Annotated in this window: 40 protein-coding genes; 9 read left to right on the forward strand and 31 right to left on the reverse strand. The window is 62.4% G+C overall.

From position 1 onward, the window contains the following. From ACTHNR_RS01620 to ACTHNR_RS01630, 3 genes are all read right to left on the reverse strand, one after another. On the reverse strand, positions 1-209 hold a 209-nt coding region (locus ACTHNR_RS01620; RefSeq protein ID WP_440545666.1), incomplete at its 3' end, for a muconolactone Delta-isomerase family protein. 64 nt (positions 210-273) lie between these two features. Beyond that, positions 274-1,401 (reverse strand): muconate/chloromuconate family cycloisomerase, encoded by a 1,128-nt coding sequence (locus ACTHNR_RS01625; protein ID WP_440545668.1) that lies wholly within the window; start codon positions 1,399-1,401, stop codon positions 274-276. Positions 1,402-1,505: 104 nt separating this feature from the next. Further along, positions 1,506-2,429, reverse strand: coding sequence for a LysR family transcriptional regulator (locus tag ACTHNR_RS01630; protein WP_440545669.1), 924 nt, complete (start codon positions 2,427-2,429; stop codon positions 1,506-1,508). 172 nt (positions 2,430-2,601) lie between these two features. Between ACTHNR_RS01630 and catA the strand changes: the two genes are divergently transcribed. The 6 genes from catA (at position 2,602) to ACTHNR_RS01660 (ending at position 8,078) form a co-directional block, all read left to right on the forward strand. Further along, a complete protein-coding gene (gene catA, locus ACTHNR_RS01635) occupies positions 2,602-3,537 on the forward strand; it encodes a catechol 1,2-dioxygenase (protein WP_440545670.1) in 936 nt (311 codons plus the stop codon). A 102-nt stretch (positions 3,538-3,639) separates the two neighbouring features. Continuing rightward, on the forward strand, positions 3,640-4,998 hold the full coding sequence (locus ACTHNR_RS01640; protein WP_440545671.1) for a Rieske 2Fe-2S domain-containing protein: 1,359 nt from the start codon (positions 3,640-3,642) through the stop codon (positions 4,996-4,998). After that, complete coding sequence (gene benB / locus ACTHNR_RS01645; RefSeq protein ID WP_440545672.1) at positions 4,995-5,483, forward strand: benzoate 1,2-dioxygenase small subunit; 489 nt, start codon at positions 4,995-4,997, stop codon at positions 5,481-5,483. Before ACTHNR_RS01640 ends, benB begins: the two co-directional genes overlap by 4 nt. A gap of 38 nt (positions 5,484-5,521) precedes the next feature. Next, positions 5,522-6,544 carry a benzoate 1,2-dioxygenase electron transfer component BenC gene (gene benC / locus ACTHNR_RS01650; RefSeq protein ID WP_440545673.1) on the forward strand — a complete coding sequence of 341 codons (1,023 nt, stop codon included), beginning with the start codon at positions 5,522-5,524 and terminating at the stop codon, positions 6,542-6,544. Continuing rightward, positions 6,541-7,317: a benzoate diol dehydrogenase BenD gene (gene benD / locus ACTHNR_RS01655; RefSeq protein ID WP_440545674.1), complete on the forward strand. Its 777-nt coding sequence runs from the start codon at positions 6,541-6,543 to the stop codon at positions 7,315-7,317. Before benC ends, benD begins: the two co-directional genes overlap by 4 nt. A gap of 128 nt (positions 7,318-7,445) precedes the next feature. After that, entirely contained in the window at positions 7,446-8,078 is a 633-nt protein-coding gene (locus tag ACTHNR_RS01660) for a class I SAM-dependent methyltransferase (protein WP_440545675.1), read from the forward strand. Positions 8,079-8,124: 46 nt separating this feature from the next. Here ACTHNR_RS01660 and ACTHNR_RS01665 read toward each other — a convergent pair whose 3' ends face one another. From ACTHNR_RS01665 to ACTHNR_RS01680, 4 genes are all read right to left on the reverse strand, one after another. Then, complete coding sequence (locus tag ACTHNR_RS01665; RefSeq protein WP_440545676.1) at positions 8,125-10,605, reverse strand: two-partner secretion domain-containing protein; 2,481 nt, start codon at positions 10,603-10,605, stop codon at positions 8,125-8,127. Between the two features lie 180 nt (positions 10,606-10,785). Next, on the reverse strand, positions 10,786-12,333 hold the full coding sequence (locus tag ACTHNR_RS01670; protein WP_440545677.1) for a methyl-accepting chemotaxis protein: 1,548 nt from the start codon (positions 12,331-12,333) through the stop codon (positions 10,786-10,788). 176 nt (positions 12,334-12,509) lie between these two features. Next, positions 12,510-13,100 carry a cupin domain-containing protein gene (locus ACTHNR_RS01675; protein WP_440545678.1) on the reverse strand — a complete coding sequence of 197 codons (591 nt, stop codon included), beginning with the start codon at positions 13,098-13,100 and terminating at the stop codon, positions 12,510-12,512. Positions 13,101-13,136: 36 nt separating this feature from the next. Further along, entirely contained in the window at positions 13,137-13,265 is a 129-nt protein-coding gene (locus tag ACTHNR_RS01680; protein ID WP_440545679.1) for a hypothetical protein, read from the reverse strand. Positions 13,266-13,511: 246 nt separating this feature from the next. On the opposite strand from ACTHNR_RS01680, the gene ACTHNR_RS01685 reads away from it, so the two are divergent. Continuing rightward, positions 13,512-14,738 carry an MFS transporter gene (locus ACTHNR_RS01685; RefSeq protein ID WP_440545680.1) on the forward strand — a complete coding sequence of 409 codons (1,227 nt, stop codon included), beginning with the start codon at positions 13,512-13,514 and terminating at the stop codon, positions 14,736-14,738. Between the two features lie 30 nt (positions 14,739-14,768). Here the strand turns inward: ACTHNR_RS01685 and ACTHNR_RS01690 are convergent, their stop codons facing one another. The 15 genes from ACTHNR_RS01690 to ACTHNR_RS01760 form a co-directional block, all read right to left on the reverse strand. Further along, complete coding sequence (locus tag ACTHNR_RS01690; protein ID WP_440545681.1) at positions 14,769-15,509, reverse strand: SDR family NAD(P)-dependent oxidoreductase; 741 nt, start codon at positions 15,507-15,509, stop codon at positions 14,769-14,771. 64 nt (positions 15,510-15,573) lie between these two features. Then, a complete protein-coding gene (locus ACTHNR_RS01695) occupies positions 15,574-17,652 on the reverse strand; it encodes a hypothetical protein (RefSeq protein WP_440545682.1) in 2,079 nt (692 codons plus the stop codon). A gap of 111 nt (positions 17,653-17,763) precedes the next feature. Beyond that, positions 17,764-18,921: a hypothetical protein gene (locus ACTHNR_RS01700; RefSeq protein WP_440545683.1), complete on the reverse strand. Its 1,158-nt coding sequence runs from the start codon at positions 18,919-18,921 to the stop codon at positions 17,764-17,766. An 18-nt stretch (positions 18,922-18,939) separates the two neighbouring features. Further along, complete coding sequence (locus tag ACTHNR_RS01705; protein ID WP_440545684.1) at positions 18,940-20,718, reverse strand: carbamoyltransferase family protein; 1,779 nt, start codon at positions 20,716-20,718, stop codon at positions 18,940-18,942. A gap of 49 nt (positions 20,719-20,767) precedes the next feature. After that, positions 20,768-22,165, reverse strand: coding sequence for a pyridoxal phosphate-dependent decarboxylase family protein (locus tag ACTHNR_RS01710; RefSeq protein WP_440545685.1), 1,398 nt, complete (start codon positions 22,163-22,165; stop codon positions 20,768-20,770). 107 nt (positions 22,166-22,272) lie between these two features. After that, positions 22,273-23,211: an iron-containing redox enzyme family protein gene (locus ACTHNR_RS01715; protein ID WP_440545686.1), complete on the reverse strand. Its 939-nt coding sequence runs from the start codon at positions 23,209-23,211 to the stop codon at positions 22,273-22,275. A gap of 15 nt (positions 23,212-23,226) precedes the next feature. Then, positions 23,227-24,555: an ATP-grasp domain-containing protein gene (locus tag ACTHNR_RS01720; RefSeq protein WP_440545687.1), complete on the reverse strand. Its 1,329-nt coding sequence runs from the start codon at positions 24,553-24,555 to the stop codon at positions 23,227-23,229. Between the two features lie 14 nt (positions 24,556-24,569). Further along, entirely contained in the window at positions 24,570-25,922 is a 1,353-nt protein-coding gene (locus ACTHNR_RS01725; RefSeq protein ID WP_440545688.1) for an ATP-grasp domain-containing protein, read from the reverse strand. Beyond that, a complete protein-coding gene (locus tag ACTHNR_RS01730) occupies positions 25,919-27,268 on the reverse strand; it encodes an ATP-grasp domain-containing protein (protein ID WP_440545689.1) in 1,350 nt (449 codons plus the stop codon). The genes ACTHNR_RS01725 and ACTHNR_RS01730 overlap by 4 nt, the downstream gene beginning before the upstream one ends. A 22-nt stretch (positions 27,269-27,290) precedes the next feature. Then, positions 27,291-28,043, reverse strand: a complete 753-nt coding sequence (locus tag ACTHNR_RS01735; protein ID WP_440545690.1) for a hypothetical protein — start codon at positions 28,041-28,043, stop codon at positions 27,291-27,293. Between the two features lie 72 nt (positions 28,044-28,115). Further along, positions 28,116-28,409 carry a 2Fe-2S iron-sulfur cluster-binding protein gene (locus ACTHNR_RS01740; RefSeq protein WP_440545691.1) on the reverse strand — a complete coding sequence of 98 codons (294 nt, stop codon included), beginning with the start codon at positions 28,407-28,409 and terminating at the stop codon, positions 28,116-28,118. Between the two features lie 632 nt (positions 28,410-29,041). Continuing rightward, entirely contained in the window at positions 29,042-29,545 is a 504-nt protein-coding gene (locus ACTHNR_RS01745) for a winged helix-turn-helix transcriptional regulator (protein WP_440545692.1), read from the reverse strand. A gap of 278 nt (positions 29,546-29,823) precedes the next feature. Continuing rightward, on the reverse strand, positions 29,824-30,543 hold the full coding sequence (locus ACTHNR_RS01750; RefSeq protein ID WP_440545693.1) for a hypothetical protein: 720 nt from the start codon (positions 30,541-30,543) through the stop codon (positions 29,824-29,826). Positions 30,544-30,681: 138 nt separating this feature from the next. Further along, a complete protein-coding gene (locus tag ACTHNR_RS01755; RefSeq protein WP_440545695.1) occupies positions 30,682-32,229 on the reverse strand; it encodes an MFS transporter in 1,548 nt (515 codons plus the stop codon). A 370-nt stretch (positions 32,230-32,599) separates the two neighbouring features. Further along, positions 32,600-33,208, reverse strand: a complete 609-nt coding sequence (locus ACTHNR_RS01760) for a phage tail protein (protein WP_440545696.1) — start codon at positions 33,206-33,208, stop codon at positions 32,600-32,602. Positions 33,209-33,444: 236 nt separating this feature from the next. Here ACTHNR_RS01760 and ACTHNR_RS01765 point away from each other — a divergent pair, with 236 nt between their 5' ends. Beyond that, positions 33,445-34,653 (forward strand): MFS transporter, encoded by a 1,209-nt coding sequence (locus ACTHNR_RS01765; RefSeq protein WP_440545697.1) that lies wholly within the window; start codon positions 33,445-33,447, stop codon positions 34,651-34,653. Between the two features lie 86 nt (positions 34,654-34,739). Here ACTHNR_RS01765 and ACTHNR_RS01770 read toward each other — a convergent pair whose 3' ends face one another. From ACTHNR_RS01770 to ACTHNR_RS01795, 6 genes are all read right to left on the reverse strand, one after another. Then, the gene (locus ACTHNR_RS01770; RefSeq protein WP_440545699.1) at positions 34,740-36,272 is read right to left on the reverse strand and encodes a methyl-accepting chemotaxis protein; all 1,533 of its coding nucleotides are present in this window, start codon (positions 36,270-36,272) and stop codon (positions 34,740-34,742) included. A 170-nt stretch (positions 36,273-36,442) separates the two neighbouring features. Beyond that, entirely contained in the window at positions 36,443-37,030 is a 588-nt protein-coding gene (locus tag ACTHNR_RS01775) for a YceI family protein (protein ID WP_440545700.1), read from the reverse strand. 30 nt (positions 37,031-37,060) lie between these two features. Continuing rightward, the gene (locus ACTHNR_RS01780; RefSeq protein WP_440545701.1) at positions 37,061-37,624 is read right to left on the reverse strand and encodes a YceI family protein; all 564 of its coding nucleotides are present in this window, start codon (positions 37,622-37,624) and stop codon (positions 37,061-37,063) included. Between the two features lie 13 nt (positions 37,625-37,637). Then, complete coding sequence (locus ACTHNR_RS01785) at positions 37,638-38,258, reverse strand: cytochrome b (protein WP_440545702.1); 621 nt, start codon at positions 38,256-38,258, stop codon at positions 37,638-37,640. Then, a complete protein-coding gene (locus ACTHNR_RS01790; RefSeq protein WP_440545703.1) occupies positions 38,255-39,181 on the reverse strand; it encodes a fumarylacetoacetate hydrolase family protein in 927 nt (308 codons plus the stop codon). The genes ACTHNR_RS01785 and ACTHNR_RS01790 overlap by 4 nt, the downstream gene beginning before the upstream one ends. 81 nt (positions 39,182-39,262) lie before the next feature. Further along, complete coding sequence (locus tag ACTHNR_RS01795; RefSeq protein WP_440545704.1) at positions 39,263-40,528, reverse strand: MFS transporter; 1,266 nt, start codon at positions 40,526-40,528, stop codon at positions 39,263-39,265. A 547-nt stretch (positions 40,529-41,075) separates the two neighbouring features. On the opposite strand from ACTHNR_RS01795, the gene ACTHNR_RS01800 reads away from it, so the two are divergent. Then, entirely contained in the window at positions 41,076-42,137 is a 1,062-nt protein-coding gene (locus ACTHNR_RS01800; RefSeq protein ID WP_440545705.1) for a LacI family DNA-binding transcriptional regulator, read from the forward strand. Here ACTHNR_RS01800 and ACTHNR_RS01805 read toward each other — a convergent pair. The 3 genes from ACTHNR_RS01805 to ACTHNR_RS01815 all read right to left on the reverse strand — a co-directional run. Continuing rightward, complete coding sequence (locus ACTHNR_RS01805) at positions 42,112-42,960, reverse strand: 3-hydroxybutyryl-CoA dehydrogenase (RefSeq protein WP_440545708.1); 849 nt, start codon at positions 42,958-42,960, stop codon at positions 42,112-42,114. The genes ACTHNR_RS01800 and ACTHNR_RS01805 overlap by 26 nt on opposite strands. After that, on the reverse strand, positions 42,960-43,253 hold the full coding sequence (locus tag ACTHNR_RS01810; RefSeq protein WP_440545706.1) for a hypothetical protein: 294 nt from the start codon (positions 43,251-43,253) through the stop codon (positions 42,960-42,962). The genes ACTHNR_RS01805 and ACTHNR_RS01810 overlap by 1 nt, the downstream gene beginning before the upstream one ends. Continuing rightward, positions 43,250-43,627, reverse strand: a 378-nt coding sequence (locus ACTHNR_RS01815; RefSeq protein ID WP_440545707.1) for an electron transfer flavoprotein subunit alpha/FixB family protein, incomplete at its 5' end; no start/stop codon positions are given. The genes ACTHNR_RS01815 and ACTHNR_RS01810, both read right to left, overlap by 4 nt.

A 43,627-nucleotide genomic window follows, 5' to 3' on the forward strand; every position in this document is an offset into this window, starting at 1 on the left:
GCCGACAAGATGGTGTGCAGTTCGTCATGCGAATCCACATCGAACACGCTGAAGTTCGCGTATTCGCCCGCGATGCGATGCAACTGCTGCCACTTTCCGCTTCGTTGCAGGGCCTGCGAGTAGGCTTTCTCGCTAGCCTTGATTTCTTCGGCGTGTGCCGCAGGCATGTCGTGGGGCAGATGGACATCCATTCTTACGAGATAAAGCATGTTCTCTCCTGAGAAGTTGCCGCTCCCTCATGTAAAGGCGCGAGGATTTCTTGTCGGCCCGCGCTTAAGCGTTCTTGTCGCGGCGGTAAAACGCGAGCTTTTCTTCGTCGATTTTCAGCCCGAGACCCGGGCCTTCGGGCAGGTGAAGTTCGAAGTCGCGATACTGAGGACGCACCGTCACGATGTCGTCCTTGAGCAGCAGCGGGCCGAAGAGCTCGGTACCCCACGCCAGGTGCGGCAACGCGCTGAAGCCGTGGGCGGACGCAATCGAGCCGATACTGCCTTCAAGCATCGTGCCGCCATAGAGCAGGACGCCGGCGGCGTCGGCAATCGCGGCCGCGCGCATCATGCCGTAGATGCCGCCGGACTTCGCGATCTTCAATGCAAACACGTCGGCGCATGCGTCACGTACGAGGTCGAGTGCGTCCTCTGGCCCGCTGATGCCTTCGTCGGCCATGATGGGCACGATGAAACGCGCGGCGAGCCGCGCAAGCGCTCCGCGCTGCTCGCGTGGCGTGGGCTGCTCGATGAGGTCGATACCCGCAGCTTCGAGGGCTGCGATGCCTAAAGCCGCCTCGACCTCGTTCCATGATTGGTTGACGTCGACGGTCACCTTCGCACGGTCGCCCAGCGCCGCTTTGATTTTGGACACGTGAGCCACGTCGTCGCGCACGCTGCGGCGGCCGATCTTCAGCTTGAAGACGTTATGGCGGCGCTCGGCGAGCAGCATCTCGGCTTCTTCAATGTCGCGGTGGGTATCGCCGCTGGCGAGCGTCCACAGCACCGGCAGTGTCTCGCGAGCGGCGCCGCCGAGCAGCGAGCAAACGGGAACACCGAGCCGTTTGCCCTGCGCATCGAGCAGCGCCGTCTCAATGCCGGATTTGGCAAAGCGATTGCCACGTGCGACCTTGTTCAGCTTGAGCATGGCCGCATTGATGTTGGTCGCGTCCTGCCCAACGAGCGCCGGCGCCAGGTAGGTGTCGATGGTCAGCTTGATGCCTTCAGGACTTTCTTCACCGTAAGACAAACCGCCAATCGTCGTGGCTTCGCCAATGCCCTCGATACCGTCGCTCGAACGCAATCGAATGACGACCATGGTTTGCTGTTGCATCGTCGCCATGGAGAGCTGATGCGCGCGAATGGTCGGGAGGTCGACCAGAATCGCTTCGACGGATGTAATTCGAGCGTTCATACCTGCAATGACTAAGTGGACGGGTTGCCGAAGTATTGCGCGCGCAATATCCGGTTGTCCAAGACCGTCGACGTCTAGCGCCATACCCCCCAGGTATGACCGCCCTACGTCGCCTTATCGGCGGGGCGTTCGTACGGAATGTTCGCCTCCTCGTACAAGCGATAAACCAGGCTGAGCATCTCCTCGATATCGCGCGATTCGTCCATCGCCCGCATACTCATGATGATCGGCGAGGTCAGCGTCGGGTCGTCGAGTTCCCTGTAACTCACATCGTCGCGCTTAAGCCCGTATACGCTGCTCGGGACGATGGAAATCCCCTCACCCGCAGCCACGAGCCCCAAGGCAATCTGGATTTCACGTACCTCATAGATCTTGGCTGGCGTCAGTCCACGGTCCTTGAAGGCGGCAAGAACCTGGTCGGCGTAACTTGGACGTGGTGTCTTTGGATAGATGATGAGCGTTTCGTTGATGAGATCGCGCAGGGCCGAAACGGGCTTGGCCAGCGCAAGGGGATGGCCGAGCGGAAACGCGACGATCATTTTCTCTTCTCGCAGAACGACGCGACGGATATTCGAATCTTCCAGCCGGATACGGCCAAAACCGACATCGATGCTGCCCTCTTTGAGCGCCCGGATCTGGTCGGTCGTCGACATCTCATGCAAGCTCAGCTCGACAGTCGGATTCTCATCGCGGAATCGGCGAATGATTTTTGGCAGCAACCCGTAGAGCGTCGACGCGACAAATCCCACCGACATGCTGCGCTCGATGTTGCCGACGCGCCTTGTCATCGACTCGAGTTCGGACGTCTTTGCCAGCAACTGCGTGGCATGAGCGTAAAAGAACTTGCCCGTCTCCGTGAGTTTTAGAGGCCGAGAGTTTCGTTCGAACAGCTGCACGCCCAGTATCTCCTCGAGTTGCTGAATCTGACGGCTTAAAGGCGGCTGTGCAATGTGCAGCCGCTGAGCTGCACGCGTGAAATTCCGCTCTTCGGCGACCGCCACGAAGTAGCGGAGATGTCGCAGCTCCATACAATACCTCCCGGATATAGCCCGATACTAAATCAGTCTTGGACTCGCCCTTTTGCCGTCCACTATTCTGCGCTCATGCCTCGTTTCAGTGCCGAATTATACCTTCTGAGCATATCTACACTGGCCCAGAACGAGGGTTAACCCCCAACCATAAAGCGAGTTAGGAGTAGACATGAGCGCCAAAGTATTCGAGTCGAAGGAAGTGCAGAACCTGCTTCAGGCCGCTGCCAATCTTGGAAGCCAGGACGGAAACCAACGCGCGAAGCAGATTACGCATCGCCTGCTGAGCGACCTGTTCAAGGCCATCGACGACCTCGATATGACTCCCGACGAAATTTGGGCAGGCGTGAACTACTTCAACAAGCTCGGTCAGGACGGCGAGGCTGCGCTTTTGGCCGCTGGCCTCGGCCTTGAAAAGTATCTCGACATCCGCATGGATGCACAGGATCGTGAAGCCGATATCCACGGCGGCACCCCGCGCACCATCGAAGGTCCGCTCTATGTGGCCGGCGCGCCGATTCGTGAAGGCGTCTCCAAGATCGATTTGAACGCCGACGAAGACGCGGCGCCGCTCATCATCCGCGGCACGGTCACCGGCTCGGATGGCAAGCCGGTGGAAGGCGCTGTCGTCGAATGCTGGCACGCCAACTCGAAAGGTTTCTATTCGCACTTCGATCCGACCGGTGCGCAAGACGAATTCAATCTGCGCGGTGCAGTGAAAACCCGCGCCGACGGCAAGTACGAATTTCGCACGCTCATGCCCGTCGGCTACGGCTGCCCGCCGCACGGCGCAACACAAACGCTGCTCAACACCCTCGCTCGCCACGGGAATCGCCCGGCCCATGTCCACTTCTTCGTGACGAGCGACAAGAGCCGCAAGCTCACGACGCAAATCAATATCGAAGGCGACCCGCTGATCTGGGATGACTTCGCCTATGCAACCCGCGAAGAACTCGTGCCGCACGTGGTCGAAAAGACCGGGGGTGCAGCGCTCGGCCTCAAGGCCGACGCGTACAAAGAAATCCGGTTCGACATCAAGTTGACTCCGCTGGTGCGAGGCAAGGACAACCAACTGGTGAATCGTCCGCGCGCCGCCGTCACCGCGTGATTGTCTTGGGGCGGCTCGGCACTAAGCCACCCGCCCTCCTGCCAGAACCTTCTGAACCGATGCTGAGAGCTTCATCACGAAGCTCGCATAGGGAGACGACTCATGTCCGCCATGATCGATAAAGCACGACAACTGGACGATTTGCTGAGCAATGCCGTTCAACATGACAAGGAAAACGGCGTTTTCCGTTGCCGCCGCGACATCTTCACGAACGCCGACCTGTACGAGCTCGAGATGAAGCACATCTTCGAGGGCAACTGGGTGTACCTGGCGCACGAAAGCCAGGTGCCGAGCAACAACGACTACTACACCACGTCGATCGGTCGCCAACCGATCGTCATCACGCGTGACAAAGCGGGTGAACTGCACGCCCTCATCAATGCTTGCGCGCACAAGGGCGCCATGCTCTGCCGCCGCAAGCACGGCAACAAGGGCAGCTTCACCTGCCCGTTCCACGGCTGGACCTTCTCCAACGCCGGCAAGCTCCTGAAGGTGAAGGACGAAAAGACCACCGAATATCCGGTGCAGTTCAACCAGCAAGGCTCGCACGACCTTCGAAAGGTCGCGCGTTTTCAGAACTATCGGGGCTTCCTGTTCGGCAGCCTGAACGCAGACGTCATGCCGCTTGAGGACTACCTTGGCGAAACGAAGATCATCATCGACCAGATCGTCTCTCAAGCATCGGAGGGCCTCGAAGTCTTGCGCGGCAACTCCTCCTACATCTACGACGGCAACTGGAAGATGCAGATGGAGAATGGTTGCGACGGCTATCACGTCAGCACCGTGCATTGGAACTACGCGGCCACGATGGGGCGCCGTAAGCTCGAAGGCACCAAGGCTGTGGATGCGAACGGCTGGAGTAAATCGGTGGCGGGTGTGTATGGCTTCGAGCATGGCCACATCCTGCTCTGGACCAACACAATGAACCCGGAAGTGCGCCCGATCTACGAGCATCGCGAGGAAATCGCCGCACGCGCGGGCGAAGACAAGGCTAAGTACATCGTCAACCAGACGCGCAACCTGTGCCTGTATCCCAACATGTTCCTAATGGACCAGTTCAGCACGCAAATTCGCGTAGTCCGGCCCATTAGCGTCGACAAGACCGAAGTCAGCATCTTCTGCTTCGCGCCGAAGGGAGAGAGCGCCGAAAATCGCGCCACGCGAATTCGCCAGTACGAGGATTTCTTCAACGTCTCGGGCATGGGCACGAGTGACGACCTGGAAGAATTTCGCGCTTGCCAGGCGGGTTACGCCGGCGCGACATCGATGTGGAACGACATGTCGCGCGGAGCGCCGCTGTGGATCCACGGCCCCGATGAAAACGCGAAAGGTATGGGCATAAATCCGCTCATCTCGGGCGAGCGCAGCGAAGACGAAGGGCTCTTCGTGGTTCAACACGAATATTGGATGCGGGTGATGCGCGAAGCGCTGCGTAAAGAACAAGCAGAGGCGACGGCATGAGCATCGACTATCAAAAAATCTGCCGCGCACTCTACCAAGAGGCGCGCTTCCTGGATGACCGTCAGTGGGATGAGTGGCTGGCGTGCTACACGGAAGACGTCAACTACTGGATGCCAGCCTGGGACGACGATGACAAGCTCACCGAAGACCCGCAAAGCCAGGTTTCGCTGATGTACTACGCGGACCGCGGCGGCCTCGAAGATCGCGTGTTTCGCATCAAGACCGAGCGAAGCGGCGCCTCGATGCCGGAACCGCGCACGAGTCACAACGTGACCAACGTGGAAGTTCTAGCCGAGCGCGACACCGAAGTCGACGTCCGCTACAACTTCAACACGTTGAATCATCGCTACAAGACGACGGATCAGTTCTTCGGCACCGTCTACGTCACTTTGCGCAAGGTCGACGACCGCTTGTTGATTTCAAGAAAGAAGATTGCGCTGAAGAACGACTATATCCGCCAGGTGCTCGACGTCTATCACGTTTGATCGCACGGGTCGGAATGACAGAGAAAGTGAGAGGCAATATGTCCAGCTACACGATCGCACTGAATTTTGAAGACGGCGTCACGCGATTCGTCGAATGCAATGCCGGCGAAAAGGTTCTCGACGCCGCGTTCCGCGCCAGGATCAATCTGCCGATGGACTGCTCCGACGGCGTGTGCGGTACCTGCAAGTGTCGCGCAGAAAGTGGCAGCTACGATTTGGGCGATGACTACATCGAGGACGCACTGAGCGAGGACGAGAAGGCGCGTGGGCTGGTGCTCACATGCCAGATGGTGCCCGAGAGCGACTGCGTCATCACCGTTCCTGCGTCGTCGGCGGCGTGCAAAACCGAGCAAAGCACATTCTCGGCAACCGTCGCGAAGGTCGAACGGCATCATGATGCGGCGGTGGTCCTCGAGCTTGAAGTGGACGGCGCGCCTCCTGTCTTTCTCGCCGGTCAGTACGTCAACATCGACGTTCCCGGCAGCGGGCAACGCCGATCCTATTCGTTCTCCTCTGCTCCCGGCGCATCGAGTATCAGCTTCCTGATCAAAAAGATTCCGGGTGGCGTGATGACCACCTGGCTCGAATCGGCACGACCCGGCCACAAGGTGGAGCTGACCGGCCCATTGGGCAGCTTTTATCTTCGAGCAGTCGAGCGTCCGCTCCTCTTTCTCGCCGGGGGCACGGGCCTGGCTCCCTTCCTGTCGATGCTGGAAGTGCTCGCGCGCGCGAACTCGCAACAGAAGGTCCATCTCATCTACGGTGTCACGCGCGACCTGGACCTCGTGCAGATCGACGCCATCGAAGCGTACGTCGCGAAGCTGCCCAATTTCACGTTCAGCACGGTCGTCGCGGAAGACACTTCACGTCATCCGCGCAAAGGCTGGGTGACGCAGCATATGCCCGCAGAATGCCTGAACGATGGCGATGTCGACGTATATCTGTGTGGCCCGCCGCCGATGGTGGATGCAGTGCGTCAGTATTTCGACGATAGCGGTGTGACCCCGCACAGCTTCCACTACGAGAAGTTCACCCCCAACGCAGCGCTGGTGGCGGCATGAGCAGCCAACGGTTCGAAGGCAAGGTCATGGTCGTGACCGGCGCGGCGCAGGGTATCGGACGCGGTGTCGCGCTGCGCGCGGCGGCCGAAGGCGCGAAGGTGCTCTTCGTCGACCGCGCCGACTTCGTTTGCGAGGTCGCCGCAGAGGCGGCAGGCGGCGAGACCGCGGGCTTCATCGCGGACCTCGAGACCTATGAAGGCGCGGCGTCCGCCATGGCCTTCGCCGTGCAGCGGTTTGGCCGGATCGACATCCTCGTGAACGGTGTCGGCGGGGCTATCCGTATGCGCCCCTATGCCGAATTCGAGCCGGCGCAGATTGACGCGGAGATTCGTCGCTCGCTCATGCCGACTTTATATGCTTGCCATGCAGTCCTTCCGCCTATGCTCGCGCAAGGAGGGGGAACGATCGTCACCGTTTCGTCGAATGCGACACGCGGCATTCGTCGAGTCCCCTACTCCGCGGCAAAGGGTGGCGTCAACGCCATGACCCAGTCGCTCGCGATGGAATATGGCGAGCACAACATCCGCGTGGTCGCCGCAGCGCCCGGTGGCACCGAAGCACCTCCACGACGCGTGCCGCGCAATACCGCGGGCGAGAGCGAGCTAGAGAAGGAATGGATGAGCGAGGCAGTGAAGCAGGTCACCGAGTCGACCTTCTTCAAGCGCTATGGCACGCTCGATGAGCAAATCGCCCCGATTCTCTTCCTCGCCTCCGATGAGGCGGGGTACATCACAGGCGCCGTGCTGCCGGTGGCGGGCGGCGACAACGGTTAGGGACGCGGTCCGTCTTCAACTGCTTTGTCCCGCGTGCATCCGCAGTGTGTTATCCCAATCTGCAGCCGCGCGTCAGGAAAACAAGTAGACTGCGTTCGGTAGCGCCAGGCATCCCCCGATACGCGATTATGAAACTCATCCCGCCCGAACTCGAGCAGATCACCTCGACCACGCTGCAGCATTACAACGCGAACGCAGAGCCTTTCCGCGAAGGCACGCGAGATCACGATGTCACGCAGAACATTGCGGCGTTGCTGCGTCACATCGAGGTCGAACCGCCCTTCTCGATCCTCGACTTTGGCTGCGGACCAGGGCGCGATTTGAAAGCCTTCACCGCCCTCGGCCATCATGCCGTCGGCTTGGACGGCGCTGAGCGCTTCGTTGCGATGGCGCGGGACGAATCCGGCTGTGAAGTATGGCAGCAGGACTTCCTCCAGTTGCACTTGCCGGCTGAACGCTTTGACGGCATTTTCGCCAACGCCTCTCTATTTCATGTTCCGGCTCAGGAATTGCCGCGGGTGCTTCGCCAATTGCACGCGACACTGAAGCCCGGCGGCATTCTATTCAGCTCCAACCCGCGAGGCGCGAACCAAGAAGGTTGGACCCATGGCCGCTACGGCGCCTTCCACGATCTCGATGCATGGTCTCGCCATATGATCGGTGCGGGGTTCGTCGAGCTCGAACACTACTACCGTCCCGCAGGCTTGCCGCGTGAGCAGCAGCCTTGGCTGGCAAGTGTGTGGCGCAAGCCGGCCGCTTGATTCAGGGCCGGCTGACCGAAAACCGTTCCTTACAAAGCTTCTTTGATCAACGGTTCGTCTCCCACCAAAGTACCGGATGCGTCGCGCCCACCGGCATCGCCCATGCGCCATTCGGGCCGAAGTCGAAACCGACGAACGACGATCGATCCGTCATTTGAGCGGTCGTGAGCCCGCTGGCCGCCGGCGTCGACGTGCCCCATGCCACGCCGGCCGCGGCCAGCGACGTATCTTTGTCCCAGTAGACATTGTCGGCGATCGACCCGTTGTTCACGGCCACGATGCCGCCCACCTGTGTCGGATCTCTTTCGAAGTCCGCATTCCCCGTGGCGAACGATTCGCTGATCGTGCCGTCGTTACGAGAGACGAGCCCCCCAGCCGACGTCGATCCGCAGCCCCACCCTGGCGCGCACATATGCGGCTCGTACGTCACGTCTCCCGTCGCGTACGACTGGACGATCGTGCCGCCGTTGAAGCCCGCGAGACCGCCGGCGCCCGGCGAGGACCACGTCCCGAGGACATCGCCCGTGGCGTACGACTGACGTATTGTGCCGCCCGCTGCGTTGGAGCCGACGAGCCCGCCGGACATACTCGGCGCCTTGACAGACGCTGTGCTGGACGAGCGTGCAATCTTGCCGTAGTTCAGCCCGACGAGCCCGCCCACAGGCCCCGCATATCCGAAGTCGTGAATACCGAGCGAACCGACGCTATGGGCATCGACGATCGTGCCGTAGTTCACGCCGGCAAGGATGCCTACCGCGCTCGGTGGAGCGACGAATTCATCCGTTGCGCTACTGACGGTAATGTCGCGTACCACGCCTGTGGTCCCGATCACGCCAAAAAGTCCAATGCCTCGGAACGGGTCCACACTCGACGGCTCGTGATCGTCATAGGCGGACCCGACCGGCACGCCAATGGTGTGACCCTGTCCGTAGAACTGGCCCGTGAACGGATTGTCGACGTTGCCCATGGGGATGAAACGGCCATCGTCCGTGGGTGCGGTGAAGTCCTTGCCGACGGCATAATTTCCGGCCAGATCGTGGCTTACGTCGGCGAAGTCTTCCGCGGAATTGACGAGCTTATATCCCGTGATTTGCGCAACGACGCCGCTGTCGGGTGCACTCGTCCAAGCAGCATTGACTTTTTGCGTGCCCGGCGAATAGGAGCCGTTCATATCGTAAAGCGCCGTGACGGTTCCCGTACTGCGGGACCAGTCGATGACCCCGTCGTTCGTCACGCTGCCGCCGTTATCGATCGCGCTTGAATCCGCGCGTAACGTCAAACTGCCCGAACCTCGGTTCCGGATCTTACTGCCCGAGTCGATCGTCACCGATCGATAGGCGCCGAGGGTCAGCGATGCCGGGCCGCGCCAGGACAGGTTCGACGCGACTTCGATGTCGCCGTCTGCGCTGTCCGCTCCGGTAGTGCCGACGGCGATCGACGTGTCGGCGTCGAGGCTGCGCTGGAATGCGCGCGCGGCTGGCCGTCCAATCGTGAGGCTCGGCGTCGTAATGTTCCATTGCGCGGCTTTCACCCGCGTTTTACCGCTCGCTCCGAATTGCAACCTGCCCGCATTCGTGTCGACCGTGCCGCCGCTACCGTCCGCGTTAGCCGCAGCGATGTTGCCATCGAGCATGACGTTGCCTTTATCGGCGACGAGCCAGACGTGACCATCGCGCTTAGCCGTGCCGTCGGCGCGAATCGCCGAGTGTCTTCCCGCGAGCGCGAATACGTTGCCGTCCGCCGCTTGCAAGCTGGCCTGCGCCGCCTCGATCACGCCTGCGTTGACGACAGTGCCGCCGCTGCCGGTTCGCACGAACACTTGCCGGCTGTTCCATGCATCCTGCAGCAAAACATCCGCCCCGGCGGCGAGCTCCGCGGTGCCGTTCGGTGCATCGATACGCCCTGCGTTGATGACCGTATCGCGAGCGATCAAGGCGACATCCCCGCCCGTCGAACCGATGTGGCCTAGATTGACGACGAGCGCATGCGAGTCGCCGTGGAAGTCCGACGCATGTCCTTTCATGAACGCGCACGAACAGGTATCGAGCGTGGAAGCCACGAAGCGGCCGCCCGTCGTGACGGTGCCGCTTCGGCCAATCACAATGCCTTGAGGATTGATGAGGTAGACGCTGCCGGTTGCCGACAATGCGCCGAGAATGATCGAGGGGTCGCCGCCGGTTACACGGTTCAGCGTCGCACCGTTGCCGTTGTCGAAGTTGACTCGATTGCCCTTGCCGATCGAAAAGCGCGTCCAGTCGATGACGCCGCGGCTCGTGCTCTGCGCAATATTGACGGTCCGGCCGGACGAAGCGATCGAGCCCGAGCCCGCGATGAAATGTCCGCCGCTAGGGAGTTCTCCACCGGCATAAGCGGCAAGCGGCGCGCCGCAAGCAAGCACCACGGCCACCGGCGCCCACTGCGATAGAGGGCGGCGCGTGAACATCGAGCGATCGGAATGGAGCGTGTCGGCGCGAGGGGGCGTGCCAGTGCGCCCCTGGAAGTCCAGCGATGGTGTTCTCGATTTCATGGGTGGTGTTTGGTTGGTTGTTCACGTCGTCATCTCGCACTGCTGTTGTGCATGCTTTAGTGCGATGTATTCAAACTAGGTCGATGCGTCGCACTCGCCACCACCATATCTCGGCGCTATCGGACGATGTTTCGGATTTTTCGGCCGCAGCAAGGGCAGCCCGCCTCCACTCGCGCCCCGCTACGCCTGCACGCGAAACACCGCTACCTGCTGGGTCAGCCGGTCGGCCTGATCGCGCAGCGCAACGGCTGCGGAAGCCGATTGCTCGACGAGCGCGGCATTTTGCTGCGTGGTTTCGTCGATGTGCTCCACGGCCTCGCGCACATGATCCAAATCGCGCCGCTGCGCCTGCGCCGAATCGGCGATCGCTTCGATCAACGCGTTGACACGCCCCACCGCGTCGACGATCTCGGTCATCGACGCGCCGGCTTCGTTCACGAGGCGGCCGCCGGCCTCAACGTTGCTCGCCGACGATTCGACCAGTTCCCTGATCTCCTTGGCCGCAGCCGCCGCGCGCTGCGCGAGCATGCGCACTTCGCCCGCCACGACGGCGAACCCGCGCCCGTGTTCGCCGGCCCGCGCGGCCTCGACCGCCGCATTGAGCGCGAGGATGTTCGTCTGAAAGGCTATCCCGTCGATCACGGTCGTGATTTCGCCGATCTTGCGCGATGAATCGGTGATCGCCTGCATGCTGCCCACCACGCGCGAGACCCTCTCGCCGCCGCGCTCGGCGGCGCCGGACGCCTGCTGCGACAGGACGCTCGCTTGCTGCGCCGTATCCGCCGACTGCGTTACCACGGCGTTGACCTGGCTCATGTACTCGGCCGTCTGCTGCACGCTGAAGGCCACCTTTTCCGTGCGAGCGCTTAGATCCTGATTGCCCGATGCAATCTCGCCGGACGCGATGTTGACCGACTGCACGCCGTCGCGCACTTCCCCGATCAGCTTCCTCAGCCGCTCCGACATCTCCGCCAAGGACCGGATCAAGCGAGCGGTTTCATCCTCGCCCCGAGCCTCGATGCTAAGCGTCAGGTCTCCCCGCGCCACAGTTTGAGCGATATCGACGGCGCGCTTGAGCGGAACCGTGATCGTGCGCACCACGAGCGTCATCAGCGCAGCCGCGACGGCTGCCGCCGCAATCACGGCGGCAACGATCCAAGCGAGCGAACGATGTGCGAGGCGGCCCGCGTCGCCGCCGGCCCGATCCGCCGCGCGCTCGCTCGCTTGCGACAGTGCATCGAGCTCGGTGGTCAGACGCTCGAAGCTCTTCGCGCTGTCCTGCATGATGATTTGACGCGCGGACGCATGCGCCGCACGGTCGATCGCATCCTCGATTTGCGCGGTGAAAGTTTGGTACGTGCGCCATTCGTGGACGGCCGACTCGTAAGTTCGCCGCTCGTTTGCGTCGAGCGGGAGCGTGCCGAAGCGTTGCAGTTGATCGGACAATTGCGCGACGTTCTGCTGGAGCTTCGGCAATACCTGAGCGCGTTCGTCGTAGCTCACGAGGATGTAGGCGAATTCCCGGTTTCGAACCGCGGCGGCGAGCTGAGCCAAACGCTGCGCCTGAACCGCGGCGGGAAGCCAGCTACCGCTGATCTGAGCCGTGCTGGCGGCGATCCTTGCAATCTGAGCGGCGCCGAACGCACCCACCAGCCCCAGGCTGACAAGGGCCACACCCAGCACCCATTGCAGTTTGCGGCCGACCGAAATCCTCGACAGGTAGCGCATGGCCGTCTTCCCCGAATGTCGCTTAGATTAGTTAGTAGTCCTATTTAACAAGGACTCTTTGAGGAATCGCATGGGCCACCGTGGATTCCGAAGCCTAATATAGATGCCTTCGGCTCTACGACGTGGAGCCATTTCATTATTGACGGAGGGGCCACTTGCTGGGCGCCGCGTTCTGGTCAGGCATTGCGGTCGAAGGCACGACCTGCCGCGCGGGGCGCCAAACGCCGTATCAGCGCCGCATGGTTCGGATATTGGCCCAGAAGCGCGTCGATATCGCCAAGCTCGAACTCGCTGAACTCGAAGCCCGGCGCGACGGTGCACCCGACAAATGAGAACCCGTTCGGCTCGGCGACATCGGCCAACGCGGGACGCTCCGCGGCGAACCAACTGCCGGCTGGGACGACTAGTTGGAAAGCCGCGTCGTCGCGCGCCAGCGCGTCGCCGAGCCGATACGTGACGAGCTGTCCCGCCCCGTCGAGAACATGGACGTCGATCGGATCGCCTGCGTAGAAGTGCCAGACTTCATCTGAACGGATGCGATGCCAGGCCGAATACGCGCCGTCGCACAGCATGTAGTAGATGCAAGTGGAAGCCGAACGCGTCGTCGCGCTGGCCGCGCTTGGCTCGCCGGATCTCGCCCCTTGGGTCGCAACGCGGACGACACGTGACGAATCGCGATGCGTCTCGCGGTAATACCCGCCCTCTGGATGGGGCGAAAGCCCGAAACGCTCGATCAGGCGATCCTTGGCACGCAAAGTTCGATTCATCGGCGCACACCTTCGGTCAGACCTGATCTAATCGAATCAAAGCGCGCGCTTGACCGCGCGCGCCGAACCCGAGATGTCCTTCCCTACCCCGTCAACGGTATTGCAGCCCGCCACCGACACCGCGACGCCCAACAGGACCAACGCCATCATCCAAGCCTTCAACATAATGTGTTTCCCTTCTCCATCTGATTGAATGCACCCCTGCGGCACGAGGGGTTGAAGCAAGCGCAAGCATACCGCCTAGTACAATGTCGCCTCGGCGGAGCTTACAAACCGCCTGCGAAAGCGGTACGACTCGCCATGCGGCTCGCGGCACGGCCGCGGCCGGCGAGAGCGCAGCATAGCGCTCCCGCGGCCCGGTCGCCACAAATTCAACCGGCGTCGATGCAACGACGCGACGCCACGAACCCTTTGTCAGCCTTGACGGCCTCTAACCACTCCCGCACCCACGGCATTGTATTGGCCGCGAGCCTCGCGCTGATCGCGTTCTCGCTGCGCACGCCGATCACCAGCGTCGGCCCGATATTGCTCGAAGCGGCGCGCGCCACGCACCTCACACCGACGGGCGCCAGCATTCTAACCACGCTGCCTTCTTTCTGTTTCGGCATATTCGGGCCGCTCGCGCCGATGCTGGCCCGCCGCGTGGGCAGCGAGCGCGCGCTGCTCGTGCTGCTGACGGCCGGCACCGCGTTGCGCGTCGTGCCGTCTTGGCAAACGCTGTTTATTGGGCAAACCATTGCGTGCTTTTCGATCGGATTGATGAACGTGCTGATGCCGGGCGTCGTCAAGCGCGACTTCCCGCATCACGTCGCGCTGATGACGGGGCTCTACAGCGCCGCCATGTGCGCCGGCGCGGCCGCCGCGGCAGCTGCCACCGCGCCGGCCGCCAACGCGATCGGCCACGTGTTCGGCAACGCTGCGGACAATGCGTGGGCCTGGGCGTTGGCGCTCTGGGCCGTGCCCGCGGCGGCGGCGATCGCGATGTGGCTCGGTCAGTTTCGCGCCGGCGGGATGCGGGTTGGCAAGCGCGCAAACAAAGTGCGAGGGCTATGGCGAGATCCGCTTGCCTGGCAAGTCACGCTGTTCATGGGATCGCAATCGTCGCTCGCCTATATCGTCTTCGGATGGCTGCCCACGGTGCTGCGCATGCGCGGCATGAGCGCGGTCAACGCTGGCCTCATGCTCTCGCTCAGCGTGATGACGCAGGCTGTCGCGTCGCTGCTGCTGCCCTTCGTCATTGCGCGGTTTCGCGATCAGCGCGCAATCAACGTTTCGGCCATGGTCTTGGCCGGCGTGAGCCTCACCGGCTGCTTCTTCGCGCCGCTTTCGACGATGTGGGGCTGGGCGCTACTGCTCGGCGTCGCGCAGGGCAGTTCGTTCACGCTCGGCCTGACGGTCATCGGGTTGCGTTCGAACGATTCGCAAGTCGCCGCCCAGCTCTCGAGCATGGCGCAAAGCATCGGCTACTTGCTCGCCTCGAGCGGCCCGTTCATCGCCGGCTCGCTGCTCCATGCCACCGGGTCTTTGTACGGCTTGGCCGGGCTATGCGCCGGCATCTGCGTGCTGTCGTCGTGCTTCGGCTACGCTGCGGGCCGGCGCGCGCACGTTCAGGTCGAGATCGAGGAGACCGCCGCTTAACGAGCGGCGTCGCGCACACCATATCGCCCGTTACCACCGTTCGGCGAACGGCCGTATCGTGTAATCGAACGTCCATGCGGACGGGTGCTGATGCGCGAGATGAAACACCTCGTCGGCGATCGCGTCGGGCTGAGCGAAGTACTCCTCTCGCGCGTGCGGCCACCCGGCCGGTGGTTCGGCCCACGCCGGTCGCGTTCGGCCGCTTTCACTCAGCCACGCCGCGTCGATGACGGCATCGATCATCAGATAGGCCACGTGAACCCGCTTCGGCCCGAGGTCGCGCGCCAGCGCCTCGGCCAGCACACGTTGGGCCGCCTTCGTCGGCGCGAACAACGCGTAGTTCGGCTTTCCGCGCAGCGACGCCGTGTTGCCCGTCACGACGATGGCGCCCTCGCCGGCCTCCACCATGTCCGGTGCGCACGATCGAGCCAGATGAAGCAGCGCCGTCGTGTTCACGCGAAAATTGCGCTCGAGCGCGGCAGGATCGCCGTCGAGAAACGTGGCGAACGTTTCGGACACGGCGTTGTGAACGATCACAGCCGCGCTGCCGAGTTCACGCTTGACCGTCGCGATGCACGCGCCCAGCGCATCGAGGTCGCCCACGTCGCAAACGTAAGCTTTGCTGCCCGAGATCTCGCGCTCCAAGCGTTGCAAACGCTCTCCGTTTCGCGCCAGCATGGCCACACGGTAACCCTCGCGGGCGAACCGCCGCACGATCGACGCCCCCGTCGCCCCACCGACGCCGGTCACGAGGCATACTCGCTCACTCATCCCAGCTCTCCCTTTGTGCGACGGCGCCATACGCATTGCGCAACGCGTTTGGCGCCGCCGACGATCAAGCTACCGCCGCGACGCTCAGGTCATGGAGCTGACCGAATTGCCTGCGAATGTCGACTTTCTGGCCCGCTTCGAAGTCCTTGCGCAATTTCGCGCGCACATCGTTACGCGGCACGTTCGGCCAACGAATCGTCAACTCGTTGAGCCCAGCCTGAACCACGCCGGCGCTCGCGCGCGTGCGCAGCGCCACCCACTCGTCCTTGAGCGTCGCCTGGGCGATCGGCGTGCCGTTCAACTCGACGACGATCTCCCCTGCCTGCGCGGCCTCCGGTATCCGCGAGGTGACGCGGATCGACAAATCCTGGGCGGCCGTCGATGAGAACGTGTACGTGCTCGTCGTGCCGTAGGCGGCTGCGTATGCGCGGCGATACCAGCGGTTGCGATCCGTGAGTTCCGTCGAATGCGATTGCAGCAGATCGATCTCGTCGACACGCCCCACGGACAGCTCGGGGCCCTCCGACGCCGAGGCCGTTTCCGGAAAAGCCGTCGCGATTGCGTCGAGCAACGCCTGCTCCTTGATGACGCCGCGCGCCAGCGGGCTATAGCCGACCAGGCACACTTCGGCAATGTCGTTCTTCACCAGTTGATCGAACTCGGGCAGCAATACCGGCGGCGTCTTGCGGCGATACGCGTCGTAGACGAGCGCAACGGCTGTCTTCGCGATGTTCGGGTCGTACTCTCGCGCGCGCTTGAAATGATAGGCGCAGACCTCCGGGTCTTGCCCCCAGTGCGCATTGTGAATGCCCGCGAGCAAATGCGCCCAGGCTTCGTGCTCCGGGGCCGGCTTCGAGGCCGCTTGGATCAGATCCTCGAGATACGCTTCCTTGTGGAACAAGGCCGGCAACAATTTTTGCGCCACGGCGGCCATCGCCACGCGCATCCCTTCGGACGTGTGATGGCAGAAGTCCAGATAAAGCCGGCGGCCCGGAATTTCATGCTCGTACCGATCGCCGAACAGCTGTGGCAGATCGACGACGGTCGCGCCCACTTCCGGCGCTACTCGGCGAATCGCCTCCGCCACGTTGACGAATACGCCCGGCACCACGCGCGTGTCTTCGATGATGTCGCGGCTGCGCCGCAGCGTGGCATAAACCTCTTGATTGCGCTTGCCCAAGCCGCGCTGGATGCGTGCAAGCAGATCGAGGCTCGACGAGGACGTGCCGCCGTCCAGCGCGATCGCGCGCTGCACCGATTGCTCCGCGGCCGCGAAGTCGCCGGCTTCTAGGGCACTTTTCGCGGCTTCGTACGACGACACCCAGGCTTGCGTATCCTCGCTCGACATCAGCGGCGCGTCGAACGCGCTCACGGGCGCGCTCGTCCAATCCGCCACGTTGATCTCGGGGATGACGAACAGCACCGGCACGCCCAACGGCGTCAGCGACGACGCCAGCTTCGTGACGACTTGTCCGGCGAAGCGCTCGAGGCTGTCGAGCTGCTTGTTCAGCAGCTTCGAAAATCCTTGTTCCTCTTCAATGAGTTCGCCATCGGTCAAGAATGCGTCGACCGAGGTATTGGACAGCGCGCCCACGCGCCAGTTGTTGCCCGCGAACACGACGACGGCGTCGGGCTCGAGCATCGGCACCGACGCCGCGATCTTCGACAGCCACCAAGGATCGCAATTGCTCTGCGCGAGGTCGATGATTTCGACCGGCTCCGCCGAGGCCGTCAACTGCTCGCCCAACACCTGCGCCGGGCAATACACCGGGTCGAAGAAGAAGCCGCGCGCGACCGACTCGCCTAGCAGCACGATGCGCTTCTTGTCGCCCTTTTTCCCGATGCGCTCGACGTCGGCGCAAAAGCGCCACAAGTCGATATGCTTGCGCGCGCGAACGAATTCGCCCGTGCCCTCTTCTTCCTCCCAGATGCTGACGGAGCGCTTGCCTTGCGCTTGGCCCTTCAGGCTGGCGAAGTCTTCCGCCAATGCGGCGAACGGGCCCGACCAATGATCGGACGTGTTCGAATCGACGTACTTCGTCTCTTCCCCGAGCAACTGCAGCACCGAAAATGCGGCGTTGTCGTCCTTGAGCAACGCTGCAAACCGGCTGCTCAGTTCCTTTCGCAAAGATTTGTCTGCCATGTTGAGTGCTCCCGTAAGTTGCGTGAACGTGTGAACGTGTCAAAACCGTGTCAAACCGTCAGTCAGCAGCGATGCATTTGAAAATCCTCAAAAGTCGTCATCGGCTCGGCGCTAGGCGTGCATCAATTCGTCCGGGTAGGTCGCCCGGACAGGTTCGTCATCAGGCAACGCTTTTCCGTCGACGACGGTGAAAACCGGCCGGCGTCCTGCCAGCAAGGACAGCAACGCAGGGCTGCCCGCTCGGTAGTCGTCATCGGCATCTCGCTCGAATACGCACATGTCGGCTTTCATGCCGGGGGCCAGCACGCCGACATCCGAGAGACCGAGCGCGAGCGCGGCACAGCGCGTCAGGGCATCGACGTATCGGTCGAGCTTGGCGGCCGGCACGCGCTCAGCCACGCTGGACAGCAGCGTTTGCGCGTCGCCGCCATGGATATGCAGCGCAGCGCGGCCTTGCATGACGAGCGGGGCGTACGTTCGCCACACATCGGCGAGCCCGGCCCCGCCCGATTCTCCGAGCGAAGCGACGCACTGCGTGCGTGCCAATATCGCCGCCTCGCGCCGGTCGACTCGCGAGGCCCCGAACACCGTCACGTTCGGTTCATGCGTCAGCAGATAACCGATCAGCGCGCTCTCCGAGCAGTAGAAGCGGTTACGGAATTCCACCGCCTCCTCCGTGCTCGACGAGACCTGCAGACCGATCCTCGTCCCCATCGTCTTCGCGAACTTCGCGAATTCGACCACCTCCGACGCCGACAACAGCCCGGCGCTCGACAAGACCGGCATGACGGTGAGGGGGGGATCCGACTCATTGCCGAAGTGGCCGCGCGAGGCGGACAGAAACCAATCGAGGAAGCCGTTCACCTGCTCGAGGTAGTTGCCCGAAAATCGCAGCAACGCCACCGTCCGAATCGGTCCCACGCGCTCGCTCGCCGCCAGCGCCCGCATGTTGTCGCCGAAGATGCCGACCGACGTCATGGCGCTCGGACGCGTGGCGGCCGCGCCATTCGACGCGCGGCCGCTCGCCGCCGCTTCCATGCCGACGAGCCCCGGGGTGCAGACGAACCCCGAACCGTCCACGCCGTCCGTCAGCGTGGACAGCCCGCCCGGCGCCAGGCCGCTGATGCGCGAGCCGCTGATCTCGATGTCGCAATGGCGAAACGCATGACTGGCGCTATCGAAGCACAGGGTCCGCCGAATGACCCAGGATCGAGCGCGAGGTGAAACGCGAAGGGACGAGTTCGTCGAACGCGTAAGCGCGTGGCCCATGCTGGACGCTCCGTCGGATCAGAGGAACGTGTAGACGTTGACCGATTCGGGAGCGGCGCGCTTTTTCGCTGAACGCGCGCTGAAGATCTCCTTCAGCTTGCCCCACGTATCGAGCTTGAAGCCGCGGTCCACGATGTAGTCGCCGATGACCAGCGCGTCGATGTCCGAGACGACGAAGCACCAGATCGCATCGACCGGGTCGAGCACGATCGCATCGCCGCGCATGTTGAACGACGTGTTCAACAGAATCGGGCACCCGGTCAAGCGGTCGAACTCCGTCAGCAGCGCATGGAAACGAGGATTGCTGTTCTCGTTGACCGTCTGTACGCGCGCCGAGCCGTCCACGTGAGTGATCGCCGGCAACGACAGCGGCGAGATCACGTCGCACGTCTCCAACATGAAGGGGGAAGAATGATCGAGATCGAAGTGCTCGGCCGCCTTCGATTCGAGCACCGCCGGGGCGAACGGGCGAAACGCCTCGCGCATCTTGACGAGCGCGTTGATCCGGTCGCGCATGTCCGGACGGCGTGGATCGGCGATGATCGAGCGCGAACCGAGCGCGCGCGGGCCGAACTCCATCCGCCCTTGGAACCAGCCGATGACTTTGCCGTCCGCCAGGCGTTGGGCGGTTTCCTTGATCAACTCATCCGGGCGGTCCGCGCAATCGACGATCGACGATTTCGGGAAAATAGCGCTGACCGTCTGATGGATTTCGCGGTTCGAATAGCTCGGCCCAAGGTAGACGTGCGGCAGCGCGCGCAGCTCCGGACGCTCGCCCGTGAGGCGCGTATGGGCAACGGCCGCGGCGCCGAGCGATCCACCGGCGTCGCTCGCGGCGGGCTGAACGAACAGCTTTTTGAACGGACCGTCGCGCAAGATGCGCCCGTTGGCCACGCAGTTGAGCGCCACGCCGCCGGCCATGCACAGGTTCTCGACCGGGTGCGTATCGTGCAGGTACCGCACCTTCGCCAGCAGGATGTCCTCCAGCGTGCGTTGCAGGCTCGCGGCGAGATCCTTGTGGAACGTGTCGAGATCGGATTCCGGCTCGCGCGGGGCCTCGCCGAAGAGTTCCGGCAAGCGGTCCGAATACATGCGATCGCCGTTGAGGAAATCGAAATATTCCATGTTCAACCGGTATTGACCGCCGTCCTTCATCTCCAGCAAGCGCTTGACCTGGTCGACATAGAGCGGCTTTCCGTACGGCGCGAGGCCCATGACCTTGTATTCGGCGTCGTTCACGTCGAAGCCCAGGTAGGCCGTGATCGTGCTGTAGAGCAGCCCGAGCGAATCGGGGAACGCCACTTCCTCGAACAGTTCGATGCGTTCGTCTTTGCCGTGGCCGTAGGTCGTCGTGGCCCATTCGCCCACGCCGTCGACGGTAAGCAGCGCCGCCTCGGAAAAGCCGGAATAAAAGAATGAACTCGCCGCGTGCGAAAGGTGGTGATCGACGTATTCGATCGGGCCGTCGAAGCCGAGGCTTTGGCGAATATCGCGTTCCGCGCGTTTCGGATCGATCTTGAAGCGCCGCCGTGGGTTCTGGATCAGATCGGTCAGATTCGTCGCGATTTGGCGCGAGGCCTTTTTGTACGGGTCTTCGTAGTAGGCCACGCAATCGACGTCCTTGATCGTCACGTTCGCCTCGCGCAAGCAGTAGCGAAACGCGCCCGTCGGAATGCTGTTGTCGTGCTTCACCTTCGAGAAACGCTCCTCCTCCGCGGCGGCGATGAGCTTGCCGTCCTTGAGAATGCAGCAAGAGGAGTCGTGATAATGCGCGGATACGCCAACGATTATGCTCATGATGTCACCAGTCTCAGGTTTGAACGAAGGGTTGGAAGAGGCGTGGCCGTTAGCGCGCCACCGCGTTGAGGGCTCTCTTTAGCGAGTCGAAGATGCGCGATATGTCCGCCTCGCCGGTGCGCCAATTGGTGAATGCGACTCGCAATCCCCAAGTGCCCTCGTAGACCGTGCTCGTGATGAACACGTCGCCGAGATCTCTCACGGCGCGAACGTACGCGTTGATGCTTGCTTCATGGGGGTCGTGCGTGAGCGTGAAGCAGACGACGTTCAAGCGGGTCGGCGCAAGCAGGCGAAAACCGTCCTGATCTCCGATCCGCTTACCCAGCGCCTGCGCAAGCTCGATGTTGCGTGTGACGATCTCCGCGTGCCCCGCCCGGCCGTATGCGGCGAGCGAAAACCAAGTCGCGAGCGCCCGCAGCCTGCGAGAGTTTTCGGGCGTGAGGTGAACGAAGTCCGGATTGTCCGCCGGCACGCCCAAATACGCGGCACTGTTCTGGAATACGCGCACCTGCAGATCGCGACGCCGCGTGAATTGCACGGCGGCGTCGTACGGCACGTTCATCCACTTGTGCAGATCGATGCAGATCGAATCGGCCAAGTCGAGCCCGGCCACGAGGTGGGCGTGCTTGGGGTCGAGCGCGGCGAATGCGCCGAACGCCGCGTCGACGTGCAGCCAGAACGGATACTGTGCCTTGAGCGCGTAGATGCCTTGTAGATCGTCGAAGTCGACCGTATTGACCGTGCCCGCGCTGGCGACGACGATGGCCGGCTCGCCGCCCAGCGCTTCGAGCGCGCGCTCCAGCGCGCCGATATCGACGGCTTCCCGGCCCGGCAGCGTCGGTACCTTCTGCACGGCCTGGCGACCGATGCCGAGCACTGACAACGCCTTGTAGATGCTCGAATGCGGCACAGCCGACAGCACATGCACGCGGCCAAGCGCGCCTACGCCCTGCTCGAACACGCGCACGTCCTTGCGCTCGCCGAGCCACTCGCGGCCCAGCGCCAGCCCGACCAAGTTGGACATCGTCGCGCCCGTGACGAAAACGCCCTGCTGAGCTTCGCTCAGGCCGAACAATGTCCGCAAGCGCGCGATCGTTTCGCGTTCCAGGTCGGGCGCGGCGCTGTCGATGCCGGCCGTGGGGTTTTGATCGTAGACGCTCGTGAGCCAATCGCCGGCCACCGACGCCGGCGTCGCGCCGCCCGTCACGAAGCCGAGGTACCGCGGGCCCGCGCTGCCCGAAAAACCCGGCGCCCAGCGCTCGGCGAACTGCGCGAGGGCGCCTTCGAGTCCCGCGCCCCGCTCCGGCAATGGCTCCACCGTGGCGGGCGGCGGCGCCAGCGCGGCCGGACGATCGTCCAGACTCGCGAGCGCTTTTACGGCGTAGCGGCGAGTACGTTCGAGCAGCGAATCGATGTTCGCGAGATCGGAAGCAAGTGTCGGATGCATGGTCGGCTCGTGAGATGCGTGAGATGCGTGAGGTTCGCGGGCGTCGTGAATGAAGCGACGTCGAAAGGCCGAGCGCCGGGCGTCCGGCTCGCCCGGCGCGTCTTGCGTCAATGCAGCCGACGGTCCATCACGTCGCGCGCCCCCGCGTAGTACTCTTTCTCGATCTGATAGCGAACCAGGCAGCCCTCGCACAGATGGCGGATGATGCTCGGGCTCTTGCGCGCGAGCGGTAGCAATACCCGCGCGACGAGCTGCTTGCCATGATTCGCATCCACCGGAACATGCAGTTCGTGGTAGTAGCGAAACTCCTTCGGCACGTCGTGACGGTTCATGCCCTTGAGCATCTTCGTGAAGCGATAGGGAACGGTTTGTTCGAGCAGCGTCAGCGCACCCAGCAAACGCCCCACGTGCTGCCGACGCAGCGCATACATGAGCAGCAGGTTGCCGTTCTTGAGCGCAGCGACAGGCATGTCCACCGTCAAGTCCAGATCGCCTAGCTGCCCCTGGAAATACGGCGCCGCGCGCATGAACGTCCGCGTATGCATTTCGTCGAGCTCGCCCAGGCCCATTTCGTCCCAGAAGTTTTCCGCGAGGGCGAGCTTCATATCGCCGTCCATCCCGAGCTGCGACAGCGCGATGATGTCGTCGAAGCGGCCGTCGACCTGCGCCTCCAGCGCGACGAACAGCGACAGTTGCGACAGCGAGGCTTCCTCGGCGAGAAAATCGAAGAACGGCGCGACTTCCTTGCGATGCGTATTGCGAAGCGCGACGTACCACTCTTCGAACTGGTCGGCGTTGACGGGAAGATCGCCCAATTCGATGCGCGAGCGCTCGTAGTCGCTCCATTGCGTCTCGAGATCGTGAATGCGCACGTAATCGTCGGTCAGCGGTACGGTTTCGGGGGCGCTCGGCGGCGCCAGCTCGCGCAGATAGAACGCGTTCAAGGCCATCTGGCCGGCCAGCGTGTTGCACGCCTTATCGTCGTCGAGCGAATTCGTGTGCAGCTGCGGTTTGAAGTCGGGTTTCAATTGCGGTTGCGTACTCACGGTCGTCACTCCATGTCATCGGTCGGTGTTGGCTACGCGCAGTTCTCGGTGCGCGGTCGTGTGAAGCAATGCGGCGTGCGCGATATCGGGGCGCGTGCGCAATCTCGATGCGGCGCTTACGTGCGTGACGTCGCTCGCGGCGAACAGCGCGCTGATCCAATCGCGCGTGTCTTCCCATCGCTCGTGCGCGACGATTCCCGCTAGCGGCGCCTCGTGCGCGGAATACGTGATCTTTCGCTTCACGCTCGCCCCGGTCGGCAATTCGATCCAACGAACGAGCGACGGATCGCCGCGAAACGCATCGATGCCCGCGATGCCTTCATAGGCATCGGTCTGCAACGTGTGCCCGGGGAAAACGAACCAGCCGTGCCAGCGCGGCTGCGATTGCGTTTCCGGCAACGGACGAGAGGGCTCACCGTTCAGCAGCAGGCGCAACTCCTCCGAAGGCATGTGCACGCCTGTCGCGTACTCGAAGGTCGCAACGACATCGGCGCCGCCGACGCGGTTGCCTACTTCGAGGAACACGAGCGTCTTACCGTGCTCGATCGCCTCCAAGTGAAAGCTGCCTTGACGAATGCCGACCGCCTTCAGCGCCGCCGCTGCCCACTGCCTCGTTTGCGGGGTGACCGGGAAGTGGTACGAACCGAGCGGGCGGCCGTTCGCGAACCCAAGGCATGTGCCGATATAGCGGCTGGCCGTGAGCGTCAGCAGCTCGCCGCGTGAAACGAGGCCGTCGAAATGAAGCACGTCGCCGCTGACGAATTCCTCGACTTCGTAATCGTCGATCGCAGGCGTTTCGCCGTCGAGACGCGCGACACCGGTGCGGCGTTCGCGAATCGCATCGAGCGTTTGCTCGAGCGTCTCGAAGATCACGACGTCCTCGCTCGACGCCCCGCTTCGCGGCTTGAGCACGGTTTCGCCGTCCCATTGAGCTCGTGCCGAAGATGCCATCAGCGCACTCAAGCTCACAAAGCGCGGCACACGCAAGCCCGCTTTGCTTACCGCTTCTTTCATAGCGACTTTGTCGCGTACGAGGCGCACTTCGTCGAACGTGGCGCCGGGCGTGACGAGCCAAGCGCGCAGCTTGGCTGCATCGAGCAGATCGTATTCCGACAACGCGATGACGCGGTCGAAAACACGCGGCGTGCGCGTGAGCCATGCCTGCGCTTCCTCGAACGTGCCTGCCTTCCCAGGACGCTCGACTTTTTCGCATCGCAGCCCCTCGGGGAGCGTCGAAAGCAAGTCTGGCACACCGAAATACGTCACGTTGTGCTGGTCGTGATCGATGCCGCGTGCGTACTCGATGCGCGGGTAAGGCACGCGATGCAAGACGAGAATGTTCATGTCATAGGCTCCGATCAAGCTGCGGCCAGAGAGACGCTTTCCGTGCTGCCCAACCGCTGCGGCTCGAAGACCTCACGCGCCTCGCCCAGCACCGACAGCCAAATCGCGCGCACCGTGGCGACCGCGCTGCGCATGTCTAGGCTCTCGCTGTCCGCGACGAAGCACGCTTGGGCGGCAAAATCCGCGTTGTCGCGCGGCAGCGCGGGAATACGGCGAGCGCCGTCGCCTAGCCAGCCGAATTCGAGCCGGCGGATCGAATCGACGCCGAGCAGCGCCGCGGCGCGCGCCAGCGTGCGATCGAACAGCACTTCTCCCGCGGCTTGCGTCGGCGGCATCAAGGCGCCGTCCGAAGGCACGCCGAGCATGACCGTTGCGGCTCGCCGTCCCGAAGCCGAGAGTACGGGCTCGCGCGAGATGCCGAACGCCGCATCCACCCAGAGGCCGTAGAAATCGACGTTGTAGACGTATTGCGCGATCGTCCAGATCTTCATTCCGGCGGGCCGGCGATTCGGCTCGACAACGGCGGCTTGGCGCCCCGCATCGTCCAGCTTGATCTCGTTGTGGAACGGCCCCATCTGCTGCCCCACCAGCACATTCGCGAGCCGCCCCGTGCGCGTCATCGTCGCCCGCTCGGTCGCGGTTAGGCGCGCCGGGAGGATTTGCGCCACCTCCACGGGATAGCGGCCATTCGCGCTGACTTTCTCGGTGATGAATTCGGTCGTGCCCACGCCGTCAAAGGAGAATTCCCGGGCGAACGGGATCAACGTCTCGCAGATCGCCCCGCGGGACAGGTACGGCTCGACGGCCGCAAAAGCGGTGTCCAAGCTATCGCCGGCCTTCACGACCATGACGCCGCGGTTGTTGCCCTCGCACGACGGTTTGACGACGAAGCCGTCGGGATGCGTATCGGCGAATCGACGCAGATCGTCGACGCTGAACACCTCCACACAGTCGGGCACCATGACGCTTTGCGCTTCCAGCAGTTCGCGAACACGCGATTCGCTCACGCGATAGTCGCGCTTGCTGTAGGCATTGCCGGCCAGGGCCGCGGAATCGACGGGCAACGACAAGCGTTCGAGCAATGCCGCGCCGCTTTGCACCGCGTTGTCGGAAAACACCATCCCCGCGCGCAGACGCTCTCGCCATGGCTTCAGATAAAACAGCGCTTGTTCGACGAAATCCTGCGCGAGCGGATCCAGATCGATCACGCAATGGCACAATTGCCGATCGCGCTCGGTCGGCTGCGAACGAATCAGAATGGTCTCGGCGCCGTGACGCTCGCGTGCATACGACGCGATATGCGCGACGTCGGAAACCCGAGTGAGGTTGTAATCGATAATCAACAGCAGAGGTCGGTTGCCGTTCACGATTGAGTCTCCAATGCGAGGGAGGGGGTCCGGTAGCGCACGTCGATCGCGCTGGCCGATTCCACCAACAGGTCGTTGAGCGATGCATCGCGCTCGTCGCGCGTCATGCGCCAGAGCAATTGCCCGAGGAAGGATTCGCGCGGCGTGTCTTCCACGACGTCGCCGGCCTTGAGCAGAATCTGCTCGACCACCGGCCGACGCCCATCTGTGCGCACCTCGATGCTTTCGATCTGTCCGGGTGCGGCGAAATAGACGCGGAAGAACGTCGCAAGGCTCGTCGGCGCCGCGCCGTCGTCCTTATATGCGAGACGCCCGAGCATGCTCGACAGCCCCGCGTACTGCGCGCCGTCGGCTTGCTCGAGCAGCACGGCAAGCCATAGCTCGAGCATGCCCGCCTCGCCGTTCAGCGCTTTGACGCTCTGCGAGATGAGGCTGCCGCCCACGCGCGGATTGATCTCGATCAGATCCCAGCGTGCGCCGTCGAAGCGCGCTTCGACGTGAAAGCATCCCCAATCGAGTTGAAGCTGGGCGAACACGGCCCGCAGCCAGTCCAGTCCCGCGGCGATGTCCGAGGCCGCGATCGATGCCGGCGGGCTCGTGCAGCTGTCTTCGAGCACGGTGCCGTTCGCCTCCGTCAGTTCGCACTTCTCATGCAGCCCCACAACGTGCACCGCGCCTTTCGATGCGAGCACTTCGAAGCTGAATTCGGCGCCTTCCAGAAAGTCCTCGGCAACGAACGTGACGTCCTCGCCCAGCGCCGATTGGTAGACGGTGTCCTCCTGCGCGTGTTGCGCGATGGCATCGAGCCGCTCCCATGTCGTCTCCGCAGTGAGCCGAAACGCGCCGTACGAAGCAATGCCGCGCGCGGGCTTGATGAAGTACCGGCCGCCCTCTCGTTTCAGAGCCTCGAGCACCTCCGGCGTCACGATGCGCGACGCGACGCGCGACAAGCCGGTACGATACAGCTCGCCGCGTACGGCAAACTTGTCCCGCAGGAAATCGATTCGCTGCGAAGGCAAGTCGCCCACGCCGAGACGCTGGTTCGCGTGAGCCATCAACGCGCGGTAGCCTTCCCACACGCTGATGCACGCGCGAATGCTGCGTCCCGACGCTTGCAGCACAGCGATAGCGCGTTCGACGTCCTCGATATTCAGCACATGCGAGTCGCTCGACAGCACCGCTTGCGCCAAGCCTCGCAACTTTTCCAGCCTTGCCTCTCCATGCTCGGGCAGCGGCAGGGAGCTCAGCACGAACGCTTGCAAGCCGCGCGACTTGATCGTCGCGATCAGATCCTCCGCGAACGAAAAACCGCAATGACTCAAGATCAGAACGCCGTAGTTCGCCATCGCCATGTCTCCTTCTCGACCGTCAGGCCGCGGCCTTGAGAGTCGGTTCGATCTTGTCTTCGTAAAGCTCCTTGAAGTAGAGCGCCAGCACGCTCTGGTGCTCGCGCAGGTAGCGCTTGAGCGCGTCGATGTCCTCCTCGCCGCGAATCAGGTAGCGCACGGCGGCCCAGACTTCGCCCGGATGGTCGTCGTTGATGTCGGTATGCGAATGCGCGATTTGACCGGTGATGTTCGTTTCGCCCACCGATTCCTTGAGCGCCTTGAGCTTGCGCGGCTCGAGTTTGACGTTCACGTATTCGACGAGATACGAGTAGGCGATCACGCCGAGCGGGCCTTCGTGATCGAGCAGATAGGAGAAGTAGCCTGTCAGCAGCTTGGTGGACAGGTACGGCTCCGTATCGAGGAACTGCTGGCGAGACACGCCGGCTCTTTCCAGGTCTTGGATGAAGAGCTCGTCGTGCAACATTTCCTCGCGCTCGTAGTTGGCCCAAATCTGCGCGGCTTCGGGGCTTTGCTTGGCCACTTCGGCGAGCGTCTTCGACTCCGACACGCGCAGTAGGCGAATACGCCATGCCGTCTCGATCAAATGGCGCTTGTAATAGTCGGAATCGACCTTCTTACCCTCGAGATGCGCCGCGTACGGCACCGTTTCATACCAGTTATCGATTTGCGCATCGATAATCGAATCGATTTCACTGCGCACTTCGAGCGACCGTTGAGCATTGAGATAAGGTGTGCGGTTGCCCAAGCCCGCATTTTTAACGCGATTGCCCATGATTCCTTCCTTAATGAATTGAGAAGAAACGACTACGCGAAAACCCTAATCGACAAGACCGTCCGTTTGAATCTACCGCGAAGCGACTTGAATCGTTACCGCGCCGCTGAGATGACACTGACACGCAAGCCTGAACGTTTCACCCGGATATCCGAGCGTTTCAAGAAAATCCTTCTCCTCTTTTTGCTTCGCGCCGAGATAATTGATTCCATCTAATATCTCAATTACGCACGCGCCGCAGACACCGGCTTTACAGCCGAATGGGATCGATTCCTGGCCGTAAAGCTCGAATTCGAGCTCCGTCAATGGACTTCCATGCGGCAATACCACCTCCACGCTCTGAGGCATGAGCTTTACCGTATGCATGACAACTCCAGTTATGATTCTTCTTCCGGGAAGAAAAACCGAGGATGTGAAACAGGAGGCCGCGTCTTATTCAGTCGTGCCGGGTAGCTGCGGGTAACTATAGGGCATAGGGTTTCAATTTGCAACTGGTTCGTTTATGAATTTTTAGTGATTTTATAGACAGATCAGTCTATTAATAACGTTTTCGACGAAGCAAAGTTAATTGAACGCTTAATGCGACGATCCGCATAACAGCTGCCCAGAATACTGAAATCTCCGCTGGATTATTCCAAGAGGCGATCTTTCGATTGCGCTGATTATTTTCCGAATGGGAATTTGTTTTACTTTTAAAAATTGGGTAAGCACTTAAGGCGAACGTACCGTAAGACGAGTTAATTCATCGGGCAGTGCCGCGCAGGTGCCGAAGCGGTTAACAGCGACTAAAGCGAATGGCTGTACGCGGACGATGACTGAAAGTTGGGTATGGTCGAAGAGAAAAGCCGAAGAAAGAACGCACCGATACTCATGGCAGGTTCACGATGCGCGCAGGGGCCGGTGACGTGGGATATGACACCCCTACCGGCCGTGTAGTTGTGCGCGCAACCAACTGCGCCGGCCGGTCGACCCGCGACATTCCCCGGGGCCGGGCGCCCTCAGCCCGCTTCGTACAGATCGGCTTCCGGCGAGGTTTCCGTGCGCGGACAATCGATGTCGCCGGCCGCCTTGACCATCGTATCGTCCGGCCCGAGCAATCGGCCGTCTTGCGAACGCAGTTCGAGCCGCCTGACAGGCAAGCTTTGCTGCTTGTCGACGAGACAGACCTGGCATTCGTCGTTCTCGAAAAAATATTCCTCGCCCCACTGCCGCAGCGCCACGAGCAGCGGAAAGAGCCCCTTGCCTTTCTCGGTTAGCACGTACTTCTGATAGGCGCTGCCATCGGAGGCGGGCGCGGTTTCGAGAATGCCGTGATTGACGAGATTGCGCAGCCGCGTGGTCAGGATGTTCTTGGCGAGGCCCAGGTTTTTCTGGAACTCGCCGAAACGCTGTAGGCCATCGAAGGCGTCGCGAACGATCAGTAAGGACCACCAGTCTCCAATCGCGTCCAAGGGTCTTGCAATCGGACAAGACGTTCCCTTGTGACTCGTTCGCTTTACCATCGCGGCCCTCCAGTTTCATGTAAACACACTGGTCCGGCCGTCTCCGATCGCATACGTCGACACGACGTATTCTCGGGCATCATGTTTCGATCTTCCTCGACTCGACGGACCATGAACGCACCGCTACTTCATACGACGAGATCGCGCGAAGCCACGGGGCAAGTGGTTCCATTATAAAACTCGCGTTCGGACTGGACAAATAGGGTTGCGCCGTATGCATGCGAACGCTGCCGTGTCCCGCCCCGCCCCGCCGAGCGGCCCGTATTGCCCCGCAGACGCTAGCGAAGGCGGAAGTCGTCGAACCGAATCCACACGAGCAAGCGGTTGCGGTCGGGCTGCCCATCCGCGCCGCGCGCATACGCGTGGCGACGTGTGGGAAAGCGCAAGCCTTGCGCTTCGACGTAGTCCGAGACGTAGTGCGCCACCTGGGCATTGCCCGACAGCTCCAAGTGGTAGTCCTGCCGCCGCAGCAGGTAGTCCGGCCCAAAGTAGAAATTCTGCTCGGCGCTGTGGCTGGCGAGCGTCTCGGGCAGCACGACGTTCAATACGCGCCACACCTCGCCGTCCTCGTACCACGGCGCGATCTCCTGGGTTCGAACGCCGGGCATCGCAAGCAGAAACGGCGTAGCCAAGTAGGTCCACAGCGCATAGCCATTGAAATACGCGCGGTGCATCATGTCCCAGTACGTGGCTGGCCCATAGCCCGCGAACGACGCGCGCGGATCGCGCAATTCCTCGACGAGCTGATGATCGTAGTCCTCGATCGCCACGCGCGTGGGCGTGAACGTCATGCGATGGTTGGGGGCGTCGTACGGCGCGATGCTGGTCCACTCTTGCGCCGTCTTGATCGTGACGTTGCCCCATCCGTGGTTTTCAGGAATGCCTTTCGACGGCCAGAAAGGCCCGCCGGTCGCGCTTTTCACGGCCAGTTCGCTGAACCCGTTCCAGCGATCGAGGCCGCCGTAGGCCTCGAGCACCTTGCTCAAAAGATCGTTCATTGAATGTCTCGGCAAACGAAAAGGGAGTTGGCGTGGCTCGGGCGCATTGCGCCGGGCGTCCGCCGGGGGGGCAGCCTCTTGTCGAGCCGCGTCGCCGAAAATCAATGGATCGGCGACGCGACCGGACGTGTTGCTGGATCAGGTGCGAACTTGCTGTTCAGCCTTGCGCGGCGCGAAGATGAGGAAGCTGATCGCGCCCAACACCCAAACGCTGAAGCCGCCGTAAAGCATGAGCCAGCTAAAGCCTTCGACCAACGCGGCATGCAGGATCGAACCGGACGGATCGGCTTGCGTCAGCATGGGGAAATGCTGGCCGAGCGATTCGATGCTGCCGCCGCCGGCGATGCGTTCGGCGAGCGATTGCAGATCGGCCGCGCTGAGCGTATTGGGCAGCGCGTTCTGCAGGTGATCGACGATACCGGCTACGAGCACGAAGCCCATTACGGCGATGTTGATCGCCAGGCTGATCAAGCGAGCGCTGATGTCCATGCCCGAGGCCATCCCGGCCCGATTGGACGGCACCGAGCCCGTGGTCGTGTTCGTCGTCGGCGTATTGGTGAGGCCCAGCCCGATGCCGGCGATCAGCGAACCCGGCAGCATGGTCCACCCGCTGGCGATCGAGGACACGGCGCCGTAGCGCATCAGAATGAAACCCAGCCCGATCGTGAACATGCCGAGCGGGATGATGACGCCGGGTTGATAGCGGTGCGAGAGACGCTCGGCCAGGGGCGGAATGACGAGGGTCGGCAACGTGTAGGCGAGCAGCGAGAGGCCCGCGGTGACGACGTCGTAATGAAGGCCCGTTTGATAGAAGATCGGCAGAAAGATGATGAACGGCCAGAAACTGAAGTTCATGCCGACCGAACCCATGATCGCACCGGAAAACCTTCGAATCCGAAACACGGAGAAATCGAACATCGGATGCGCGTTGATTTGCTCGACGAGCACGAAGACGATGAAGCTGACGATCGTGGCGGCGATGATGTAGAGCGCGCCGCGGCTCGTAAAGCCGAGTTCGGAACCCTGCGTGATGTAGTACGTCAGCCCGAACACCGCGAGCGACAACGTGACGATACCGAGGATGTCGAGCTTCTTGGCATCGGGGTCGCTCGATTCCTCCACGCTGCCGAACGCCAGGAACAGAACCAGGATAGCGAGCGGGACGTGAATCAAGAACACCCATTGCCAACCCGATAGCGCGGCGATCGCCCCGCCGATCATCGGCCCGAAGCCCAACCCGAAGCCCAGGAAAATGCCCCAGATGCCGAAGGCTTTGACGCGCTCCGCGCCCTCTTTGAACTGATTGGACAGGATGGCGATGATGCAGATGAACATCGAGCCGCCACCCATGCCCTGAACGAAGCGCGCCGCGATCAAGAGCGGTGCGCTATGTGTGAGGCCGCAGATCAGCGAGGCGATGCCGAAGACCGTGAGGCTCAGAATGAACATCAATTTTCTGCCGTACCGGTCGGCGAGCGTGCCGGCCGCCATCAGCACCGTGGTGCATGCGATGGTGTAGGCATTCATGATCCATTGCAGATCTTTGAAATCGGCATGCAACAGCTTTTCAAGCGTGGCCAAGATAACGGGCACGCTCGATATTTCCAAAGCGAACATGAGCTGCGCTAAACAGATCGCCGCCAGTGCAATGGAGTTTCGACTAGAGCGAGTGTAGGAAATGTCCATGGGTCGTTCTTCCCAAATCGATGTTAGCGGGCCGGTTGCGCCATCGGCCGGGTGCGCCGTGGCGAGCAGCGGGTCATGACCGGCGACCAAACGGATGTCGACATGCGGGCTGCGACGTCCGTCTAAGCGGTTTTAAATTGAAACCAGCTGTATGCTAGTCGAAGCAGTATTAATTTGCAACCGCGTGTTGCGCGGCGATACGCCTGCGCGAAAACGCCTGAACGGCGCTTAGGCGGGAGCCCTGTAAGAAGAGTGGGATGGCGGTACGGGACAGGCGCGGAGCGTCGTATTCAGACATGCTCCGGCAAGCGTTTCGGCGATGGGAAAGAAGCGCCCGGACCGACGGGTACGCCGGTCCGCGAGGTGTGGGTCAATCCGGCGTCGGATAGATGCCCGTCAATGCGATCACGAAATTCGCGACAAGATAGGGATTGCGCAGCGGCACGGGACTCACGCCGCCCGTCGATCCGATGGTGAGCGAGGTAATGTCGATATTGGCCGATGCGTTGAACGGAGCCAACGTCGTGTTCGGCGCACTCGTGGTGTATTGCGTCGTGGCATGGCCCGATGCCATGCCGGCCGCGAGCACGGTGTTCGTGCCAGGCTGTTGCTGCAAATTAGTGGTGCTGGTCGAGGCCGGCACGCTGATTTGCACCGACGACCCCGAGCCCGAGACTGACGCCGAATGCGAATGCAGCGGCATTTGCGGAATCGTCAGCGTGGCGCTTTCCGCGCCTCCGGACGCGGCTAGCTGCATCGGCGTCAAATTTTGGCCGATACCGGCGCCTACGGGACTGCGCCCGCAAAAATTCGGCAGTTGGAACGTCGTGGGCGCGGTGCCGCCGTATAGATTCCCAATCAGCGAATAGAGGGCTTGATTCTGCCCCACCTGCATTGTTTGGCCTTGGCACAACGCCCAGCCGTAAGGCGCGAATTTGAAGCTGACCATCCGGATTTCACCGATGTACGGGTCGCTCATCCTAGTCTCCTTGTGTGGTGTCCCTAACCGTTGCGGCGGAGTAAGAAGATTAGTCTAACGAATACCCGGTCGGCAATGAAAACTGCCGGTGAGAATCATTTTTGTGTACAAGCGTCGCCCCCTTTCGCTAGGCCCCATACCGCTGCTTCGTCTCGCGTTCGCGACCGGATCGGTCGTCGGCATTTACAATGCCGTGCTCTCATGTCATGCGTTTTGCGTCAGGACGCTACCCGTCAATGAAGAACACGGTGCTCGACATTCCGTCTTTCCGGTATTTCCTGTTCAATCGCATTGCGACGACGATGTCGATCCAGATGCTGATGGTCATCGTCGGCTGGCAGATGTACGACATCACCCACAGCGCGTTCGATCTCGGCCTCGTGGGTCTCGCGCAATTCGTACCGGCGCTGGCGCTGTGCCTCGTCGTCGGCCATGTCGCGGATCGATACGATCGGCGATACGTGCTGGTCGCATGCCAAGCGGCGCAGGGCTGCGTCGCCCTGCTGCTGACGTTCGGAACGCTGTTCGGCTGGCTCGGCCGCGATATGCTGCTCATCGCCTCGGTTGCGCTCGGCACGGCCAGAGCGTTTCAGTTGCCCACCCAGCAAGCGCTGCTGCCGGCACTCGTTCCGTTGTCCGCCTTCCCGCGCGCGTTAGCCGTCAATTCAGCGGGATCCCAACTTGCCACGATCCTCGGGCCGGCGGTGGGCGGCTTCATCTATGTGGCGGGCGCGGCAGCCGTCTATGGCGCGTGCGCGGCGATGTGCGCGTTCGCAGTCGTGATGATCTACCTGGTTCGCTACGACTACTCGCGGCCCGCGCGCGAACCGGTCACGCTGCAAACTTTATTTGCCGGCATCCGCTTCATCTGGCGACGGAAGCAGGTGCTCGGGGCCATCTCGCTCGACTTGTTGGCCGTGCTGTTCGGCGGCGCCACGGCGCTGTTGCCGATCTTCGCGCGCGATGTCCTGCATGTCGGTTCGTGGGGCCTCGGGCTGCTGAGATCCGCGCCCGCGGTAGGCGCCTTGCTGGTGTCGCTGTCGTTGGCCCGTCATCCCATTGAACGGCGCGCGGGCAAGATGCTGTTCGGATCGGTGGCGTGTTACGGTCTGGCGACGCTGGTATTCGCGCTCTCGCGCTCCTTTGCGTTGTCGCTGGCCGCCTTGGCGCTCTCGGGCGCCTTCGACATGGTCAGCGTCGTCGTGCGCCAGTCGCTGGTTCAGCTCGATACGCCGGACGACATGCGCGGCCGAGTCAGCGCGGTCAACGCCATCTTCATCGGCGCGTCGAATCAGTTGGGCGAGTTCGAATCGGGCGTGACCGCCGGTTGGTTCGGCGCCGTCCCCTCGGTGCTGATCGGCGGGATGGGGACGATATGCATCGTCGCGCTTTGGATGAAGCTGTTTCCGACGCTAGCGAAGCGAGAGACACTGACGGCTTCGTAGGCGAAGGAACCGCCCTGCGAGACGGGCGACCGACCGCCGACGTACCTTCGACTCGACCGTCGAACGTTCGATCGGCATGCCGAGAATCAAAACCTGAACCGCGCCACGCAAGCAACGAGCTGTGCAGCCTGCGATTTCAGGCTTTCGGCCGCGGCGGCGCTCTCTTCCACCAGTGCGGCATTGCGCTGCGTCGTCTGATCCATCTGGCCGACGGCTTTGCCCACCTGCTCGACGCCCACGCTCTGTTCCGCGCTCGCGCTACTGATCTCGCCGACGATGACGGCCAAGCGGGAAATCGCGCCGACGACCTCGGTCATGGTCGCCCCCGCGCCGTCGACGAGCGCGGCGCCGTCGTTCACACGCTCGACGCTCTCCGAGATCAGTGCCTTGATTTCGTTCGCGGCTTGCGCGCTGCGTTGAGCCAGGCTGCGCACCGCGCTCGCGACGACCGCGAAACCTCTGCCTTGCTCGCCCGCGCGCGCCGCCTCAACGGCCGCATTCAACGCGAGAATATTCGTTTGAGCCGAGAGATCGTCGATGATGCCGATGATGTCGGCGATCTTGCGGGCGCTGTCCCTGATGCCCTTCATCGTCTCGACCACTTCCTCCACGCCCTTCCCGCCCTTCATCGCGACTGCGCGAGCGGCGGTGGCGAGGCGGCTCGCTTGCGTGGCGTTCTGCGCGTTTTGCTTGACCGTTGCGCTGAGTTCCTCCATCGATGCGGCCGTTTGCTGAAGTGCGCTCGCTTGTTCCTCCGTGCGCTGGCTCAGATCGGCGCTGCCGGACGCGATTTGCGAGGATCCCGACGCGATGGCGTCGCTGCTGTGACGCACTTGCCCGACGATGGCGCAAAGCGATTCAGTCATCGATTTCATCGCCGCCATGAGGCTGTCGGTATCGCCCGGCGTCAAGCGCACGTCGACGGCCAGGTTGCCCGTCGCGATCTCGCGCGCCGCGTCGCGCGCATCGTCGGGCTCGCCGCCGAGCTTGCGCGTGATCGCTCGCGAGAACAACACCGCGCCCGCCATGCCCGCCAGTAAGGTGGCGGCCATGGCCGCGAAGCTGATGAGCGCGGCGCGCTTTTGCCGCGCCTTCGCCCGAGCGTCGGCCGCGATCGTTTCTTCGACGATCTTTTCCCCGGCCACGCGCAGCGTGATCACCGCCTCGCGGTCGAGACCGTCCGTCGCTTTGTCGCCGACGGCGATGTCGAACCCCGAGGCCTTGAATTGCTCGAGCGCCTGGCGAAACGCTTCGCCCAAGTGCCGATGCAGCACATTGAACCGCTCGATCTTCGAGCGTGCTTCGCCGGGCGGCAACTCGGCTGCGAGCTTGTCCGTCGCCGTTTGCGTGGCTTGTTCGTATTTCTGAAAACCGCCCCAGTATTTCGCGTATTGCTCGGGATTCCCGCCTCGTATGAGAATGTCCTTGCCGTTTTGGACTTCGTTTTTGTAGTCGATCTGCGCATCGGCCACTTGACGCGCCTGCATGCCGTTCACTTCGATGAGCCGCGCATAAATGTTCGCGGCCGCGTTCATCTGATAGACCCCGAAGAGACCCGCCGCCGATGCGACGAGCAACGTGACGCCCAGCGCCAACGGGAGCTGATGGACCAGTTTCATGGCTTGCCTTGTCCGGAAATAAAAAGGCGCCGTGCGAGGCACAGCGCCGTGGCTATCCAGGGGCGAGACTACGGAAGGATTGGCTGCGTGTCCCTACACGAAATGAAGATTCGATGGGATTTTTGTTTGCTCGGATGGATGGGGCGATCGATCCTGATGGTCTAGCCTTTCTAGTCTTGCTTGACCCCTTCGGCTTGGATATGCAGCTTCGTGAGCATGTCGAACCCCAGCTTTTGCCCCATGTCGATGCCGAAATCGGCGCGATTGAATTGCGCGCTCGCTTCGACGCCGCACACCTCGCGCTTGAAGAACGGATTGACAATGCACTTAAACGACTCGATCTTCAGGTTGACCGGGCGTGTCACACCGTGCAGCGTCAATGCGCCGATCACCTCGGCGGGCCGATCGCCATCGAACTCGATACGATCGCCTTTATAAGTCGCGCTAGGGAATGTTTTCGTGTCGAACCCGTCCTTACCCTGCAGGTTGCGGTCGAGTTGCGCATTGCCCGTGTCGATAGACGATGGATCGATCGAGACTTCCACCGAACCTGTCTTCTTCGCGGGATCGAGCGTCACTACCCCACTCGACTTCGTAAATTTTCCGCGCCAAATCGAAACGCCGCCGAAGTGATCGACCGCAAAGCTGGGGTAGGTATGGGTGGGGTCGAGTTGATAGGTCGTGGCGAAAGCGTCGATCGAACACGAAGTCGCCGCCGCAATGACGCCAGCCGTGGCGAACCATTTTCGTTTGCTCATTGTCTCCTCCTTGTGATAGATGGAATTGCTTCAGAACTTCGTCGCCACGAGGTGGAATTTGATCGTCACCTCGTCCGCCACGATCGATGTGTCTTTCCACTCGCCGGTGCCGATATCGAATTGCGAGCGCTTGATTGGCAATGCGCCGTCCAGCGCCTGCGTGTTCTCCGTCTGCGTGAGCGTCACGGGCACGACAACCATGGCCGATCTGCCCTTGATCGTGAGCTTGCCCGTGACCCGATACTGGCCGCCGCCGGCCGCGGCGATCGCACTCGATACGAACGTCGCGGTCGGGTAAGTTTGCGCATCGAACCAGTCCTTGCCGATCACCTGGCTGTCGTAGCTCGGATCCCCCAGGTCGTAGCTGCCGACATCGACCGTCAGCTGCGCGCTGCCGGAAGAAGGCGCGGACGGGTCGAAGTGCACGCTCGCGCTGAACTTCTTGAAAACACCCTCCACGGGAACGTTCATCTGCTTCGATATCGCCGTGATCAAGCTTTTGTTTAGATCGACTTCGGCGCGCGCACCGCTCGGCATGGCGATGGCGAAAAAAATCAGGGCCGACGCGATGCAATGGTGAAACGATTGCTTCATTGCTAATCCTTCATTACTTGAGAAAAGGCAACATACGGCGGAGCAAGCCGTCCCGGTCGATCCAATGATGTTTGACGACCGCGGCGGCATGCCCGAGAACGAGCGCGAAGAGCCCGTAGTTCAGTGCGACATGAACGGTCTTGAGCCAGACCTTGAGTGCCGGATCGGGCGCGATGATCGTCGGCAACGACACGAGGCCAAGGTAGACGACCGGCACGTTCGCCGCCGAACTGTAGAAATAGCCAGAGACCGGAATCGCGACCATCAGCGCATAGAGCGCGAGGTGCACGACATGGGCCGCGCCGCGCTGCCACGCACTCGTGCTTTCGGGTAGCGGCGGCGGCCGATGCGTCGCACGCCACAGCATTCGCAGCAGGGCGAGCACCAGCACCGTCACGCCGATCCACTTATGCCACGAGTAAAAGCGCAGCTTGTCGGGCGTAATGCCCGGAATGCGCGTCATGACCCACCCGAGGGCAAATCCCCCCGAAATCATCGCGGCGACGATCCAATGCAGTGCGATGGCTATCGGCGTGTAGACGCTGTCGTGTCCACGCCCGCGCGCCCGCGCCGCGGTGGTTTCGTTCGTCCGGTTTCCGGCGCGCGCTCGGCCGGTGCAGCTCATGTGATTCAAGTTCTCTCTCCTATGTCTTCCGCGGCGACGAGCGAATTCACGCAGACGACTCGCTGAGCGCCCAGCAAGGACACGCCCGCCTCGACGACATCACCGGCTCGCAGGTAGCGGCCGTAGTGCGCGCCGATTCCGGCGGGCGTGCCTGTGCAGATCAAGTCGCCCGGTTGCAAAGACGTGTGCGTCGACAGATACGCGATCTGCTCCGCAATACTGAAAATCATGTCGCCGGCAAAGCCGTCCTGCATCGACGCGCCATTCAGACGCAGCCATGGGCGCAATGCCGAGGGATGCTCGACCTGCCAAGCAGGCACGAGCCAAGGGCCGGCCGGCAGCCAGCCTTCTCTCGATTTCGATCGCAGCCAATCCGTCCCAAGCGTCGGCAGATCGTGTCTCGTTACGCGCTCGCGCAAAGTGATGTCGTTCACCACGCAATAGCCCGCTACGTACTCGAGCGCCCGCGAGGGCTCGACGTTGCGCGCGGGTCGCCCGATGACCACGCCGATTTCGACTTCCCAATCGAGGGTCGACATGTCAGCTTCGACGAGCAACGGATCGAACGGTCCGGCGACCGCGGCGGTCCCCTTCAAGCAGACATAGGGCGCACCGTCTCGACGCCGTTGTTCGATGCATGCGAGCGTCGCCTCACGGCAGTCACGTTCGTGTGCGCCGCCGCCCGCATCCAGAGCGGCTTGCACGACCTGACAGCGGTAATTCCCGATCGTGCAGTACACCTGGCGGGGCGAGATCGGCGCATGCAGCGCGAATGCGGCCGTCTCGACGCCGCGCTCGGCAATCAGCGAGCGCACGGCTGAAGACGCGCACAGGCGCTTGAGCGGGGCCGCATTAGCGGCCCATTCGGCGATGAATTCGAACACCGACGACGTCCCGCGCAAGCCTTCGCCACGCCAATACGCCAATGCCATGACCCGCCCCTCGAAAAGCAACCCCGGAAACGGAGCGCAGCCAGCGGTCGAAACGTTCACGAGCACGGGGTTCATAAGGGTTCAAAGGTCATTAGCGGAAGGCACAGCGACGACGTCGCCCTCGCGAGGGCAGGCCGTGCGCCGGCGCGGCGCGGTTTCAACGAGCAGTACGACCGCCGCCGCTCCCGCCACGAGGCTGTAGAACGCAAAGTCGAGCGTCCGCGCCAGGCCGTAGTGCTGCGCGATGAAGCCCGCAATCACGGGCGCCACCCCGCCCCCGAACGTTTCGCCGACACCCGACACGAAGCCGATGGCCGACGCGACGAGGCCAGGCGGAGCCGCCTCGGTCGCCACCGGACCGCTCAACAGCGACAGCAATCCGATGGAAAACATCGAGACGCCGAAGAGCAGCGCGAACAACAGCGGAAGATTGGGCCCGGTACGAGCGAAGCAATAGAGCAGCAGCGTCGCGGCGGCGAAACCGAACAAGGCGGTCGGGCGCCGGCCCAGGTAATCGGACACGCCCGGCAACACGAACGAACCGGCAAAGCCGCCGAAGCCGATCGCCGACGCGACGAAACCCATGCTCCGCGTATCGAGATGAAGATCGGCGACGAGATAAGTCGGGACCATTGCACCCATCACGAAAATGCCGCCCATCGCACACAAGATCGCCGCCGTGGCGACGAGTACGTTGCGCGTACGCAGTAGTTGCGTCCAGCGTACCTTGGCGGCGCTCGCGCCGAGCGTCGATGCGCCGCCTCGGCCGTGCTCGCGCAGCGAACGCGCAATGAGCGCCGACACGATCAAACCCGGCACGGCCGAGATCATGAAGACCCAATGCCACGACGGCACGATCCTCAGCAACTGGGTGGCCGCGATCGGCGCGAAGCCAAGGCCCACGAGCGGGATCATACTCAGTTGAAGCCCTTGATTGAGCCCGCGGCGCGCCGGGCGTGAGGCCTCGCTGTTCGCGGCCAGACTCGCCGGCGTGAACGCGCCTTCGGCGACGCCCATCGCCGCGCGCAACAGCAAGAGACTGGCAAAGCCGGTGGCGAAGCCGGACAGGCTCGACAGGATGGAGAAGACGATCATCGTGGCGACGAGAATCTTCTTGCGGCCGATGCGATCCGAAACCGGCCCCATGACGATGGACCATAGGCCCCATGCGACGCCTAGCACGCCGATCAGGCTGCCCAACTGGGAATAGTCGAGCCGCAGGTCCTTCATCATGTAGGGAAACATGGGGGCCATCAGCCACCGGTCGAAGCCGACCAATCCGAATCCAAGGCCCAGCAGCACGAGCGTCTTTCGCTCGTAACCGATGTCATGGTGAGGCGCGGTCATGAGGTGTCTCCTAGAGTTGTCTTTCGTCTGATGAGGGAACGCGGGCGGCGCTAGCGCGTCGGCGGAACGACGCTCCAACTGCCGTCGTCATGTCGGAAGAAAAAGATCGTGACTGAGCAAGCGGGGCGCGGCAGGCATACGCAAACGCAGCGGTTGCGCTGCCGATCGCGCCGGACGTGCGGTACACGACTCACATGGATCGGCTCGCCCGAGCCCCTGCCGAACCACTTCTCGACCACACAACGCAGGGATCTGTCCTCGACAAGCACTTGCTTCTCCTCCGTGCAACCTGCCTTGACGGTTTTCCGTTCGTCACTGCCGCGCACGTTCAATGCTAACGTTAGCGTAGATTAGATGCGCGTTCTCTCGATGTCAAATGCGTATATCCACCAATTCAATGCTTACGTAAGCACTGAGAACCAACTTCATGCCATGCTATTCCGGCTCCCCGCAAGCGGAGCGCGTGTAACGGACGGCAGTCACAGGACAGCAGCGCTCGACGTTCCGGTGTGCTATCGTTTGTCCGGATTCGCCTCCCTTGAACGCCATGATCACCATCAAAGACATCGCCGCTCGTCTACAGGTTTCCCCGTCGACCGTCGGCCGCGCCCTCGCCGACGATCCGCGAATCAGCGCCGCCACGAAGAAGAAGGTCACGGAAGTCGCCGACGAAATGGGCTATGTGGCCAATCTCGCAGCGCGCATGATGCGAGGTGTATCGAGCAATCTCGTCGGTCTCGTGCTGCCGGATATTCGCAACAGCTTTTATTCCACCATCGCGCATGCATTGTCCAAGTGCGTGCAGAGCGCGGGGTTTCAACTCACGCTGTCGGAAACCGAAGACGACCGCATGGTCGAGTTGCACCACATCCGCGAGCTGGCGAGCGCGAACGTCGCGGGTATCATCATCGTTCCCACCGCACGTCCGCATCGAGAATCCGTACGGCTGCTCAAGTTGTCGCCGCATGTTCAATTGATTCGTCGGCAGGCGGCCATCGGAGATCAATTTTTCGGGATCGACGATACGCAGGCGATATTCGATGCGACGAACCATCTGATCGCGCTCGGCCATCAGCGTATCGCCTACCTCGGCGGCACCGACGAACTGCCCACGGGCGCGGCGCGCCTTGCGGGGTATCAGAGGGCGATCGAGACATTGCCTCGCAATGCGCGTCCGGGCCCCGATCTTGTTCGACTCGGCCCTCCGGGCTCGGTCGATTTCGGCCGGGAAGCCATGGGCGAGTTACTGTCGGCGCCCATGCCGCCCACGGCGGTCGTGGCGGGTTCGGTGCGAATCACGCAAGGGATCCTCGAAGCTCTGATGGCGCGCCGTATCGCCGTTCCCGATCAACTGTCCGTCGTAGGGTTCGGCGACGAAGTCGGGTTCAGTTGGTGGGGCCCAGGGCTCACGACTATCGGCCTGCCCGTTCACGACTTGGCCACCGCATGCGGGCTTTGGTTCGTGCATCAAATTCGCCAGAACGCGGCAGCGGGGGCGCCTTACGCATCCATCGCCACCGCGACGATGATCCACAGGGGCAGCACACGCGCACTTGCCGGCGCACCGCGTGAACGCGCCGCTGTCAGTAGGAGTAAAAGCCCCGCTTAGTCTTTCGGCCGAGGTGACCGGCGTCGACCATCTCCCTGAGCCTCGTCGCCGGCCGATACTTCGTGTCGCCGAACGCTCGCTGAATCATCTCCATGATCGAAAGCACGGTATCGAGCCCAATCAAATCCGCGAGCGCCAAGGGCCCCATCGGATGATTCGCGCCTAGCCGCATCCCGGCATCGATTTCCTCTGCGCTCGCCACGCCCTCCTGCAACGCGAAGATCGCTTCGTTGATCATCGGTACGAGGATGCGATTGACGACAAAGCCGGACACATTCTTCACTTGTATCGCGGATTTTCCGAGACGCTCGGCCAGCGCGACCGTCGTATCGAACGTCGCGTCGCTCGTTTGCATGCCGCGGATGATTTCGACGAGCGCCATCGCGGGAACGGGATTGAAGAAGTGCATGCCGACGAATCGCGACGGGTCGGAAAGCGTCGCCGCGAGTTGCGTGATCGAAACGGATGAGGTGTTCGTCGCCACGATGGCATCGGGCCTGACGACGGCATCCAGCTCGCGCAAGATCTGCTGCTTGATTCGAATGTTTTCCGTTGCGGCTTCGATGACGATGTCGCATGTCGTCAGCGCACTCGCGTCGGGCGACGCCTCGATGCACGCCAGCGCGTCCTCGGCTTGGTTGGGCGCGAGCTTGCCCTTTGAAACCAGCCGCTCGACGTTCGCCGATATTCTTTCGACGCCGCGTTCGAGCGCATGCGGGTCGACGTCGTTGAGCACGACGCTCAGGCCAGCCGCGCCGCATACTTGCGCGATCCCTGCGCCCATCTGCCCCGCGCCGACGATTCCTATCGTTTCAAACTGCATCATTGCCTCACATGCATGGATAATTTCAGACGTGGCCGGCCCGGCGTTGGGCAGGCGTTGGATTGGCCGACGCCACGCTGCTCTGCTTCGTATTTCGCGGCGCGAATCGCACCGTCGAACGTCGCCTCGCTGGCGACGTGCGTCCGGTCGACGCTCACGATCCAGCTATCGAACGTGTAACGCCAACGAATGCGGCGCTCCTCCAATAGCGCGGAGAACCAACGCCACACGGACGCATCGTCCGCGTTGGCCTGAGCAGCAGCTTCCGAGCGCGCGCGTTGCATGGCGTTCATGCCGGTAAGTCGACCCACTGCGGCACCGCGGTGAACAAGTCGGCGGCCAAACCGTAATCGGCCACGCTGAAGATCGGCGCTTCCGGATCCTTGTTGATCGCCACGATCACCTTCGAATCCTTCATCCCGGCCAAGTGCTGAATCGCGCCCGAGATGCCCACCGCCACGTACAGCTGCGGCGCGACGATCTTGCCCGTCTGACCGACCTGATAGTCGTTCGGCACGTAGCCCGCATCCACCGCCGCGCGCGAGGCGCCCAGCGCCGCGCCGAGCTTGTCCGCCAGCGGCTCGAGCACCTTCGTATAGTTCTCGCCGCTGCCCAGGCCCCGTCCGCCCGACACGATGATGTTCGCGCTCGTCAGTTCCGGACGGTC

The organism is Trinickia sp. (assembly GCF_051954495.1).
GTDB lineage: Bacteria > Pseudomonadota > Gammaproteobacteria > Burkholderiales > Burkholderiaceae > Trinickia.

Excerpts from the sequence above, each read along its gene's own strand:
- ACTHNR_RS01625 (WP_440545668.1), bottom strand. The coding sequence starts at position 1,401 with ATGAACGCTCGAATTACATCCGTCGAAGCGATTCTGGTCGACCTCCCG.
- ACTHNR_RS01630 (WP_440545669.1), bottom strand. The coding sequence starts at position 2,429 with ATGGAGCTGCGACATCTCCGCTACTTCGTGGCGGTCGCCGAAGAGCGG.
- catA (WP_440545670.1), top strand. The coding sequence starts at position 2,602 with ATGAGCGCCAAAGTATTCGAGTCGAAGGAAGTGCAGAACCTGCTTCAG.
- ACTHNR_RS01640 (WP_440545671.1), top strand. The coding sequence starts at position 3,640 with ATGTCCGCCATGATCGATAAAGCACGACAACTGGACGATTTGCTGAGC.
- benB (WP_440545672.1), top strand. The coding sequence starts at position 4,995 with ATGAGCATCGACTATCAAAAAATCTGCCGCGCACTCTACCAAGAGGCG.
- benC (WP_440545673.1), top strand. The coding sequence starts at position 5,522 with ATGTCCAGCTACACGATCGCACTGAATTTTGAAGACGGCGTCACGCGA.
- benD (WP_440545674.1), top strand. The coding sequence starts at position 6,541 with ATGAGCAGCCAACGGTTCGAAGGCAAGGTCATGGTCGTGACCGGCGCG.
- ACTHNR_RS01660 (WP_440545675.1), top strand. The coding sequence starts at position 7,446 with ATGAAACTCATCCCGCCCGAACTCGAGCAGATCACCTCGACCACGCTG.
- ACTHNR_RS01665 (WP_440545676.1), bottom strand. The coding sequence starts at position 10,605 with ATGAAATCGAGAACACCATCGCTGGACTTCCAGGGGCGCACTGGCACG.
- ACTHNR_RS01670 (WP_440545677.1), bottom strand. The coding sequence starts at position 12,333 with ATGCGCTACCTGTCGAGGATTTCGGTCGGCCGCAAACTGCAATGGGTG.
- ACTHNR_RS01675 (WP_440545678.1), bottom strand. The coding sequence starts at position 13,100 with ATGAATCGAACTTTGCGTGCCAAGGATCGCCTGATCGAGCGTTTCGGG.
- ACTHNR_RS01680 (WP_440545679.1), bottom strand. The coding sequence starts at position 13,265 with ATGTTGAAGGCTTGGATGATGGCGTTGGTCCTGTTGGGCGTCGCGGTG.
- ACTHNR_RS01690 (WP_440545681.1), bottom strand. The coding sequence starts at position 15,509 with ATGAGTGAGCGAGTATGCCTCGTGACCGGCGTCGGTGGGGCGACGGGG.
- ACTHNR_RS01695 (WP_440545682.1), bottom strand. The coding sequence starts at position 17,652 with ATGGCAGACAAATCTTTGCGAAAGGAACTGAGCAGCCGGTTTGCAGCG.
- ACTHNR_RS01700 (WP_440545683.1), bottom strand. The coding sequence starts at position 18,921 with ATGGGCCACGCGCTTACGCGTTCGACGAACTCGTCCCTTCGCGTTTCA.
- ACTHNR_RS01705 (WP_440545684.1), bottom strand. The coding sequence starts at position 20,718 with ATGAGCATAATCGTTGGCGTATCCGCGCATTATCACGACTCCTCTTGC.
- ACTHNR_RS01710 (WP_440545685.1), bottom strand. The coding sequence starts at position 22,165 with ATGCATCCGACACTTGCTTCCGATCTCGCGAACATCGATTCGCTGCTC.
- ACTHNR_RS01720 (WP_440545687.1), bottom strand. The coding sequence starts at position 24,555 with ATGAACATTCTCGTCTTGCATCGCGTGCCTTACCCGCGCATCGAGTAC.
- ACTHNR_RS01730 (WP_440545689.1), bottom strand. The coding sequence starts at position 27,268 with ATGGCGAACTACGGCGTTCTGATCTTGAGTCATTGCGGTTTTTCGTTC.
- ACTHNR_RS01735 (WP_440545690.1), bottom strand. The coding sequence starts at position 28,043 with ATGGGCAATCGCGTTAAAAATGCGGGCTTGGGCAACCGCACACCTTAT.
- ACTHNR_RS01740 (WP_440545691.1), bottom strand. The coding sequence starts at position 28,409 with ATGCATACGGTAAAGCTCATGCCTCAGAGCGTGGAGGTGGTATTGCCG.
- ACTHNR_RS01745 (WP_440545692.1), bottom strand. The coding sequence starts at position 29,545 with ATGGTAAAGCGAACGAGTCACAAGGGAACGTCTTGTCCGATTGCAAGA.
- ACTHNR_RS01750 (WP_440545693.1), bottom strand. The coding sequence starts at position 30,543 with ATGAACGATCTTTTGAGCAAGGTGCTCGAGGCCTACGGCGGCCTCGAT.
- ACTHNR_RS01755 (WP_440545695.1), bottom strand. The coding sequence starts at position 32,229 with ATGGACATTTCCTACACTCGCTCTAGTCGAAACTCCATTGCACTGGCG.
- ACTHNR_RS01760 (WP_440545696.1), bottom strand. The coding sequence starts at position 33,208 with ATGAGCGACCCGTACATCGGTGAAATCCGGATGGTCAGCTTCAAATTC.
- ACTHNR_RS01765 (WP_440545697.1), top strand. The coding sequence starts at position 33,445 with ATGAAGAACACGGTGCTCGACATTCCGTCTTTCCGGTATTTCCTGTTC.
- ACTHNR_RS01770 (WP_440545699.1), bottom strand. The coding sequence starts at position 36,272 with ATGAAACTGGTCCATCAGCTCCCGTTGGCGCTGGGCGTCACGTTGCTC.
- ACTHNR_RS01775 (WP_440545700.1), bottom strand. The coding sequence starts at position 37,030 with ATGAGCAAACGAAAATGGTTCGCCACGGCTGGCGTCATTGCGGCGGCG.
- ACTHNR_RS01780 (WP_440545701.1), bottom strand. The coding sequence starts at position 37,624 with ATGAAGCAATCGTTTCACCATTGCATCGCGTCGGCCCTGATTTTTTTC.
- ACTHNR_RS01790 (WP_440545703.1), bottom strand. The coding sequence starts at position 39,181 with ATGGCATTGGCGTATTGGCGTGGCGAAGGCTTGCGCGGGACGTCGTCG.
- ACTHNR_RS01795 (WP_440545704.1), bottom strand. The coding sequence starts at position 40,528 with ATGACCGCGCCTCACCATGACATCGGTTACGAGCGAAAGACGCTCGTG.
- ACTHNR_RS01800 (WP_440545705.1), top strand. The coding sequence starts at position 41,076 with ATGATCACCATCAAAGACATCGCCGCTCGTCTACAGGTTTCCCCGTCG.
- ACTHNR_RS01805 (WP_440545708.1), bottom strand. The coding sequence starts at position 42,960 with ATGCAGTTTGAAACGATAGGAATCGTCGGCGCGGGGCAGATGGGCGCA.
- ACTHNR_RS01810 (WP_440545706.1), bottom strand. The coding sequence starts at position 43,253 with ATGAACGCCATGCAACGCGCGCGCTCGGAAGCTGCTGCTCAGGCCAAC.